General features: G+C 57.2%; 48 protein-coding genes and 7 pseudogenes (1 of these 55 only partly in view). 21 read left to right on the top strand and 34 right to left on the bottom strand.

Annotated elements, in window-relative coordinates; genetic code table 11:
- Positions 1–170: 170 nt before the first annotated feature.
- Positions 171–887, top strand: a complete 717-nt coding sequence (locus tag AB4O41_RS24145; RefSeq protein WP_460144958.1) for a TorF family putative porin — start codon at positions 171–173, stop codon at positions 885–887.
- Between the two features lie 77 nt (positions 888–964).
- Positions 965–1834: a DUF6279 family lipoprotein gene (locus tag AB4O41_RS24140; RefSeq protein WP_460144957.1), complete on the top strand. Its 870-nt coding sequence runs from the start codon at positions 965–967 to the stop codon at positions 1832–1834.
- A 125-nt stretch (positions 1835–1959) separates the two neighbouring features.
- Here the strand turns inward: AB4O41_RS24140 and AB4O41_RS24135 are convergent, their stop codons facing one another.
- Positions 1960–2349: a transcriptional regulator gene (locus AB4O41_RS24135; protein WP_460144956.1), complete on the bottom strand. Its 390-nt coding sequence runs from the start codon at positions 2347–2349 to the stop codon at positions 1960–1962.
- A gap of 201 nt (positions 2350–2550) precedes the next feature.
- Here AB4O41_RS24135 and AB4O41_RS24130 point away from each other — a divergent pair, with 201 nt between their 5' ends.
- The gene (locus tag AB4O41_RS24130; protein ID WP_460144955.1) at positions 2551–3285 is read left to right on the top strand and encodes a DUF899 domain-containing protein; all 735 of its coding nucleotides are present in this window, start codon (positions 2551–2553) and stop codon (positions 3283–3285) included.
- 499 nt (positions 3286–3784) lie between these two features.
- A complete protein-coding gene (locus AB4O41_RS24125; protein WP_129442062.1) occupies positions 3785–4057 on the top strand; it encodes a hypothetical protein in 273 nt (90 codons plus the stop codon).
- A gap of 805 nt (positions 4058–4862) precedes the next feature.
- Here the strand turns inward: AB4O41_RS24125 and AB4O41_RS24120 are convergent.
- From AB4O41_RS24120 to AB4O41_RS24080, 9 genes and pseudogenes are all read right to left on the bottom strand, one after another.
- A complete protein-coding gene (locus AB4O41_RS24120) occupies positions 4863–5138 on the bottom strand; it encodes a hypothetical protein (RefSeq protein ID WP_460144954.1) in 276 nt (91 codons plus the stop codon).
- Between the two features lie 380 nt (positions 5139–5518).
- On the bottom strand, positions 5519–5866 hold the full coding sequence (locus AB4O41_RS24115; protein ID WP_460144953.1) for a hypothetical protein: 348 nt from the start codon (positions 5864–5866) through the stop codon (positions 5519–5521).
- A gap of 10 nt (positions 5867–5876) precedes the next feature.
- Positions 5877–8324, bottom strand: a pseudogene (locus tag AB4O41_RS24110) (DUF637 domain-containing protein); the annotation flags it as partial.
- A pseudogene (locus AB4O41_RS24105) lies at positions 8257–8782 on the bottom strand (hypothetical protein). The pseudogenes AB4O41_RS24105 and AB4O41_RS24110, both read right to left, overlap by 68 nt.
- 561 nt (positions 8783–9343) lie before the next feature.
- The gene (locus tag AB4O41_RS24100; RefSeq protein WP_460144952.1) at positions 9344–9664 is read right to left on the bottom strand and encodes a hypothetical protein; all 321 of its coding nucleotides are present in this window, start codon (positions 9662–9664) and stop codon (positions 9344–9346) included.
- Positions 9665–9886: 222 nt separating this feature from the next.
- Positions 9887–11268 (bottom strand): annotated as a pseudogene (locus AB4O41_RS24095) (IS4 family transposase).
- A 269-nt stretch (positions 11269–11537) separates the two neighbouring features.
- Complete coding sequence (locus AB4O41_RS24090) at positions 11538–12020, bottom strand: pentapeptide repeat-containing protein (protein WP_460144951.1); 483 nt, start codon at positions 12018–12020, stop codon at positions 11538–11540.
- A gap of 824 nt (positions 12021–12844) precedes the next feature.
- Positions 12845–16862: pseudogene (locus tag AB4O41_RS24085) on the bottom strand (DUF637 domain-containing protein); the annotation flags it as partial.
- Between the two features lie 118 nt (positions 16863–16980).
- On the bottom strand, positions 16981–18156 hold the full coding sequence (locus AB4O41_RS24080) for a tetratricopeptide repeat protein (RefSeq protein WP_460144950.1): 1176 nt from the start codon (positions 18154–18156) through the stop codon (positions 16981–16983).
- Positions 18157–18815: 659 nt separating this feature from the next.
- Here AB4O41_RS24080 and AB4O41_RS24075 point away from each other — a divergent pair.
- Positions 18816–19091 (top strand): hypothetical protein, encoded by a 276-nt coding sequence (locus AB4O41_RS24075; RefSeq protein WP_367372621.1) that lies wholly within the window; start codon positions 18816–18818, stop codon positions 19089–19091.
- Positions 19092–19231: 140 nt separating this feature from the next.
- Here the strand turns inward: AB4O41_RS24075 and AB4O41_RS24070 are convergent, their stop codons facing one another.
- Complete coding sequence (locus tag AB4O41_RS24070; protein WP_090181378.1) at positions 19232–20578, bottom strand: DEAD/DEAH box helicase; 1347 nt, start codon at positions 20576–20578, stop codon at positions 19232–19234.
- Between the two features lie 193 nt (positions 20579–20771).
- Between AB4O41_RS24070 and AB4O41_RS24065 the strand changes: the two genes are divergently transcribed.
- The gene (locus tag AB4O41_RS24065; RefSeq protein WP_460144949.1) at positions 20772–22070 is read left to right on the top strand and encodes a mechanosensitive ion channel family protein; all 1299 of its coding nucleotides are present in this window, start codon (positions 20772–20774) and stop codon (positions 22068–22070) included.
- Positions 22071–22180: 110 nt separating this feature from the next.
- Here AB4O41_RS24065 and AB4O41_RS24060 read toward each other — a convergent pair whose 3' ends face one another.
- From AB4O41_RS24060 to AB4O41_RS24050, 3 genes are all read right to left on the bottom strand, one after another.
- Entirely contained in the window at positions 22181–23047 is an 867-nt protein-coding gene (locus AB4O41_RS24060) for a carboxylate/amino acid/amine transporter (protein ID WP_460144948.1), read from the bottom strand.
- Between the two features lie 343 nt (positions 23048–23390).
- Positions 23391–23990: an FMN-dependent NADH-azoreductase gene (locus AB4O41_RS24055; RefSeq protein ID WP_460144947.1), complete on the bottom strand. Its 600-nt coding sequence runs from the start codon at positions 23988–23990 to the stop codon at positions 23391–23393.
- Between the two features lie 151 nt (positions 23991–24141).
- Complete coding sequence (locus AB4O41_RS24050) at positions 24142–24471, bottom strand: 3-phosphoglycerate kinase (RefSeq protein WP_460144946.1); 330 nt, start codon at positions 24469–24471, stop codon at positions 24142–24144.
- A 49-nt stretch (positions 24472–24520) separates the two neighbouring features.
- On the opposite strand from AB4O41_RS24050, the gene AB4O41_RS24045 reads away from it, so the two are divergent.
- The 4 genes and pseudogenes from AB4O41_RS24045 to AB4O41_RS24030 all read left to right on the top strand — a co-directional run bounded on the left by AB4O41_RS24045 (position 24521) and on the right by AB4O41_RS24030 (position 28748).
- A complete protein-coding gene (locus AB4O41_RS24045) occupies positions 24521–25444 on the top strand; it encodes a LysR family transcriptional regulator (protein ID WP_008069097.1) in 924 nt (307 codons plus the stop codon).
- 14 nt (positions 25445–25458) lie between these two features.
- Positions 25459–26261 (top strand): annotated as a pseudogene (locus AB4O41_RS24040) (alpha/beta fold hydrolase).
- Positions 26262–26264: 3 nt separating this feature from the next.
- Positions 26265–26822, top strand: a complete 558-nt coding sequence (locus AB4O41_RS24035; RefSeq protein WP_460144945.1) for a peptidylprolyl isomerase — start codon at positions 26265–26267, stop codon at positions 26820–26822.
- Between the two features lie 93 nt (positions 26823–26915).
- Positions 26916–28748 (top strand): ABC transporter ATP-binding protein, encoded by a 1833-nt coding sequence (locus tag AB4O41_RS24030; RefSeq protein ID WP_460144944.1) that lies wholly within the window; start codon positions 26916–26918, stop codon positions 28746–28748.
- Positions 28749–28874: 126 nt separating this feature from the next.
- On the opposite strand, the gene AB4O41_RS24025 is transcribed toward AB4O41_RS24030, so the two are convergent.
- The 3 genes from AB4O41_RS24025 to AB4O41_RS24015 all read right to left on the bottom strand — a co-directional run bounded on the left by AB4O41_RS24025 (position 28875) and on the right by AB4O41_RS24015 (position 30676).
- Positions 28875–29363, bottom strand: coding sequence for a GNAT family N-acetyltransferase (locus AB4O41_RS24025; RefSeq protein ID WP_460144943.1), 489 nt, complete (start codon positions 29361–29363; stop codon positions 28875–28877).
- A 97-nt stretch (positions 29364–29460) separates the two neighbouring features.
- Positions 29461–29946: a GyrI-like domain-containing protein gene (locus AB4O41_RS24020; RefSeq protein WP_460144942.1), complete on the bottom strand. Its 486-nt coding sequence runs from the start codon at positions 29944–29946 to the stop codon at positions 29461–29463.
- 67 nt (positions 29947–30013) lie between these two features.
- On the bottom strand, positions 30014–30676 hold the full coding sequence (locus tag AB4O41_RS24015) for a LysE family translocator (RefSeq protein WP_460144941.1): 663 nt from the start codon (positions 30674–30676) through the stop codon (positions 30014–30016).
- A 138-nt stretch (positions 30677–30814) separates the two neighbouring features.
- Between AB4O41_RS24015 and alaC the strand changes: the two genes are divergently transcribed.
- Entirely contained in the window at positions 30815–32029 is a 1215-nt protein-coding gene (gene alaC / locus AB4O41_RS24010) for an alanine transaminase (protein WP_460144940.1), read from the top strand.
- A gap of 169 nt (positions 32030–32198) precedes the next feature.
- Here the strand turns inward: alaC and AB4O41_RS24005 are convergent, their stop codons facing one another.
- Together AB4O41_RS24005 and AB4O41_RS24000 are read right to left on the bottom strand one after the other, a co-directional pair.
- Positions 32199–33551, bottom strand: a complete 1353-nt coding sequence (locus tag AB4O41_RS24005) for a GntP family permease (RefSeq protein ID WP_460144939.1) — start codon at positions 33549–33551, stop codon at positions 32199–32201.
- A gap of 83 nt (positions 33552–33634) precedes the next feature.
- Positions 33635–34168 (bottom strand): gluconokinase, encoded by a 534-nt coding sequence (locus AB4O41_RS24000; protein ID WP_367372632.1) that lies wholly within the window; start codon positions 34166–34168, stop codon positions 33635–33637.
- A gap of 215 nt (positions 34169–34383) precedes the next feature.
- Between AB4O41_RS24000 and gntR the strand changes: the two genes are divergently transcribed.
- The 3 genes from gntR (at position 34384) to AB4O41_RS23985 (ending at position 36902) form a co-directional block, all read left to right on the top strand.
- On the top strand, positions 34384–35415 hold the full coding sequence (gene gntR / locus AB4O41_RS23995) for an HTH-type transcriptional regulator GntR (RefSeq protein ID WP_460144938.1): 1032 nt from the start codon (positions 34384–34386) through the stop codon (positions 35413–35415).
- Positions 35416–35482: 67 nt separating this feature from the next.
- Complete coding sequence (locus AB4O41_RS23990; RefSeq protein ID WP_460144937.1) at positions 35483–36115, top strand: glutathione S-transferase family protein; 633 nt, start codon at positions 35483–35485, stop codon at positions 36113–36115.
- Positions 36116–36158: 43 nt separating this feature from the next.
- Complete coding sequence (locus tag AB4O41_RS23985) at positions 36159–36902, top strand: NAD-dependent epimerase/dehydratase family protein (protein WP_460144936.1); 744 nt, start codon at positions 36159–36161, stop codon at positions 36900–36902.
- Between the two features lie 215 nt (positions 36903–37117).
- Here the strand turns inward: AB4O41_RS23985 and AB4O41_RS23980 are convergent, their stop codons facing one another.
- Complete coding sequence (locus AB4O41_RS23980) at positions 37118–38005, bottom strand: LysR family transcriptional regulator (protein ID WP_460144935.1); 888 nt, start codon at positions 38003–38005, stop codon at positions 37118–37120.
- 99 nt (positions 38006–38104) lie between these two features.
- On the opposite strand from AB4O41_RS23980, the gene gstA reads away from it, so the two are divergent.
- A complete protein-coding gene (gene gstA / locus AB4O41_RS23975; RefSeq protein WP_460144934.1) occupies positions 38105–38707 on the top strand; it encodes a glutathione transferase GstA in 603 nt (200 codons plus the stop codon).
- 143 nt (positions 38708–38850) lie between these two features.
- Here gstA and AB4O41_RS23970 read toward each other — a convergent pair whose 3' ends face one another.
- The 4 genes from AB4O41_RS23970 to AB4O41_RS23955 all read right to left on the bottom strand — a co-directional run bounded on the left by AB4O41_RS23970 (position 38851) and on the right by AB4O41_RS23955 (position 42533).
- Positions 38851–39864 (bottom strand): ABC transporter substrate-binding protein, encoded by a 1014-nt coding sequence (locus tag AB4O41_RS23970; RefSeq protein WP_460144933.1) that lies wholly within the window; start codon positions 39862–39864, stop codon positions 38851–38853.
- Positions 39861–40409, bottom strand: a complete 549-nt coding sequence (locus AB4O41_RS23965; protein ID WP_460144932.1) for a sigma-70 family RNA polymerase sigma factor — start codon at positions 40407–40409, stop codon at positions 39861–39863. Before AB4O41_RS23965 ends, AB4O41_RS23970 begins: the two co-directional genes overlap by 4 nt.
- Before the next feature lie 237 nt (positions 40410–40646).
- Positions 40647–41438, bottom strand: coding sequence for a phosphate/phosphite/phosphonate ABC transporter substrate-binding protein (locus AB4O41_RS23960; RefSeq protein WP_460144931.1), 792 nt, complete (start codon positions 41436–41438; stop codon positions 40647–40649).
- 153 nt (positions 41439–41591) lie between these two features.
- Positions 41592–42533, bottom strand: a complete 942-nt coding sequence (locus tag AB4O41_RS23955) for a fatty acid desaturase (RefSeq protein WP_460144930.1) — start codon at positions 42531–42533, stop codon at positions 41592–41594.
- A gap of 341 nt (positions 42534–42874) precedes the next feature.
- On the opposite strand from AB4O41_RS23955, the gene AB4O41_RS23950 reads away from it, so the two are divergent.
- Positions 42875–43291, top strand: a complete 417-nt coding sequence (locus AB4O41_RS23950; RefSeq protein WP_460144929.1) for a GNAT family N-acetyltransferase — start codon at positions 42875–42877, stop codon at positions 43289–43291.
- A 139-nt stretch (positions 43292–43430) separates the two neighbouring features.
- Here AB4O41_RS23950 and def read toward each other — a convergent pair whose 3' ends face one another.
- The 3 genes from def to AB4O41_RS23935 form a co-directional block, all read right to left on the bottom strand.
- Positions 43431–43970, bottom strand: a complete 540-nt coding sequence (def, locus tag AB4O41_RS23945) for a peptide deformylase (RefSeq protein ID WP_460144928.1) — start codon at positions 43968–43970, stop codon at positions 43431–43433.
- Positions 43967–44911, bottom strand: coding sequence for a YihY/virulence factor BrkB family protein (locus AB4O41_RS23940; RefSeq protein WP_460144927.1), 945 nt, complete (start codon positions 44909–44911; stop codon positions 43967–43969). Before AB4O41_RS23940 ends, def begins: the two co-directional genes overlap by 4 nt.
- A gap of 170 nt (positions 44912–45081) precedes the next feature.
- Entirely contained in the window at positions 45082–45273 is a 192-nt protein-coding gene (locus AB4O41_RS23935) for a CsbD family protein (RefSeq protein WP_460144926.1), read from the bottom strand.
- 191 nt (positions 45274–45464) lie between these two features.
- Here AB4O41_RS23935 and AB4O41_RS23930 point away from each other — a divergent pair, with 191 nt between their 5' ends.
- Entirely contained in the window at positions 45465–45842 is a 378-nt protein-coding gene (locus AB4O41_RS23930) for a hypothetical protein (protein WP_095054314.1), read from the top strand.
- Between the two features lie 173 nt (positions 45843–46015).
- On the opposite strand, the gene fadD1 is transcribed toward AB4O41_RS23930, so the two are convergent.
- Both fadD1 and fadD2 read right to left on the bottom strand, forming a co-directional pair.
- Positions 46016–47758: a long-chain-fatty-acid--CoA ligase FadD1 gene (gene fadD1 / locus AB4O41_RS23925; protein WP_460144925.1), complete on the bottom strand. Its 1743-nt coding sequence runs from the start codon at positions 47756–47758 to the stop codon at positions 46016–46018.
- Positions 47759–48141: 383 nt separating this feature from the next.
- Complete coding sequence (gene fadD2, locus AB4O41_RS23920) at positions 48142–49830, bottom strand: long-chain-fatty-acid--CoA ligase FadD2 (protein ID WP_460144924.1); 1689 nt, start codon at positions 49828–49830, stop codon at positions 48142–48144.
- A 256-nt stretch (positions 49831–50086) separates the two neighbouring features.
- Between fadD2 and AB4O41_RS23915 the strand changes: the two genes are divergently transcribed.
- Together AB4O41_RS23915 and AB4O41_RS23910 are read left to right on the top strand one after the other, a co-directional pair.
- Positions 50087–51031: an alpha/beta hydrolase gene (locus AB4O41_RS23915; protein WP_460144923.1), complete on the top strand. Its 945-nt coding sequence runs from the start codon at positions 50087–50089 to the stop codon at positions 51029–51031.
- Positions 51032–51073: 42 nt separating this feature from the next.
- A complete protein-coding gene (locus AB4O41_RS23910; protein WP_460144922.1) occupies positions 51074–51544 on the top strand; it encodes a MaoC family dehydratase in 471 nt (156 codons plus the stop codon).
- A gap of 263 nt (positions 51545–51807) precedes the next feature.
- Here AB4O41_RS23910 and AB4O41_RS23905 read toward each other — a convergent pair whose 3' ends face one another.
- Positions 51808–52275 carry a PA2169 family four-helix-bundle protein gene (locus AB4O41_RS23905; protein ID WP_367372647.1) on the bottom strand — a complete coding sequence of 156 codons (468 nt, stop codon included), beginning with the start codon at positions 52273–52275 and terminating at the stop codon, positions 51808–51810.
- A gap of 204 nt (positions 52276–52479) precedes the next feature.
- Here AB4O41_RS23905 and AB4O41_RS23900 point away from each other — a divergent pair, with 204 nt between their 5' ends.
- Entirely contained in the window at positions 52480–52716 is a 237-nt protein-coding gene (locus tag AB4O41_RS23900; protein WP_007949456.1) for a DUF3820 family protein, read from the top strand.
- Between the two features lie 24 nt (positions 52717–52740).
- Positions 52741–53922, top strand: a complete 1182-nt coding sequence (locus AB4O41_RS23895; RefSeq protein WP_460144921.1) for an aminotransferase class V-fold PLP-dependent enzyme — start codon at positions 52741–52743, stop codon at positions 53920–53922.
- Between the two features lie 2 nt (positions 53923–53924).
- Here AB4O41_RS23895 and AB4O41_RS23890 read toward each other — a convergent pair.
- The 4 genes and pseudogenes from AB4O41_RS23890 to zwf form a co-directional block, all read right to left on the bottom strand.
- Positions 53925–54649 (bottom strand): annotated as a pseudogene (locus AB4O41_RS23890) (intradiol ring-cleavage dioxygenase).
- Between the two features lie 205 nt (positions 54650–54854).
- Complete coding sequence (locus AB4O41_RS23885) at positions 54855–55520, bottom strand: bifunctional 4-hydroxy-2-oxoglutarate aldolase/2-dehydro-3-deoxy-phosphogluconate aldolase (RefSeq protein ID WP_460144920.1); 666 nt, start codon at positions 55518–55520, stop codon at positions 54855–54857.
- A gap of 17 nt (positions 55521–55537) precedes the next feature.
- A complete protein-coding gene (gene pgl, locus AB4O41_RS23880; RefSeq protein ID WP_460144919.1) occupies positions 55538–56251 on the bottom strand; it encodes a 6-phosphogluconolactonase in 714 nt (237 codons plus the stop codon).
- Positions 56238–57671 (bottom strand): annotated as a pseudogene (zwf, locus tag AB4O41_RS23875) (glucose-6-phosphate dehydrogenase) (it continues 37 nt past the right edge of the window). The gene pgl and the pseudogene zwf overlap by 14 nt, the downstream one beginning before the upstream one ends.

Raw genomic sequence — 57671 nt, 5'->3', positions numbered from 1 at the left:
GAAGCGCTTGGACTGGAACCCTCCCGCAATACCCCATCAAACAAATCAATATTTCAAAAATCGACGAACGGCCCTCGATGCCGAACATTCGCCGGTATGCTTGCACGTGTCTGGATCAAGCGTTTCAGCAGGTTTTCAGAACCTGTTCCTCGCTGTTCATGGAGTGACGCATGTTCAAGCCCTCTCTTTTCCTGCTCGGCAGCCTGCTGTGGTGTTCCGTCACCCATGCGCAAGTCTTTCAGCGCGAACTGGGCGACTTCGATCTCAAGCTCGCCACCACCCCGAGCCGCAGCATGGCCCAAGGACTGGTCAAACCGTCGACGAGCGGCTCGTTCCACGGTGGTCTCGACCTGAGCCACGACAGCGGCTTCTACGTGGGTCAATGGTCCCCCAGCATGGGACTGAGCCCGTCGAGCAACCTTGAAGTCGATTCCTACATGGGCTTTAAACAGCCTTTCGATCACTCCCTCGGCTATGAAGTGGGCATGATCCATTACAGCTACCCGAAAGCGGACACCCTCGACAGCCAGGAGCTATTCGGCGGCCTGACCCTGCTGGGCAGTCGCTTCGGCGCAGCCTTTAGCAACGATCCGGATAAACAGAACAGCACCCTTTTCGCCGACCTCAGTGGCAATCAACCGTTCGGTATCGGGATCAGCCTGAAATACACCACCCATCAACTCAACACACCGGTGTCCGTCGACGATGGGTATGTAGGCAGTTTCACCGACTGGTCAGTGAAATTATCCCGGCCGTTCATGGGCATCGACCTGGACTTGATCTACAGTGATTCAAGCCTGAGCGGCAGCGATTGCTCCGCCTATTCCGGCCACAATAGCGAGTGCGACGGCCTGGTGACGCTCAAGGCTGCGCACAGCTTCTATTAATCGGCTGAACTGCCGGGCTCATCCCGCGATCACACAAGAGAACCCCAAAAGAAACCAGGTCTTCGCAAGGACTCGCCATGTCGCACTGGTTGAAACAGATCGGCGTCATCATCACCCTCAGCCTCACCGTCGCCGCGTGCAGCCGCGTAGGCCTTGCTTATCGCAACCTCGACGTGATCATTCCCTGGACGCTCAGCGACTACCTGGAGATGAACCACGAGCAAAAAGACTGGTTCAACGAGCGCCTCAAGGAACACCTGAGCTGGCACTGCACCACGCAACTGCCCGGCTACCTCGACTGGCTGGATCGCTTACAGGCCATGGTCGAGGCCAACCAAATCACCGACGCCGCACTGCAAACCCGCACCCAGGAAGCCAAACAGGCCATCGCCGAAACCGCCCGGGAAATCACTCCGTCAGCCATCGAACTGTTGCAGGGTCTTGATGACAAGCAAGTCGCAGAAATGAACGAAGCCTTCGCCAAGGACCAGCGCAAACGCCAAGAGGCCTACCTCAAACCGTCTCTGGAGCAACAGATCAAAGAGCGGAGCAAGCGCATGGAGAAACGCTTGAATGACTGGCTCGGCCCGCTCAGCCCAACCCAACAGCAACGGGTCATGGCCTGGTCAAATGCCTTGGGTGATCAGAACAAGCAATGGATTGCCAACCGCGCCCATTGGCAACAGCAATTCAGCGCGGCAGTGGCGCATCGGCAAAGTCCAGAATTCCCACAGCAAATCGAGACACTTCTGGTGAATCGCGAGAGTTTGTGGACGCCGGCTTATCGCGAGGCCTACGCCAACACCGAAGCCCAGGCTCGGGCGTTGCTGGTGGACATAATGACCGAGAGCACACCGATTCAGCGTGAACGGTTGCTGAAGAAGATTGAAGGCGTGCGCAAGGATTTCACTGATTTGAAATGCCTGAAGGCGGCGCGGCAGGGTTAAGCGGAACACCACAATCCAATGTGGGAGCGGGCTTGCTCGCGAATGCGGTTTAACATTCAAAATCCATGTCGACTGTCACACCGCATTCGCGGGGAAGCCCGCTCCCACAGGGGGTAAACGCGGTATCAGGCAATCTGCGCCTTCGATGCCAGCTCATCAAACGTCAACTCTTCCAGCGCATCTTCCTGCTCATCCAGCACCTGCCGTGGATGCTCATTACCCGGAATGCTGCTGTCGATCAGGCTCAACAATCTCGAGCCCCGGGGCGTCAAAATGTAATTCTCGCCATTGCCACCCTGGTCCTCCGGCCGAGGCTCGATATAACCCCGCAGCAGCAGTAACTTTTCGTACTCACCAGCCACTGTTTTCAGGTGATCCAGGTTTTCGAACGGTTCGCCCGCGTTGGCTTTCGACGCCGCATACTGCTCGGCATAAGGCCGTGGGGTGAAACTGTGGCCAGCGCCGTTCTGCACTTCATGCAGCAAGCGTTCAATCAAATCCCAGTTATAAGTCATCCTGATCAACCTCCGGTGTCCCCGAGTGAGATGGCCTTCATAGGTTGTGACCGACAGGGACAGCGGCCGTTCAGCCGAGGTATTGCGCCCTACCGACCGGCGGTATGTCGAATAGGGCGCAGGCCAAACGACTAGGCTGTGTAAGACGGTTTACCCCTCTGCGCGGATCGACTTTCGCCAAAGCATGCAGGAGAAATCAGTATGAACATTCAGAATCATCCGATCGTTTCCCGAGAAGAATGGCTCGCCGCCCGCAAACAACACCTGGCCCACGAAAAAGCCTTCACCAGGGAACGAGACAAACTCAGTGCCGAACGTCGCGCCCTGCCTTGGGTGAAAATCGACAAACCCTACCGCTTCCAGGGCCCCAACGGCGAACTGAGCCTGGCCGACCTGTTCGGCGGCCGCAGCCAATTGATCGTCTATCACTTTATGTTCGCCGCTGGCTGGGATGAAGGCTGTCCCGGTTGCTCGTTCCTGTCCGACCACATCGACGGCGCCAATCAACACCTGGCCCACCATGACGTGGTCGTGGTCGCGGTTTCCCACGCACCGTTCGCCGAATTCCAGCCCTTCAAACAGCGCATGGGCTGGAAATTCGACTGGATCTCGTCGGAAGGCTGCGACTTCAACTACGACTTCGGCGTCAGCGCCCGAGCCGAAGACGTCGCCGCCGGAAAAGCCACCTACAACTATGAAAAAACTGACGGCGCCGAGGAAGAACTCCCAGGGCTCAGCGTGTTTTATCGCAATGAAGCGGGGGAGATTTTCCACACCTATTCGACTTATGCACGAGGCTTGGACCTGCTGGTCGGCGCGTACAACTATCTGGACCTTACGCCTAAGGGGCGTAATGAAAAGGAGATCATGGATTGGGTGAGGCATCACGACCGGTATGAGGACAAGGCATCGGGCAGTTGCTGTCATGGAGGGTAGACCGCAATCATCGCGGGCATTGGTTCGGGTTGAACACAACATCCGCCAACACCACAAATCCCCTGTGGGGGCGAGCCTGCTCGCGATGACTGACTGACATTCAACATTGATGTCGACTGATGCACCGCCATCGCGAGCAAGCTCGCTTACAAGGTTGCGTCGAGTTCTGTAGGGCGCGTCCCAGCTGCCGCTAGGAAAACGCCCTACAACAACCTCGGAATCAGGCGCCTTGCACCGCTGGAACGATGAAGCTTATAGTCCGCCCGTCGCCCAAATGGCGATTCAGGTTTGGCGACCTGATTATAGAGAATGCGAAGGCTATCAGCTTAATTGCAGGCGCCAACGCACCCGCAAAGCCGCTATTTATGGCGGCTGTGCGCGGGAGATCTTCGGATCTGCCGGTTTCTCTGTACCGGTTCGCCAACCTGCGTACAGCTGCCACCCTTTCGTTTGGCGACGACTGAGTGACGGCATTAGCCAATCAAACAGAGATCTTCAAATGAATCGATACATGCCCCTCACCGGAATCGACCTGATCCCGGCCTCCCTGCTCATCGACACCCAAGCTCCACTCGACGTCCTGCAAGCCATGGCCGACTACCGCATTCGCACCGTCACCCAAGTGCTGGAAAACATCGCCTTTCGCGCCGAGATCGGTTGCGACACGGTGGTTCTTTCCGACTTTTCCAAACTGCTGGCTATACCGTTGCGGGATGGTTGTGATTTGATGGATGTCATTGGCAGACGGCTGCGGGCGCAGGCTGCGGAGTAAAAAGAAAACGGGCGACCTGCAGGTCGCCCGCTTCATACAGTGCATACAAATAAATCTTTCCATTACCAACCAGTACAACTTACTTCCCGGATCAAACTTACTTCGTTCGACACATAAGGATCGATACCAGCCTGTATCAATTTTTTTGTAAAGCTAATAACATTTTCATAGCGGCTTCGATACTCAGCGAAGCTTTACGGGCTTCCTGCTCTGATATTTCATCCTCGCGCATAACAATCTGATGTGATCCGGCATCGTATCGTACGAAAAAACGAGCCCGCGACCCCATATTCCCATGTCACTGAGCTGAAACATTTTCTTGTCCATATCCAATCCAATAAATCGGAGAAAAATTTATTTTATGGTCCATGCACAATACCAAATAAATATATCCATCCCCTTCTAATTTTTTTTCGTCCGATATTCACTCAATCATTTTCTTATACACCAAAAACTCACGATCTCTCACTGCGCATATAGACTCATACTGAAAGGACAGCAGAACTCGAGTATCAACAGCATTTACTACAGCCTTCATAACATCATCCCGTTCTTCTGCACTTTCGGCTAGTGCACCAATCGCTATATCGCGACCGCCTGATCCATATGAGTGCCAGGCACGATTCGGTCGATTAGAAAACGGGCACGACGGGGTCAACCTGCCGGGTGGGAAAAGACGAAAACCCAGCACTTAAAAACTGCAGGGCGAGGTGGCTTTTAACCTTGACTTGAGACTGGCTAATGGGTGTCCCCTTTTCTACACCTGCGCACAAGGCCGGTGCTAGGTCCTTCTAGGCCACTACAACTAACAAGAGACGTTCAAACCGCAAGCAGAGATAAAATCACACATCGGTATATCAAGAGAGCTACTCCCTCCTGCGGAAAGAACATCTTGCAACATGACAATATCTTTTTCAAAATCCAGAGCAACGTCAAAGCAATTAAACTCGAACTCGCTCAGCAGAACGCTCTCTGAGCGCATCCGCTCATCAAAGGCATCTTTCAAAATAGAGCGAATGCTGTCGTCCAACTCTTGATCGATAAATCGCTCTATTAGTGTGCCGCTACCGCTCACAACCATTCCTAACTAGTACGGGAATTCGGTCTGAATTACACCATCCCGAATATTTATTTTGATTGTCGATGTTGGAGCGCCTGAGTCGTTTATTACAATCACCTTGCCTGCGTTGCACTCAATAACGTGGCCACTTGGACCATTGGGAGTTACCTTCCCATATCTCAATGCATTATCAACATAACTAGAGACGTCTTTAACAGATGTACCTTGCGAAAATTTACTAACATTCGCAAATCCTGAATCAGGTCCATGACGATAGACTACGTGTTCAATACCTGTCAACAGACCGCCCTTGTTGCTCGCGCTCCACGATGCATCTATTTGTCTTGGAACTGGTAATACATTAATCGCGTCATCTACAACAGCCCCAGTTTTGCACCAACTTACACGCTACGCAATGTCCACCACTGGCAACTTACCTCAGGTTCAAATGTAACTCTAGCTTCTGAAGTCGACTCACAAATATTAAATACGACCCGAACTCCCGCCCCAGAGCTATCCCGCACCAACTCAATAACCTTGACGTTTTCCGACGAAATAGTTGCCAGTTCTTGCATAGCAAGTCTCAACACAACCTGAAATGACTCCATCACAGCACTAAACGAGATATCAATCTCAATCTCGCTATTTTCTGATTTTTTTATGTAGCGACATAAAGCCAAGCTTGGATCTACCTCAACAGGCTCGATACCAAACGCCTCCAAAAAATCACTTTCGCTAGGAAATTTCATTACAGTGCCCTCAGTGAAGTGGTATGAGTGTGCTCAATTTACGAGTCCCGTCATCAAGAACCTGGAACGTACTCTGAAAATTAGCGGCCTTACCTGATGGTCCCATGAACAAGGATTCTCTGACCTCAAACTTTCCGTATTGGTTGGAGAAAGTATTTATGATATTTCCCTCAGTTTTGGCAGAAGCCGTCAAGTGTTCAGTCAGCATCTGACGACCAGCAGCATTGTCTGGTACACCAAGCCTCTTCATTTCGAGCGCAAGCTGGTTCGAACGGGCGGCATTATGAGAGTTGCTAGCGACGCGACCAAATAGATAATCAAACTTACCTGGTGCTACTTCGATTCCTTTTGCACCTGCGACTAGCGGTAAAAGCTCCGCTGCATAGCTCAGTGCCGTCGCAACAATGAGGTCGACCCAGTATTCTGGCTCACTAAGCATATAGCCATAATGATCCACGCCAGAAGCTATCTCGCCGCTCTGCGTACGTAGAATCGATGAGGCGAGATTCAGCTTCCAGGCCGGTACCGTAAGATACCCTTCCTGCCATGCCACAGGAAGCTGACGATAGAGCTCGTACTCCTTAGGCTCCATGATCAGTAGCGGTTTACCATTTTCTCCTAGAATCGTGTAACTGACAGCGTTACCAGATTCGTCAAGGTTCTGGACGAGACCGTTTTCAAGCGGCTGCGCCGTGACTCCCGCCATTCCCAAAATCGTAGAGCAACCTGTACTTGATGGATTCTTCCGGCAGCCATCAGTGCTCTTTTCAAAATCGCTCCAGTGAGCTTGGTAGTTGTACTGCGTTGCATTCGCCGCCACCGCAGCACCAACCTCGACATCTCCACCTGAAGCCGCCGCCCCTAGCACACCAACAATTTGCGAAAGCGCGAGAAGGTTGGCCTGGGCCTGGTTGTACTCCGCAGAGCCCGGAACAAGGTTCGAAGGCAAGAGTTTGTCGCCGAGCAATCCGACCAACACTTCGTTGGCGCCACCTGCCAGTGCTCCGGTGCGGAAATCACCGCCCATCGCTTCAGCCAGCAAGCCACCCAAACCCGCATGCAAGACAATTTTTGCTAAACCGCCCTCTGGCAGGGGCAGATCGCCAATTTTTCCAGCCCCGACAGCGCCACCAATACCTGCGGCTACGCTGACAGCCGAACTGGCCAGATTGTCCTTGAAGCTTCCTCCGTAAACTGCCGTCTTGATCACAGCGTCGGCAGTCACCTTGATCGCCACGGTATTCAAGCTCTTGACGTCCAACCCAATCTTTCCCGGGTTGTAATTGAGCCCGTCCGTGACGCCGGCCGTGGCAGCGGCCACGACATAACCTTTGATGCTGTCTTTCGAGGTAACGTCCTTGATGACCTTGCCCAGATTGCCGCGGTTGTCGATGGTGCTGACGGTGGCCTTGGTCGCCACACTCAAGGCGCCCGCCTGCACCATCGCGTTCATGCCGACCATCATCGGCCCCATGACGGCAGCCAACGCAATCGCAATGATCAACTGCGAAGCCGGCCCTAGCCCCGAGTTGCTGTACTTGAACGACTCATGAATCTCCTTGACCTGCCTCCAGTCCACATCACCGCGTGCTTCAGCCTGCTTCAACCAGGCCAATTGCGGATCGGCCTTTACCATCGCATCAATTGTCTGACTGACGGTTTGCTGATTCACCTGTTTGAGGTCGATTCGCAGACCTTCGACGGCTTTGATCGTGATGTTGCCTTTGGCAATCATCTGGGTCTGGCGCAGTGTCTCGTCGGTATTGCCCTTGCCTTTCGATGAGGTCCAGAAAGCATCGCCATCACTCTTGATATGGCTCTCGTCGTGAAGGTCTTTCACTCCTTCAAAAACAATCGCCCCACCGCTGTCGAGAATGATGTCCCGATCACTATTGAGCTTCGCCACCTGATACCGCTGATCCCCACCACTGAACAGCGTCAGGTCGCCACCGGATTTGATCTGCGTACCGATGTGGGTGATCTGTGTGACCTCATCGTGCTGGGTCTTTTTACTGCCCCAACTGCCGCTTTTTTTCATGTCATACAGCGTGTAATCCTTGTCCTGTGCGGCCAGCAGTTGCAGGTCGCCGTCGGCGTGCAGGTAGGCTTCTTTACCGGCGCTGATGTCGCTGGCGATCAGCGTCATGTCCTTGCCGGACTTCAGGGTCAGTTTGCCGCCGGCCTCCAGGGTGGTGCCGATCTGATTGACGTGGTCTTGCTGCCGGGTTTCCTTTTTGTCCTTGAAGTAGCTGTGCTGTTCGTCGGCGGCGGAGGCGAACAGCAGGTCGCCTTTGGCGTCCATCGTCACGTCGCCCTTGGCCTCGAGCTTGCTCGCCACCACGGTCACGTCGCCGCCAGAGTTGACTGTCAGGCCACCGCCCGCACTGACGCTAGAGCCGTGCTGGGTGAGGGTCGAGTCGAGGAAGTTGGTACGGCTGTCGGAGTGGCGTTCTTCTACCAACAAACTGGAACTCCACCAAATAGACCTTGCTTCTTTCTGGTGTGAAAGTGGTTTTGATCGGACCGCAGCTATAGGTATTCCCAACACCCACGCCATTCGAATAACCCGATACCTGGAACGGCTGATCGGAATCGGCCTGTACTTCCAACTTTGGGAAGCGTTTAAGCGTGGCGCTGTTGGCCGCTTCGTTGAATTTGGCGATCCAGCCGAACACCTTGCCCTGACCTGAATCCACCACCGTTCCAAGCACCTCCATACGCTGGTCGGGATCCGCTGCGCGAGGGATCGAGAACTCTACTGGGGAAGTGTTTCCTGATGCTTTCATGATGACCTTTGGCGTGTTGCGCATCGACGGCCACCTTGTTCTGGTGCAGCTGGACACCGTCTTTCAGCAGGCAGGGGGAAGAGTCACGGACGTTGGAATGGCAGCCTGGTAATGCCAGAATCAGGGTCAGTGTTAGTGTTAGTGTTAGTGTTAGTGTTAGTGTTAGTGTTAGTGTTAGTGTTAGTGTTAGTGTTAGTGTTAGTGTTAGTGTTAGTGTTAGTGTTAGTGTTAGTGTTAGTGTTAGTGTTAGTGTTAGTGTTAGTGTTAGTGTTAGTGTTAGTGTTAGTGTTAGTGTTAGTGTTAGTGTTAGTAGTGTGGTTCTTTTCACGTCTGAATGTTCTTGAAAGCGTATGTTTGGCTGATGAGAAAATATTTATCAAAGCGGCGCTTCATAAATACTGAGTTCGCTATAGGGGACTGTCAGACCCAAGCGCGTATAGCACAAAAACAGGGCTAATTTATTAGCCGAACTAATCTAGAAGTAGATCCACTTCTTTATTCCCTTCCTTCATCACTCACAAATTTTCGCCGCACAAAGTATTTTCGTAAAAGTTTTCCAACTTTGTATAACTGCCTTCCAAAAAACGGACAGATTTATTTTCTGGCCCACCGCATAAAACCAAACAAATAAATCCGCCCACCTTTCTCGCCCCCCTTCTGCCTATTCCGCAGCCCGTTTAAGCAAGTCGCTTCAACCCTCGTACGTCAACGGCAAGAATACGACATCCATATCGAAACCTAGAGATCCCTTTAATCTTTCAAAAAGTACCGTCCCACGCAAATTGTGCTGAATCACTTCTTGCTCGGTTTTAAACCCAGAGTTCGGTGGATACTCCTCCGAAAACGTTTTTTGATACTCAGAATCCCAGATACGTATATCCGAAATCAACTCATCCGGGATATTCATATCTTCAAAATCAATGCACCCCATCTTATCTATATCTCCACAAAAAAATGGAGGAGCACAGTATGACACCCCGAATCTAATTTTTTTCATTTTAGCGGCTTCCACTCAGACACCGGATTGGATCGAACAATATATCCATCGGAGCCCACTCCTACGGAAATATATTTTGGCTTAACACCGTAAAATATTTCTTAGACCGGTGCAGAGCCATTTGTGTCAACAATTCTACCTTTACTCACTGCTTGCATCACCACTGAGGGTATATCGGCAAGTGCAATTCCCTTGCCGACAAAATCAAGAAAAAAAGGGGACAGATATGAATGGCACTTACTTAACATGTTTAGCGTGCCCATTTTTCCTGACATCCGCCCTTGCTGACCGCCGTGATTTGGTCAGCAAGGGGTAGGCTAGAGGTCTTCGTTTTATGGCTCGCGGCTCGATACGACCAGGTCGGTTTCCAACGCGCCTTTGAGCGATCAGCGTCAATAAATTTGACAGGCCATCCTCTTCTTCAGGGCTGCCATATTGTCGCAGCGCCAGCCATAGCTGAAGGCTATGTTTGAAGCTCAGTTCGCGAGGCAAGCAGTCAGCCAATAGAGCCGATTGTGCCATGAGCATTCGGATCAGATTGTGTGCCAACAGGTAGACCCATAACTCCTTGACTGCCATGCCAGGGGTTTTGCAGCTTAACTTTCCAAGTCCCAGCGTGGCTTTGAGATTTCGCAAATCTAACTCGACATGCCATCGCCCTTTGTACAGCGATTTGAGGGCTGTTTTTGGTGTCTGCTTTGGGCAATGCAACGTGGTCACCAAAGTCTTTCCACCAGCCTTCAGCTCTCGCACTGTCAGCCTTTCAGGCGCCTGTTCGTAATGCGCCTGACTCATCCAGGGCGGCCTTCTTTCGGGCTTTTTCAACTCGATCAGATGATCTTCCGAACCGAGACTTTGCCCCAGGCGAAAGTCCGTGCTGCGCCGTCGTGCGCCATATTGTTCGAACACGCCATCGACACCTCTTCGTTGCAACTCGCACAGCAGGAAATAAGTTGCGTAGTGTCGCCCAACAAAATGTCGCCTGTTTTCAACGTGTCGAGCATTGATCTGAGCAGCGTCTGTTCATCGCCACCCTTGCCTCGGAAACGCCCAAGGGGGGCATCTAGAACGGCACCGCTGGAGAGGCAAACGATGCCAACCACTCGACACAGCGGAAAACCAAGACCGACTTTCTGACCGCGAGACTGCGGATAGGCACCCTGATTGGCCGCGGTGTCGGGCATGCTGACCGTCGTACCGTCCACAAGGCGAACAGGCCGTCCCATCCAGCGCCACGACGATGGTGCTTTATCACTTATCGAAGCACCGGTGTGCCTAACCAACGTGGAAACCATTTCCACAGGCAGGCGCTTTCTGGCTTTACAGTAGGCGCCCGTGCGAATGCTATTGGGCTTCATGCCGCCACAAGACCGTTTGATGGACAAGTCGTTGACGGCGTTCTGGCAGGAACGGTCGGCACTCATCGCTTGAGCCAGAAACATAGACAGCGTTTCAGTCGGCGGAAACAGTCGCTCCCGATATTCTGGCAATGCAGATTCGACGCGCTGTAACAGTTCGGGAGCAGTGAGAAGGTTGAAAAAAGCATAGGCATCACAGTTCGAAGCGTGTCGATGAAAACGTTGCTGTTGATGCTGGAGAATTTGACGTCTACGATTCATTGGGGTTGTGTCCTTGGTTCGTCGGTGTGTGTTCGCAACTATCACCGTAGACCAAGACCAGCCCCTTCTTCATTTTTTTGCTTTTAGCTCAAGTGGTTAGCTGCTAAGTAAGTGCCATTCAGATCTGTCCCTTTTTCGTTTCCCGTAATATTGCGAGACGAGGTACATCAACAAGCACGGGCGTCAGAATAGATTTGTGGGGATCCCTCAGAATCCGTCTCCTTTTCTCTGCCCCGGCAAGAAAGACATAGTGTGTACGCATCTGTCCCTCAAGCCACTCTAATTGCACCTACCCCTTTAGCATCGAATCCAGCAGGCCAATTTGTTAGACCATCAAACGTCGCACCTGAAAAAATCGCACTATCAAGTCGCTTAGCATTCAAATTGGCGCCACACAAATTGGCACCAGAAAAATCTACACCAGCTAGATCAGCAAACTGTAAATTAGCTTGAGATAGATCAGCCTTTGAAAAGTCAGCATAAACCGCCACAACCCAAGACAGATCAACTTCAACCATAGTAGCACTTCTCAAACTTGCATTCATAAGACCAGCTCGCTGCAAATTGGCCCCATCTAAAACTGCGAATTCAAAATTCGCATTTCGCAAGTCTGCACCAACAAATATAGCACCTCGCAACTCTAAACCATTAAATATTGCCCGATGCAATTTCGCTCCTGAGAAATCCGCACCATTCAGACTATCTAAATGCAACTGCAAACTCTCACCGCCTTCAAAATTCAAAATAATCATTTATTACCCCAATCAACCGGATCAATACTTATATCCGATATAGGTTTAATTCGGTCAGTTTTATTTGGAGGCAACGCACCAGGTACTACATCCGGATCCATACCTAGTATTTTTGCCGCAATATATCGATGATTCCCATCAACAATAACATTCCCATCCATCTTTATTGGGGGAGCAATATCACCAGCCAAAAGCCTATCCACATAACGCTGAATTGCGGGCAACGATACACCATTCTGAGCGCTGATCGCCGGATCACCTAACAGCGCTTTCTGAATGATTTCCGGAGTTACATCCCCTCCTTTGGATACCAATGGGACACTTTTCGTGCCTATACCACCTGGCCTTGTGATTCCGTTGACAGCCCCCAAAAATGTCGCACCCAAGGCATTCTTGAATCGAGAACTCTCGCCCTCAGAAAGAGCTGCCAGTTCAGTCGCGATGATACTGCCAGCAGCAACGTTGCTGTTGACAATCAACATTGCAACAACCGTTGCTTTTTCGTATTGACCGCTAGCTGACAGCTGCTTCGCTAAATCTCTTAATTTTGGGTCGTCCTCTAGTAAACGCGTAGCAAGACGATCACAAAAATCGGACGATCGCTTACAGAGCGCTGGCAACTCCTTGTTTCTACTTTCATCAAGATTAGCGTATCGCTCCCTTACCTCGGCCTTACCCTCCTCAGTCGTCTGCTCGTCGATTTCACGAAGCATTTGCTCTGTTTCGTGGTGTAGCAGCCAATTGTACTGCGTCGCGTTGTTGGCAACCCACGCCCCAGTTTGCAAAGTGTCCGCATCAACATCCCCTTGCGTTGACGCCGCTAACACCCCGACGATCTGCGACGCCATCGAGAGCAGGTCAGGGTTGCCACCGACCAGTTTGTTCAGGTCTACGATGAGCGCTTCATTTGCACCAGCCGCTAAGGCTCCCGTTGCAAAATCACCGTCTGTAACCTCTGAAAGAAGCCCGCCCACCATCGCGTGAATGACGACTTTAGTCGGGGAGCCGTCGGCTACTCCTTTGGTGAAGTCACCTACCGTATTGAAGCTGGCTGCCGCCAATGTGTTGAACAAGGCAGTTTTCAATACATCACTAACGCTGACGTCTTCCCCCAACGCCTTGCCCAGCAACGCGGACGTTCCACCTTGCAGCACCTGATTAACACCAAACCGTCCAATCCCATCCAGGCTGCTCAGGTCAACGGTAACTTTCCCTGTTGGGCTAGTCGTTATTTTAAGAATGTCTTTAAAGAAACTGGCTGTTAAACCAGCCGTCACACCCGAAATCACATATCCCTTGAGGGCATCAGAGGAAGTCACGTCCTGGAACACTGCTCCAAGATTCCCACCATTGTTGATAAAGCTGGTGGTCGCATTCGTTGCTGCACCAGAGGCCACTGCTGCAAGCCCCGCAGCCCAGGCGGTGCTCATACTGGCGCTTAAAGCGCTCAGGGCTGCGGGACCGACAATGGCGGCCATGACAATCGCAATGATTATCTGAGAAGCCGGACCAAGCCCCGAGGTTTCATATTTGAACGACTCATGAATCTCCTTGACCTGCCTCCAGTCCACATCACCGCGTGCTTCAGCCTGTTTCAACCAGGCCAATTGCGGATCGGCCTGGACCATCGCATCAATGGTCTGACTGACGGTTTGCTGGTTCACCTCTTTAAGGTCGATTCGCAGACCTTCGACGGCTTTGATCGTGATGTTGCCTTTGGCAATCATCTGGGTCTGGCGCAGTGTCTCGTCGGTATTGCCCTTGCCTTTCGATGAGGTCCAGAAAGCATCGCCATCACTCTTGGTGTGGCTCTCGTCGTGAAGGTCTTTCACTCCTTCAAAAACAATCGCCCCACCGCTGTCGAGAATGATGTCCTTACCACTCTCCAGCTTCGCCACCTGATACCGCTGATCCCCACCGCTGGACAACGTCAGGTCGCCACCGGATTTGATCTGCGTACCGATGTGGGTGATCTGTGTGACCTCATCGTGCTGGGTCTTTTTACTGCCCCAACTGCCGCTTTTTTTCATGTCATACAGCGTGTAATCCTTGTCCTGCGCGGCCAGCAGTTGCAGGTCGCCGTCGGCGTGCAGGTAGGCTTCTTTACCGGCGCTGATGTCGCTGGCGATCAGCGTCATGTCCTTGCCGGACTTCAGGGTCAGTTTGCCGCCGGCCTCCAGGGTGGTGCCGATCTGATTGACGTGGTCTTGCTGCCGGGTTTCTTTTTGTCCTTGAAGTAGCTGTGCTGTTCGTCGGCGGCGGAGGCGAACAGCAGGTCGCCTTTGGCGTCCATCGTCACGTCGCCCTTGGCCTCGAGCTTGCTCGCCACCACGGTCACGTCGCCGCCGGAGTTGACTGTCAGGCCACCGCCCGCACTGACGCTAGAGCCGTGCTGGGTGAGGGTCGAGTCGAGGAAGTTGGTACGGCTGTCGGAGTGGCGTTCTTCCACGGCGGTGATGCTGACGTCGCGCTTGGCATCGATGGCCATGTCGCCGCCGCTTTTCAGCACACCACCGGTGTTGATCACATCACGACCGGAGTTGATCACCAGTTTGTTGGCGGCTTCGATGCGGGCGGCGTTGTCCACGAAGTCGCGTGCGTGGCTGTAGTCGCCGACGCTGCTGTCGTGGGCCGTCACTGTGCGCTCGTTGACGACATCGCCGTTCGTGGTCGTGAGCGTCACGTCCCGCCCGGCGATGATGCCCCCGGCCTTGTTGGTCAGATTATTCGTCGCCAACAAATTCAATCGGGCGCCCGCCTCCACCAATCCGCTGCTGACCAGATCATTCTTGGCTGTCGCCTCCAGATTCTGGCTGGCGCGCAGGGTGCCGGCGTTGTTCAGGTCTTTGCCGGCGATCAGGGTCACGTCGTGGCCCTGGATCAGCGCGCCGTTGGCGGCGAGGCGATTGTTGGCGTTGGCCAGGTACAGCACCGGCACCAGCACTTTTTCGCCGTTCACTTCGTGCTCTTCGAGCCAGACGATGTCGTGGGTCAGGGCCGCGACTTGTTGTGCGGTGAGGGTTACGCCCAGGCTGAGGTTCAACGCGTTCTTGCTGGCGATGGCGTTGTTCATCAGGTATTTGAACAAGCCCTCGTCGCTGTTCTGGCCATCGATGAAGCGCTGACCGGTCCGAGCCACGACCGCTTGCTGGATCAGGCGTTGTTCATAAAGGCCATCGCCCAGGCGCTTGGCACTTTGGTCGGGGTTGTAACCCAGGTTCGACAACAAGTAATCCGAGCTCATGAACTGCTTGAGGTCGGTGAGTACCGGGTTGGTTTCGATCAGATATTTGTGCGGCTGGGATTTACCGGTGTTGCTTGGCAGACCTTGGACGCGGTTGAGGGTGACTGGCGTAGACGATGCACCGGCGGTGACTTTGCCGCCGGTAAGCGTCCAGCTTTGCGGACCGGTGCCGGTCGGGTTGGCGCTGCTTTCCTGGCTCAGACGGAACAGGCCGTTCTGGCTGGTGGGCAGGCTGAAGCCAGGCAGCGCCAGCGGGTTGACTTGTTGCTGGGCCAGATCGGGGGTGAGCTGCTGATTAATCTGGATCCGCGTCGAGTAACCACTGCCCGCGCCGGTATCGGGTTGGGTACGACCCGCTGCCACATAGGCATAGTACGGGCGGACCACGCTGTTGTTGATGTTCTGGGTGGCATTGAGCGTGACGTTTCCACCCGCCTGGATGATGGCATCCAGGGATTCGCCGCTGATGACGCGACTGCTGGTCGGCAGTGTTTCGCCCATCCAGGCCAGGAAGTTGCTCATATCCTGTTCGACGGTGGCCGAAGGTGTCGGATTGTTTCGTTGAGTGAAGAGGTCAGCCATTCGAATGGCCGAGGCGGTTTCATTGACCCAACTCACGAATCGTCGGGTGGTTTCGATGTCCTGCTCTTGCACACCCTTGTTGTTGATCGTCGACGCCGTGATCGTTAAATCCCCAGCGGCCGTAACGTTGCTGCTGATGTTGTTCACTTCGCCGGCGTTAATCGTCAGGTCCGCGCCGCTGTTGATCGAGGCTGCTTCAGAATGAAGCGTGACCTTCAAGCGATCGGTTTCTGCAATTTCCCAAAGACCGTTGATGCGGCCACCGCCACGGCTGTCACATCCATACGAGATCAGCGTGCACGACAACTGAGTGATGGTCGCGACACTTTTCTCATGCTCGGTGTACTGCAACACATCCATGACGTTGTTAACCGTCGTGGCTGCGATTGTCAGATCGCCGCGTGGTGGTGATCAGGCCGTTGGCGTTGTTCAGGTCGCCCATGGCGCCGCTGAAATCGATGGCGATGGCGCTGCCAAGCAACGAGCCGCCGTTCTGGTTGTTTAAACTCGCCGTGTTGATGTTCAAGTTTTGGGTGGCGTTGATCAGGCCTTGGCCCTGATTATCGAGCTGGCCGGTAACCCGAAGTTCGAGGCCGGTGCGACTGGTCAGGGTGCCGCCGTTGTTGTTCAGGCTACCGGCCTGTACATCGACGTTTGCCGCAGCGATCAGGCCTTTGACGTTGGTCAGCGCCTGCTGCACACGCAGGGTCACGGCTTGATTGCCGAGCAGTTTGCCGTTGCTGTTGTCGAGGCTGTCGGCCGCCAGCGTGAACGCCAGCGCGAGGCTCAGATGCCCGTTGGCATCGAGCTGGATATCCCCGCCACTGGCCTCCAGGTTGCCATCGAGTTTCACTCCGACCCCGGCTTCGGTGCCAATCAGTTTGATCGCCCCGGCCGCCGAGGGCCGAGGAGTCGATGGCCAATTGCGGTTTGGCGCTGCCGTCATCGGCACGGGCGGTGGCGTTGAGGCTGTCGGCGTTGACGTCGTTACGGCCGGCGACGATGGTCAGGTTTCGCCTTTTGATTGAAGGAGATGGTCACTTGCCTGGAGGGGTGTAGCCGGATTCACCTCCCCATAAATGCACAACGCGCCGGAGTGCGGCGCGTTGTGGGGGTCAGATCAGCACCAGGCGATCAACGGTTTTGTACGCGCTCGATGGCCGTGTCATACACCGGGTTGGCCTTCTGCGTCTTGGCTAACTGGTAATGACGCAGGGCGTCGGGGAACTGACCGGCCGCTTCATAGATACGGGCAATGTTGTAGTAGGAACCGGCACGCACGGTGGCGGCCGAATTGCCGCTGGCCAGGGCAATGGCCTTGCGGTTGGCCCAGATCGACTCGGCGGTGTTACCGGCCTTCTGATACGCCAGACCCAGGTTGCCGTACGCCTGACCGTAGCTGTTATTCAGATCGATCGCCTGACGGAAGAAGTCGATTGCCAGCGGCAGATTTCCGGTTTTGTAGGCCGCTTCGCCTTTGGTGTTCAGGCTTTTCGCATCGGCCTGTGCCGAAGCGCTGATAGCCACCGCCGTCACGGCGACGCTGTCATCCAGCAACGGCGACACTTCGTTCAACACGTTTGCCGCATCGACCCTGGCACCCGTAATGCTGTTGATGTCCTGGAAGTCGCCACCGCCGGTCATGCGGAACACGGTCCACAGGTTGCCGCTGCGGTTCTGCGGCACGTAATAGGTGCGCACCAGTGACTGGCCCATGTACACGAACACTTTGGCCTGGCTGTTGGAGAGATCGCGCGAACCCGGTTCGCCGCTATTGCTATAGTCATGCACGGCGTAGACGTAACTTTCGCCGTAGTGCTTCTTCTCCAGGGTGATGGTTTCCGGGCCATAGCTGGTGGTGTCGTCGACATCCAGATTGGCATCATCACCGTGCTGGTTTTCGAAATAGATGTTGTTGCCGGGGAAGATCATGTGGGAGTCGAGGTCCGACGGGGTCGCACCCCAAGTCAGCACCACGCGTAGACCGTCGAGGTTCTGCATCACCGGGCTGATGGCATAGGTCATGCCCTTGCACGGACACTTGACCACCAGATTGGAGTAGCCGGGCTTCTTGATGATCAGCAGGTTGCCGGCATCATCGGCAAACTCGGTGGTCAGGCTGACCTGGCCCTGAGCATTGGTGCGACCCACCACGTTTTGTGCGCCGTTGCGTTGCAACAGCAGCTCGGCGTCGGCGATCTTCTGGTCCTTGACCACCGCACTCAGCACTTCGATCGGCAGTTGCTCGGCCTGCACCAAAAACGCCGCCGCCCACAACGACAACACTGAAGCCACGCGAAAAAATCGCATACTTAATTCCTTTAAGTGAGAGTAACGGACATAGCGAAATGCCCTACAGATTTTGGCGCGAACCATACACAGTTTTTGCGTCCGGCGCCCGACAATCGCATAGGAAATTTGTTCACTAAGGGAATCGCTGAAAAAACCAGGGAAGTGCGTAGGAACAAGGCTTAACAACAAGTAAAAACCCTAGTAAAAATGGGGAAAACCACGTTTCCCGAACGGAAGCTTCCCTCGAATAAAGTCCCACTACGTCCGTATGTACGATTTATGTATTGCGCTGCTCATAAGCAAACTTGCACTGCCGTGTTCATGAGGGCTAATCAACAAAGGAACATGATTAGTCATCAGACACCAAGCGTGAATTTCACACGCCTATTTGTTGGCCTGCTCGGCAAGCAGCTCTAAATAAAAAAGGTAATCATCCTCTGATAAAAAGAAAAGGGGATACCTGCCATCAAGACACGTGCTCTACGTAGTTGAATGTCACTCAGTCATCGCGAGCAGGCTCGCTCCCACAGGGGATTTGTGGTGTTGACGGGTAGCGCAGGCTGCGGAGTGAATGAAATCCGGTGACCTGTGGGTCGCCCATTTCTGTCACTGAACTTTTTCCACCCTTCAGCCCTCAACCGGATAACCCGCCTTAATCGGAACCGAGGCCTGACTTTATGAAAACCCTGCTCAAACTCACCCTCGCCGCCACCCTCGCCTGCACCCTCCCCGTTTGGGCCTGCCCTCCCGATGAAGCCACCGCCAAGCGCGAACAGCTGGCCAAGGAAGTCGCCAAGATCACTGAGCAGAACCCGGCCAAGGCCAAGGAGATCAACGATGAGTTGCAGAAGATGGACCTGGAGACGGCCAGCAAGGATTTGCCGGATAAGTGCCAGTTGATTGATCAGCGTCTCAAGGAGCTGGAATCGGCGGAGAAGAAAGCCAAGGGTTAAAGGGCAAGATCAAAGGATCGCAGCCTTCGGAGCTCTTACAGGTGCACGCTTAAACCTGTGTAGGAGCTGGCGAAGCCTGCGATCTTTTGACGTAAAAAAACCGGACAATGTCCGGTTTTTTATTGGGTCATGAAGCAACCTTACTCAGCAGCCGGCGCTTCCGGCTTGCGGCGCTTGAGCGGGGCCATGCCGTCCTTGCTGACCAGCGACAGGGCGTCGGTCTTCGGGCGGTTGGCGATCTTGCGCTTGGTCGGGGCCTTCGCGCCGGTTTTCTTCTTGTCGCCCTTGGCGTCGACCTTTTTCTTCTTCACGCCAACGGCTTTGCCCGAGGCCTTGACCTTTTTCGGTCCGCCGTAGGTGCCTTTGACTTCCTTGATGGTGCGGCGCTCGAAGCTCTGCTTGAGGTAGCGCTCGACACTCGACATCAGGTTCCAGTCGCCATGGCAGATCAACGAGATGGCCAGGCCATCGTTGCCGGCGCGGCCGGTGCGACCGATGCGGTGAACGTATTCGTCGCCGCTGCGCGGCATGTCGAAGTTGATCACCAGGTCCAGGCCTTCCACGTCCAGGCCACGGGCCGCGACGTCGGTGGCCACGAGGATCTTCACGCCGCCCTGCTTCAGGCGGTCGATGGCCAGTTTGCGGTCTTTCTGGTCTTTGTCACCGTGTAGCACGAACGCTTTGTAGTCTTGCGCCACCAGACGGCCGTAAATACGGTCGGCCATGGCCCGGGTGTTGGTGAACACGATGGCCTTCTGATAGGTCTCGTTGGCCAGCAGCCAGTTGACGATCTGTTCTTTGTGCTGATTGTGGTCGGCGGTGATGATCTGCTGACGCGTGGTGGCGTTCAGATCGCTGACGTTGTTCAGCTGCAAGTGTTCAGGGTTGTTCAGGACCTTGGCGACCATCTCGCGCAGGCCCGAACCGCCGGTGGTGGCGGAGAACAGCATGGTCTGCTGACGGTTGGTGCACTCTTCCACCAGACGCTGCACGTCTTCGGCAAAGCCCATGTCGAGCATGCGGTCGGCTTCATCGAGCACCAGCACTTCGACTTCCTTGAGGTCGAGGTTGCCAGCGTTCAGTTGCTCGATCATCCGGCCCGGCGTACCGATCAGGATGTCCGGCACCTTGCGCAGCATGGCGGCCTGGACCTTGAAGTCTTCACCGCCGGTGATCAGGCCGGACTTGATGAAGGTGAACTGAGCGAAGCGCTCGACTTCCTTGATGGTCTGCTGGGCCAGCTCGCGGGTCGGCAGCAGGATCAGGGTCTTGATGCTGACGCGGACTTTGGCCGGGCCGATCAAGCGGTTGAGGATCGGCAAAACGAATGCAGCGGTTTTGCCGCTACCGGTTTGCGCTGTCACCCGCAGGTCACGCCCCTGGAGCGCCAGCGGGATAGCCGCTGCTTGCACAGGCGTTGGCTCGACAAATTTAAGCTCGGCCACGGCTTTGAGCAGGCGTTCGTGCAGGGCGAATTGGGAAAACACGGGTGCTACCTCGAAGAAATACAAAAAAACAGCTGCATAGGGTAACGGTTTCGAGCGCGAAGGCCGAGTTTCTTTATACAAACGGCTGCAAACAGTGGTTTTTTTGTTGCCTGATTTGTCTCAAAACGTCATCCGGAACGTCTTAAATGCTCTAATCACCCCGTCGCGTCCTACAGAAGAACCGTTTTTGCCCATGGATATCAAACAGCTCTGGCTCAATGCCCAAGACCTCTGGGGTGCTCTCGATCAGCATCCGCTCCTGCATTCCACGCTCGCGCTGATGTTGCTGCTGGTGGTGGCGCTGGTGCTCGGACGAGTGGCGCGGTTCCTCATTCTTCACGCGACCAAAATCCTCGGTCGCCAGCCGTCGCTGCACTGGATTACCGATTTTCGCCACAACAAAGTGTTTCATCGCCTGGCGCAGATGACGCCCTCGCTGCTGATCCAGTTCGGCCTGCACCTGGTGCCGGAGTTGGGCAAGACCAGCCTTAACTTCCTCGGCAACGTGGCGCTGGCGTTCACCATTCTGTTCCTGGTGCTGGCCGTCAGCGCATTGCTTAATGCCCTGCTGGACATCTATGCCCGTACCGAACATGCCCGTACCCGCTCGATCAAAGGCTATGTGCAGCTAGCGAAAATGGTGCTGTTCGTGTTCGGCGCGATCATCATCGTCGCCACGCTGATCGACCGTTCGCCGCTGTTGCTGCTGTCGGGTCTGGGCGCCATGTCGGCGGTGATTCTGTTGGTCTATAAAGACACCCTGTTGTCATTCGTCGCCAGCGTGCAACTGACCAGCAACGACATGCTGCGGGTCGGCGACTGGATCGAGATGCCGCAAGTCGGCGCCGACGGTGACGTGGTGGACATCACCTTGCACACGGTCAAGGTGCAGAATTTCGACAAGACCATTGTGTCGATTCCGACCTGGCGCCTGATGTCCGAGTCGTTCAAGAACTGGCGCGGCATGCAGCAGTCCGGTGGGCGACGGATCAAGCGCAGCCTGTTCATCGACGCCAGCGGCGTGCGGTTTATTCGCGATGACGAAGAACTGAAGCTGTCCCAGGTGCATCTGCTGACCGACTACATCAATCGCAAACAGGCCGAACTCAAGGCCTGGAACGAAGCTCAGGGCAACGTCGCGGCGATGTCGGCCAACCGCCGACGGATGACCAACATCGGCACCTTCCGCGCCTATGCGCTGGCATATCTGAAAAGCCACCCGGAGGTCCAACCGAACATGACCTGCATGGTTCGGCAAATGCAGACCACGGCCCAGGGCATTCCGCTGGAAATCTACTGCTTCACCCGCACCACCGTGTGGGCTGATTACGAGCGGATTCAGGGGGATATTTTCGATTACCTGCTGGCGGTATTGCCGGAGTTTGGCTTGAGCCTTTATCAGCAGCCGAGCGGTGGTGATTTGCGGTCGGGGTTGCTTCCGGCGGTGTTGGGCGCAAGCCACATTCCCGAACCCGAAAAACACATCATGTAGCACTACATATCCCTTTGTGGGAGCGGGCTTGCTCGCGAAGGCGGAGTGTCAGCAGACATCTATGTTGAATGTCATACCGCATTCGCGAGCAAGCCCGCTCCCACAAGGGATTAGTGTGCAACCGCCGGCTGGCGTACACCCAACCGACTAATCCACACCGCCATCAAAATCACCGACCCACCAAACAACAACCGCCCCAATTCTTCATGCTGATTCCAGATCAACAAGTTGATCAGCAACCCCACCGGCACATGCAGGTTGTTCATCACCGCCAGCGTCCCGCCGCTCACCAGGCACGCGCCCTTGTTCCACCAGTACAAACCCAGCGCGGTCGAGACCAGGCCAAGGAATAGCAGCACGCCCCATTGCAGTGGCGCTTCGGGCAGGAAGTTCTGTTTGCCGAACAGCAGAAACGCCGGCAATGCCACCGCTAACGCGCCCAGGTAGAAGTAACCGAAGCGTCGGTAATGCGGCAGATCGCTCGGATGGCGGGCCACCAGATGTTTGTAGAGCACCTGCCCGGCGGCGTAGGTGAAGTTGGCCAGTTGCAGCAATAGAAAGCCCATGAAGAAATCCGGGTTGATTCGGTCAAAGCGAATCACTGCCGCGCCCGCCACCGCCACCAGTGCCGCGATCAATGCCCAGGGATTGAAGCGCCGGTTCAGCGCGTCTTCGATCAGGGTTACGTGCAGCGGCGTGAGGATGGTGAACAGCAACACTTCCGGCACCGTCAGCACCCGGAAGCTCAAATACAAACAGACGTAAGTCACGCCGAACTGCAACGCGCCGATCAGCAACATACCGCGCATGAACGCCGGCTCGACCTGACGCCAGCGCGTCAGCGGGATGAACACCAGCCCCGCCAGCAACACCCGCACCAGCACCGCGAAGTAACTGTCGACATGACCGGCCAGGTATTCGCCGATCAAGCTGAAGGAAAATGCCTGGATCAGCGTGACAAAAAGTAGATAGCCCATGATCGCCTCATTTCGAATGGCGGCGACGATAGCGGGTTTTGCCCTTCATCGCGAACAGTCAGGCAACACAAAACCCTGTGGGAGCGGGCTTGCCCGCGAAAGCGGTGTGTCAGTCGAATTCAATGCTGCCTGACATACCGCCATCGCGGGCAAGCCCGCTCCCACAGGGTTGTGTGTCCGCTCACAAAATCGCAGGCAAAAAAAAGCCCGATCTCGCTAATGCGTTCAATCGGGCTAGAGCACTCAGGAGCAACAAGTGCAAAGGGAGGTTCGATGCGCGTACAGGCTTGAAGGGTTGCGCCAGGTCACTAGACCATCCAGCGATTATCTGGCGATTAACGGCTCAGGCGACCTGAGAAAGCTTGGCGTTGGCCTGGTTCAGGCCTTTCTCCTGGAAGCCGCCGCCCAGGTTCATGCCTTCGGCGTGAATGAACGTTACGTCGTGGATGCCGATGAAGGCCATGACCTGACGCAGGTACGGTTCCTGGTGATCCGAGGCGGCTCCGGCATGGATACCACCGCGAGCGGTCAGCACATAAGCACGCTTGCCGTTGAGCAAACCTTGCGGGCCGGTTTCGGTGTACTTGAAGGTCACGCCGGCACGCAGCACGTGGTCGAGCCAGGCTTTGAGGGTGCTCGGAATGGCGAAGTTGTACATCGGTGCAGCCATCACCAGCACGTCGGCGGCCAGCAGTTCATCGGTCAGCAGGTTGGAGCGTTCCAGCGAGGCCTGTTCGATGTCGTTGCGTTGTTCGGCAGGTTTCATCCAGCCGCCCAGCAAGTTGATGTCCAGGTGCGGCACCGGGTTGGCGGCTACGTCACGGACAGTGATCTGGTCGGCCGGGTGTGCGGCTTTCCATTGGCTGATGAAGGTCTGGGTCAGCTGGCGGGAAACCGAGTCTTGCTGACGGGCGCTGCTTTCGATGATCAGAACGCGGGACATGGGATGTAGCCTCCATCTGAGAATGCTGTAGGTCGATGGAGTGAAGGTTAAACAGAGTCATATCGATGAAAAAGCGCAAATAACTGCTATAAAGCATCGATAAATTCGTTTATAAGCGGAGCATGCCCCAGCCGGCTTGCTCCGCTCGATGTTATTTCGGGGTGCAGGTCAGGTTGATACGCATCTTGATGATGGTCCGGGTGAACTTGGCGGTGGCGTTTTTGTGTTTACCGGCGGGCACTTCGATTGTGCGGGTACGCGGCGCTTCCGGGCCATTGTTGAAAACCACTCTGCAGATCGCATCGGTGCTGCCGTAGTTGTTCACTTGAATGGAGGCGATGTCGTTATCCGTGTCGTACGAGTTGTAGTCGATGCTCAAGCCGTTCAATTGCTTTTGAACGTCGATCGGATAGGCAAACGCAGTCAGCGGCAGCATCGCCAACACAGCACAACCCGCCATCACACAACAAAGTTTTTTCATTCAGCAGCCTCCAATAAGGACTGCCAGCTTAGGACAAGAGGAGCTCAACATGAAAGCGCCCCGCGTGACCCTTGATCAATGGCGAACATTGCAGGCCGTGGTCGATCACGGCGGTTTCGCCCAAGCCGCCGAAGCGCTGCACCGCTCGCAATCGTCGGTCAGCTACACCGTAGCGCGCATGCAGGACCAACTCGGTGTGCCATTGCTGCGCATCGACGGCCGCAAAGCGGTGCTCACCGAGGCCGGCGGCGTACTGCTGCGCCGCTCCCGACAGCTGGTGAAACAGGCCAGCCAACTGGAAGACCTGGCCCATCACATGGAACAGGGCTGGGAAGCGGAAGTGCGGCTGGTGGTCGACGCCGCCTACCCCAGCGCCCGCCTCGTTCGCGCACTGACTGCGTTTATGCCGCAAAGCCGTGGCTGCCGGGTGCGTCTGCGCGAAGAAGTGTTGTCGGGGGTCGAGGAAGTGTTGCTTGAAGGCGTGGCCGATCTGGCCATCACCGGTTTCAGCATTCCCGGTTATCTGGGCGCGGAATTGAGCGACGTCGAATTCATCGCGGTGGCCCACCCCGAGCATTCCTTGCATCGCCTCAACCGTGAACTGAACTTCCAGGACCTGGAAAGCCAGATGCAAGTGGTGATTCGCGACTCCGGCCGTCAACAACCGCGAGACGTCGGCTGGCTCGGCGCCGAACAGCGCTGGACTGTCGGTAGCTTGGCCACCGCCGCGACCTTCGTCAGCAGCGGCCTGGGCTTCGCCTGGCTGCCTCGGCACATGATTGAGCGCGAACTCAAGGAAGGTACGCTCAAAGTGCTACCGTTGGATCAGGGCGGCAGCCGCAACCCGAGCTTCTATCTGTATTCGAACAAGGACAAACCCCTGGGCCCGGCCACGCAGATTCTCATCGAACTGCTGCGCACCTTCGATACCGCGCCGCTGGATGCGCCCTTCGCCGCCCCTGAGCAAGCCTGACACGGAGTGTACCCATGGCCTATTTCGAACATGAAGGTTGCAACCTGCACTATGAGGAATATGGCCAGGGCACGCCGTTGCTGCTGGTTCACGGGCTGGGTTCCAGCACCCTGGACTGGGAAATGCAGATCCCGGCGCTCTCGGCCCACCATCGGGTGATTGTCCCGGATGTGCGCGGCCACGGGCGCTCCGACAAACCCCGCGAGCGCTACAGCATCGCCGGGTTCAGCGCCGACCTGATTGCGTTGATGGAACACTTGAATCTTGGCCCTGCACATCTTGTCGGGCTTTCGATGGGCGGCATGATCGCTTTTCAACTGGCGGTGGACCAGCCGCAACTGCTCAAGAGCCTGTGCATCGTCAACAGCGCACCCGAAGTCAAACGGCGTAGCCGCAACGATTACTGGCAGTGGTTCAAGCGCTGGAGTCTGATGCGCGCGCTGAGCATGCGCACCATCGGCAAGGCCCTGGGTGCCAAGCTGTTTCCCAAGCCCGAACAAGCTTCGTTACGACAAAAAATAGCGGCGCGCTGGGCAAAAACGACAAACATGCTTATCTCGCCAGCTTCGATGCCATCGTTGGCTGGGGGGTTCAGGAACGACTTTCCAGAGTCTCCTGTCCAACCCTCATCGTCAGCGCCGACCGTGACTACACCCCGGTCGCGTTGAAAGAAACCTATGTAAAACTGCTGCCCGATGCGCGGCTGGTGGTGATCGCCGACTCGCGCCACGCCACCCCGCTGGATCAACCCGAACGCTTCAACCAAACGCTGCTCGAGTTTCTCACCGCAGTCGACACCACCACTCAGGATCACTGACCCATGCTGAAAAAAATCGCCCTCGTCGCCGGCTCCGTTCTGTTTGCCGCCAACCTGATGGCCGCTACGCCCGCCAAGGCGCCGCACGTGCTGCTGGAAACCACCAACGGCCAGATCGAAATCGAACTGGACCCGGTCAAGGCGCCGATCAGTACCAAGAACTTCCTTGAGTACGTCGACAGCGGCTTCTACAACAACACGATTTTTCACCGTGTGATTCCTGGATTTATGGTCCAGGGCGGCGGTTTCACTCAACAGATGCAGCAAAAAGAAACCAAGGCGCCGATCAAGAACGAATCCAAGAACGGCCTGCATAACGTGCGTGGCACGCTGTCCATGGCCCGTACGTCTGTCCCGGACTCGGCCACCAGCCAGTTCTTCATGAACGTCAAAGACAATGACTTCCTCGACCAGGGCGACGGCTACGCGGTGTTCGGTAAAGTCGTCAAAGGCATGGACGTGGTGGACATCATCGTCAACTCGCCAACCACTACCCGCGGTGGCATGAAAGACGTGCCAGCCGATCCGGTCTTCATCAAGTCGGCCAAGCGCATCGACTGAGCGTAAGCTGGACAGGGAGTTTTGAGCGGCCGCCGGTGCTTGCGGCGCCGCTCATATCGTTTAAAGGAGAGCCCGTGCGCGGGCGGAGAACTGATGCTTTATCGCCGTTTTGAAAAACTGATCGACATTTTCCGCGATGCACCGACGGCGGCTCCGCCGGATCGGGTTCTCCCCTTCTATACCTATTACCTGAAGCAAGTCTGGCCGAGTTTCGCCGTCCTGCTGATCGTCGGCCTGTTCGGCGCGTTGATCGAAGTGGCGCTGTTCAGCTACCTGAGCCGCATCATCGACCTCGCCCAGGGCACGCCCAACGTCAATTTTTTCAAGGAACACGGCATCGAACTGGCCTGGATGGCGGTGGTTGCGCTGGTCCTGCGCCCCATATTTGTTGGCCTGCATGACTTGCTGGTGCACCAGACCTTGAGCCCCAGCCTGACCAGCCTGATCCGCTGGCAAAACCACAGTTATGTGCTCAAACAGAGCCTCAATTTCTTCCAGAACGACTTCGCCGGGCGCATCGCCCAACGCATCATGCAGACCGGCAACTCGTTGCGCGATTCGGCTGTGCAAGCGGTGGACGCGCTATGGCACGTGCTGATCTACGCGATCAGTTCACTCGTGCTGTTCGCCGAAGCCGACTGGCGCCTGATGATCCCGCTGCTGACCTGGATCGCCGCCTTCATCGGCGCCCTCTACTACTTCGTGCCACGGGTCAAGGAACGCTCGGTGGTGTCGTCCGATGCGCGCTCCAAACTCATGGGGCGGATCGTCGATGGCTACACCAACATCACCACCCTGAAGCTGTTCGCTCACACCAACTTCGAGCAGCAATACGCCCGCGAAGCGATCAAGGAACAAACTGAAAAAGCCCAACTGGCCGGCCGTGTGGTCACCAGCATGGACGTGGCCATCACCAGCATGAACGGCCTTCTGATCGTCAGCACCACCGGTCTTGCGCTGTGGTTATGGACGCAGTCGCTGATCTCAGTGGGTGCAATTGCCTTGGCCACGGGCCTGGTGATCCGCATCGTCAACATGTCTGGCTGGATCATGTGGGTGGTCACCGGAATTTTCGAAAACATCGGCATGGTTCAGGACGGTTTGCAGACCATTTCTCAACCCGTCAGCATCACCGACCGCGAGCAGGCCAAGCCTTTGAATGTGGCGCGTGGCGAGGTGCGTTTCGAGCACGTCGACTTTCACTATGGCAAGAAGAGCGGGATCATCGGTGACCTCAACCTGACCATCAAACCCGGTGAGAAAATCGGCCTGATCGGCCCCTCCGGTGCGGGTAAATCGACGTTGGTCAATCTGCTGCTGCGCCTCTATGACGTGCAGGGCGGGCGGATTCTCATCGATGGCCAGAACATCGCCGAAGTCGGTCAGGAAAGCCTGCGCGAACGCATCGGCATGATCACCCAGGACACCTCGCTGCTGCACCGTTCGATCCGCGACAATTTGCTGTACGGCAAACCCGACGCCACCGATGCCGAACTCTGGGAGGCGGTGCACAAGGCCCGTGCCGACGAATTCATCCCGTTGCTGTCGGACTCTGAAGGCCGCACCGGTTTCGATGCTCACGTCGGCGAACGCGGAGTGAAGCTCTCCGGTGGTCAGCGTCAGCGGATTGCCATCGCCCGGGTGCTGCTCAAGGACGCGCCGATCCTGATCATGGACGAAGCCACCTCGGCACTGGACTCGGAAGTCGAAGCGGCGATTCAGGAAAGCCTCGAAACCCTGATGCAGGGCAAAACCGTGATCGCCATCGCCCACCGACTCTCGACCATCGCGCGGATGGATCGGTTGGTGGTGCTGGAAAACGGCAAGATCGCCGAAACCGGCAGCCACGCCGAACTGCTGGCCCATGGCGGTTTGTATGCGCGGTTGTGGCAGCACCAGACCGGGGGATTTGTCGGAATCGATTGAGACAACACCGCCCCTGTGGGAGCGGGCTTGCTCGCGAATGCGGTGTGTCAGGCAACATCGATGTTGACTGACACTCCCTCTTCGCGAGCAAGCCCGCTCCCACAATGGATCTCCACTATCCGCGGGTTACAGCGTCAACACCATCTCATGCCAAGCCATCCCGCCATGGTCGGACGCCGAAGGCTTGATGTAGGCAAAACCAAACCCGGCATAGAGCGCAATGTGCCGCTCTTTGCACATCAGGTGGATGCTGGCCTTGTTCAGTGCGCGCATGCGCTGGATGAACTCACTCATCAAGCGTTTCGCCAGGCCCTGCCCTTGGTAGTCCGGATGCACCACCACCGACATGATCACTACATGCGGGCCGGCCGGGTCGTGGCCGATCAGTTCCTTGAACGCCTCGTCCGACATCTCCACCTCAAACGCCGCACCGGAATTAATGAAACCGGCGGCAACGCCATCCACTTCAGCAACGATGAACCCCTCAGGCCAAGTGGCGATGCGGGTGGCGATTTTCTCGCGGGTGGCGGCTTCATCGCCTTCGTAGGCGACGGTTTCGATGGCATAGCAGCGGTCCAGGTCAGCGGGGCTGACGTGGCGAATGACGGTGTTCATGGCAGCTCGGAATCGGCGTGGGAAAGGTTGGGGATCATAAATCAGCATCAAGACGACATCGAGAGGCGAATCACCGATCCGCCTCTCGACCCGTTCTTTAGGCTTTGAGCGGCAACCAGATTTCCAGCACGCCAGTGTTGAGCTTCGGGTTGAAATCGTCGCTGTAGCGTTCGAACTCCGGAGCGTCCGCCGCTTCATGACCGGACTTCGGCAACCAGGTTTTCCAGATGTGTTGAAAGGTCTGGGGCAAGGTATCCAGAGAGCCCTTGTGTTCGAAGACTGCATACTTCTGAGGCTGAACTTCGATCCAGCGGTACTTCTCGGGCAGGTCGTCGAGCTTGCTGATTTCGACACCGGCGATGTATTCGAAACCACCCTTGTCATCCGGATTGCAGCAGATGCCGTAGGTTACTTCGCTTTTCTGGCCGGGAATTTTGCCAATCTCGGGAATGAATTTCTCCCACAGGTCGGGGATCGCTTTGGTCGTATCCGCAGTAAATCGTCCACCAAGCCCCGCTATGAGCATGAAGTGCCCGTTTTCGAAGCGTGGCTCGGCCGTTTCGACGCCTGTTTGCTCATCCATGACTCAACTCCTGGTACTGAAAGGTGGGTTCGGCTGGGAGTATAGAAGCCAAACCCGATTCGCCCAATTACAGTGCGTGCAACTGTTCGATGGCGCCTGGACCGATGAACTCGTTATAACCCGATAGGATCACGTAGACCGCGAAATAGCAGAAGATCGCTGCCGATGCCATGTATGAATAACGTAGCAGTTTGTCACCGAGCAATTTGCCGCCGTGGCTCGCAGCGAAGCACAGACCGACACACCAGAGCACGCCGGCGCCCAAGAAACCGCCGAGAAACAGCGCCGAACTGAGCGCGCCGCCGCCACCGGAACGGGCGATCAGCGTGCCGCCCACCGCCGCGAACCAGAGAATCGCGCTGGGCGATGACATGGCGAGGAAAATCCCGCGAAAAAACTCGCGACGGTGCGAGTTGTGCCCCACCTCAGGGGTTTGCGCCAACAGCGCTTCATGGTGAATCGCCGAATAAATCATCTTCGCCGCGAAGTACAGCAGCAATGCCGACCCGCCAATCCACAACACCCAGCGCACGGTCTCGTACTGCAGCAAAACGGTCATGCCAGCCAATGCCAGTACCGCGTAAATCAGGTCGCCGACACAGGTCCCCAACCCCAGCGCAAAACCTTGAAAGTAGCCGCGCTGCATCGCCAGCGTGATCATCGCGATATTGGCCACGCCGATGTCCAGGCACAGCGAAAGGCTCAACAAGAAGCCACTGGTAAATTCCATCGACCATATCCTTGGGGAAAATTTATTGATGCGCAGGCTAGACAGTTTGCCACGACTGCCCTTACATTCCGCCACAGGCCACCGCAGTGGCCAGCGTCGCTCGGACGGTTCCGGGCGCTTACGTTATCCGAGGCAACAATGGCCGAACAAGGTTCGCCGCGCCGCTTTGCGCGCATAGATCGACTCCCCCCTTACGTTTTCAACATCACTGCCGAGCTGAAGATGGCCGCCCGTCGTCGTGGCGAAGACATCATCGACTTGAGCATGGGCAACCCCGACGGCCCCACGCCGCCGCACATTGTCGAAAAACTCGTCACCGTTGCCCAGCGTGAAGACACCCACGGCTACTCCACGTCCAAAGGGATTCCGCGCCTGCGCCGGGCGATCTCCAACTGGTACAAGGATCGCTACGAAGTCGACATCGACCCGGAAACCGAAGCCATCGTCACCATCGGCTCCAAGGAAGGTCTGGCGCACTTGATGCTGGCCACCCTCGACCAGGGCGACACCGTGCTGGTGCCGAACCCGAGCTACCCGATTCACATCTACGGTGCCGTGATTGCCGGCGCCCAGGTACGGTCGGTGCCGCTGATCCCTGGCGTGGATTTCTTCGCCGAACTGGAACGGGCGATTCGCGGCTCGATCCCGAAACCGAAGATGATGATCCTCGGTTTCCCGTCCAACCCCACCGCCCAATGCGTGGAGCTGGACTTCTTTGAGCGGGTGATTGCCCTCGCCAAACAATACGACGTTTTGGTGGTGCACGACCTGGCCTATGCCGACATCGTCTACGACGGTTGGAAAGCGCCGTCGATCATGCAAGTGCCCGGTGCCAAGGACATCGCGGTGGAGTTTTTCACCTTGTCCAAGAGCTACAACATGGCCGGCTGGCGCATCGGTTTCATGGTCGGCAACCCGGAGCTGGTCAACGCCCTGGCGCGGATCAAGAGTTATCACGACTACGGCACGTTCACCCCTCTGCAAGTCGCGGCCATCGCGGCGCTGGAAGGCGATCAGCAATGCGTCAAAGACATTGCCGATCAGTATCGGCAGCGGCGCAACGTGCTGGTCAAAGGCCTGCATGAACTGGGCTGGATGGTCGAAAACCCGAAAGCCTCGATGTACGTCTGGGCCAAGATTCCCGAGGCTTACGCACACATGGGCTCGCTGGAATTCGCCAAGAAACTGCTGGCCGAGGCCAAGGTCTGTGTCTCGCCGGGTGTGGGATTTGGCGAGTATGGGGATGATCATGTGCGCTTCGCGCTGATCGAAAACCAGGACCGGATTCGTCAGGCCGTACGCGGGATTCGCGGGATGTTCCGGGCGGATGGGCTGGTTCAGAAAACCACCTGACACATTGATCGTTCCCACGCTCTGCGTGGGAACGCAGCCAGGACGCTCCGCGTCCCTTCCAGAGCCGAACGCGGAGCGTCCGTTGAGGCATTCCCACGCAGAGCGTGGGAACGATCGTCACCCACAAAAAAACCGCATCGCTGCGGTTTTTTTGTGTTTGCCGATCGTGTCAGACGAACAACGACAACAGCAAGATGAAGCCCAGGCCCACCACGGACAGGATGGTTTCCATCGCGGTCCAGGTCTTGAAGGTTTCCGCCACGGTCATGTTGAAGTACTGCTTCACCAGCCAGAAACCGGCGTCGTTGACGTGGGACAGGATCAACGAACCGGCACCGGTGGCCAGCACCAGCAGCTCACGGTTCACACCCGGAATCATCCCCACCACCGGCACCACGATGCCCGCGCCGGTAATGGTTGCCACGGTCGCCGAACCGGTCGCAATGCGAATCACCGCCGCCACCAGCCAGGCCAGCAGGATCGGCGAGATCTGTGCGTTCACCGCCATGTGGCCGATCACATCACCCACACCGCTGGTTACCAGCATCTGCTTGAAGCCGCCACCGGCACCGATGATCAGAATGATCGCGGCGGTCGGTGCAAGGCTCGCGTCCAGCCATTTGAGCATCTGTTGCGAACCGATGCCCTGCTTATAGCCGAAGGTGTACAGCGACAGCAGCAATGCCAGCAGCAGTGCCGAGATCGGGTGACCGATCAGATCCATGAAGGTGCGGAAGAAGTTGCCATCCGGCAGCACCACATCGGCAAAGGTCTTGAGCAGCATCAGGAACACGGGCGACAGCACGGTGATCAGGGTGATGCCGAAGCTAGGCAGATCCCCTGCATCCTCATCGCGCACCAGTTGATCCACCAGTTCCTGATTCGGATGACCAGGAATGTGCTTGGCAATGAACGTACCGAAGATCGGGCCGGCAATAATGGCCGTCGGCAGCGCAACGATCAGGCCATAAAGAATGGTTTTACCGATGTCGGCACCGAACACGCCGATGGCCAGCAACGGACCCGGGTGCGGCGGAACCAGACCGTGCACGGCGGACAGACCGGCCAGCAGCGGGATACCGATCTTGATGATCGACACGCCGGTACGACGGGCGACGATGAATACCAGCGGGATCAGCAACACGAAGCCGATTTCGAAGAACAGCGGGATGCCGACCAGGAAGGCCGCGAACATCATGGCCCACTGCACCTTGTCCTTGCCGAAGGCTCGAATCAGGGTTTGGGCGATCTGGTCCGCCCCACCCGACTCGGCCATCATTTTGCCAAGCATGGTGCCCAACGCCAGGATGATCCCGACAAAACCGAGCACCCCGCCGAAGCCGTCCTGGAACGCCTTGATGATGGTGCCTATCGGCATACCGGAGGTCAGCCCGAGAAAGGCTGCGGCGATGATCAGTGCGAGGAATGGGTGCAACTTGAACTTGGTGATCAGGACGATAAGCCCGATCACTGTAACCACTGCGTCTAGCAGCAGGAATGACTCGTGGGACATGCCAAACATGGGGGGTGTCTCCGTTGTTTGTTGTTGTTATGAAAGCAATTATTCAAATGCCGTCAGGACAGCGCTATCTCTTGGAGTAAAACTCAACTGGCGAGTTTCAGGCCATGATCGAGCCACCAACGGTGGGCCAGAGCGGCCAATTCATCGACACTGTGACTTGAAGCATCCAGAGCCAGGGTCAGGGGCTCACCAACGGGCGATTCAAGTGTGGCGAACTGGCTGTCGATCAAGGTCGACGGCATGAAGTGGCCCGGCCGATGAGACACACGATCGGCGGCGACTTCGGGGGTCAGCTCAAGGAAAACGAAGCCCAGGCCCGGCAAGGCACTGCGCAAGCGTTCGCGGTAACTGTGTTTGAGGGCCGAGCAAGTCAGCACCGGGCGCTCGCCCTTGGCATCGACGCGGCGCAGTTCATCGCACAGGCTATCGAGCCAGCCGGCACGGTCTTCATCATTCAAGGGGATACCCGCGCTCATCTTTTCGATATTGGCGGCAGGGTGGAAAGTGTCGCCTTCAATGGCGGTCGCGCCGCTAAGCTGGCACAGGGACTGGCTGACGCATGTCTTGCCGCAACCGGCAACGCCCATGATGACCAGGGCGGTGATGGGATGATTCATGTAACACCTCAGCGCGCAGACAGCGCTACCTTTGCTACGTAAGACTCTAGTGCAAAAGCAGAAGTTGCCGACGCCTTCTTGTCATTTTTGTGGGTTGCAGCATGTTCGTTCTCGATGCCAAAAAGCGAGGATCAGGCAAACCCCGCTCATGCATTTGCAGCCGCCTCGAGACAGCGCTACCTTAGTGCCTTGAATTTTGTTTGGCAAGCCGTCCGATGATTACCCCTAAAAACGATAAAAATACTCGTACCACTGGCCGCCCCACCCTCAATGAAGTCGCGCGCCTGGCCGGTGTCAGCCCGATTACCGCGTCCCGCGCCCTGCGCGGCGTCAGCACGGTGGCCACCGAACTGGTGGAAAAAGTCCAGAAAGCCGCCCTCGACCTGAACTACGTGGTCAACCCCGCCGCCCGCGCGTTAGCCTCGGCCCAGAGCCATTCCGTAGTGGTTTTGGTGCCGTCATTGTCCAACCTGCTGTTCATCGACACGCTGGAAGCCATTCATCAGGTTTTGCGACCAAAGGGCTTCGAAGTGCTGATCGGCAACTTCCATTACTCGCGTGATGAAGAAGAAAACCTGCTGCGCAATTACATGGCTTATCAGCCTCGCGGTTTGTTGCTGACCGGTTTCGACCGCACCGAAAGTTCGCGGCGGATGATCGAGGCCAGCAACATTCCCTGCGTCTACATGATGGAACTGGACAGCGCGGCCGGGCTCAATTGCGTCGGCTTTTCGCAAGTCGCTGCCGGCGAAACGGCGGCCGAGCATTTGCTGTCACGCGGTCGCAAGCGTCTGGCTTACATCGGTGCGCAACTGGACCAGCGCACGCTGCTGCGCGGCGAAGGTTTCCGCCGCGCGCTGCAAAAGGCCGGCTTGTATGATCCGGATCTGGAAGTGCTGACGCCGCGAGCCTCGTCGGTGGGTCTGGGCGGCGAGCTGTTCCTGCAGCTGCTCGCCAGCCATCCCGATGTCGATGCAATCTTCTTTGGCAACGACGACCTGGCCCAGGGTGCGTTGCTCGAAGCGCTGCGCAATGGCATCAAGATTCCCGAACGCGTGGCGATCCTCGGCTTCAACGACTTGCCGGCATCGGAGCACATGGTCCCGCGCCTGAGCAGCATCAGCACCCCACGAGAAGCCATCGGCCGTCGTTCCGCAGAGCTGATGCTGACCTTGCTGGCCGGCAATTCAGTGACCAAACCGGTGCAAGATATGGGGTTTGAATTGAAGGTGCGCGAGAGCACCTGACGCGCGACCATTCCCACGCTCCGCGTGCTAGATTCCGGATACCTGGAACAGCAAACGGAGAAGCTCAATGGGACATACGCTGAAGATTTTGGGTAGGGCCTCGTCAATCAACGTCAGAAAAGTCCTGTGGACCTGCGACGAACTGGGCGTTTCATACGAACGCGAAGACTGGGGCAGCGGTTTCGCATCGACCCAGAGCCCGGAATTTCTCCAGCTCAACCCCAATGCACAAGTGCCGGTCCTCATCGATGAAGCCGGCGTGCTGTGGGAATCCAACACCATTTGCCGGTACCTGGCCGGTAAACAGCAAAACACTGACCTGCTGCCCATCGAACCGGCGGCTCGTGCTCGCGTGGAGCAGTGGATGGACTGGCAAGCCACCGAACTCAATCCTTCCTGGGGCTACGCATTTTTTGCGCTGGTGCGGCAACTGCCGAACTTTCAGGACTCGCAGCGGATTGCTGATGGCGTTCGCGGCTGGAACGCGAAAATGGGCATCCTCGAACAGCAACTCGCGGCAACCGGTGCGTATGTTGCCGGACCACGCTTCACACTGGCCGATATTCTCATTGGATTATCGATCAACCGCTGGCGGATGACCCCGATGGAGCGCCCGGACTACCCCGCCGTCGACGCCTATTGCCAACGACTGGCGCTACGGCCGGGGTTCATGGAACACGCCTGTAACGGCGTGCCATGACGCCAAATCCGCCCCCTCTGCCCTTCCATAAAAAGAGAACCCCATGAACGGACTCAACGTGCTGCTGACCGGCGCCTGCGGCAGAATAGGCAAAACCTTTTTCGAAGCTTCGCAGGACCGCTACACCTTCGTGCTGACGGATCGCATTGAGCCCGACTTCAATGTCGATGCACCGCATCGCTTTGTACGCCTGGACTTGTCCGACCTCACCACCATAAGCGAAGTGCTGAAAGGCATCGATGTCATCGTGCATCTGGCCGGCATCCCTCACGCCACCGCCTCTTTCGATGAGTTACTGCCCAACAATATTCTGGCCACCACTTACCTGTTCGAAGCCGCCGTGGCGGCGGGTTGTAAGCGGTTGGTGTTCGCCAGCAGCGCGCAGACCATTGAGGGCTATCCGGTGGACCGGCAGATCACACCGGGCATGCAGGTGATGCCGGCCAATCTGTATGGCGTCAGCAAGTGTTATGGCGAAGCGTTGTGTGCGTTCTACGCTGCCAAACACAACCTCTCGACCATCGCCATACGCATCGGCGCTTTCGAGTTTGCGGACCGTCACGAATTGACCAACGCTCGCGACCTGAGCGCGTGGCTCAGCCCTCGTGATGCAGTGCAGTTGCTGCAACTCTCGGTAGAGGTCAAAGGTGTGCAACACCTGATCGCCCACGGTATTTCCAATAACCGTTTCAAACGCCTGGACCTCAGTGAAACTACCCGGGTGTTGGGTTATAGGCCGGAGGATGATGCGTTTCAGCAGTTCGACATTCCTATTGGGTTTCCTTGACGGTGCGTCTCCAGAATCCGGGCAACGTGATTCTTGCGCTGTAACCCGAGGGTGTGCGGTCGACCTCTGCCGCTCGGCGGCGTTCCGACGACAGAGGTGTATCAGACGACATTGATGTTGATTGTGTCGCCGTCTTCGCGAGCAAGCCCGCTCCCACATGGATTGCTCTGAACTGACTGGCATTACCCGTCAATGGGCCTCTTTCGGTTCCCTGGCTAACCAGCCGAAAACTGATGATCTGCGAGCATCCCCAACAACGCCCGCACCGCCGCCGAAGGTTCTTTATCGGGCGCGACTACCAACGCAAATTCGCGATCGATACGCGGCGTCACAGGCACTATGCGCAAACCTTGGCGATTGGCCGGCAGGGTCATTTCCGGCACCAGGGTCACGCCGATGTTTTCCCGCACCAGGGTGAACGCACTGCTCCATTCACGCACCTCGGCCCGCACATCCTGCAACTGCAACCCGGCATCGGCCGCCAGGCTGCGGGCATTGGTCGAACAGCCGCCGGTGGCCAGCACAAAGGGTTGCTCCGCCAGTTCCGCCAGTGAGACGCCCTCTTCATTCGAGCATCGCGCCAAGGGATGGCCACCAGGCAAAACCGCCACCCAGGCATCACACCCCAAACGACCGGCATTGCGCGCGGGCGCCGGGTTCAACACCACGCCGACATCCACCAGTCCGGCGCCGAGCAGCGTTTCCACTTCATCGTCGCTGACCTCCAGCGCCACCACTTGAATGCCGGGGTAAAGCCGATTGAACTGGCGCAGCAGCGGCGGCAGAAAGGTCGTCAGCACCAACGGAAAACTGGCCAGGCGGATTGTCCCGCGCTGGATATCTTTAGTAGCGTCGACGGTACTGCGAATGTTTTCGAGGGCACCCAGCATGGTTCGCGCGTGTTCGATCACAGGCAAGCCGATGGCGGTTGGCAGCGTCTGGCGGTTTTCCCGGCTGAACAGCTGAACACCCAGGGTTTCTTCGATCAGTGCCAGCGCCTGACTGGCACCGGACTGGGTCATTCCGACCCGCTCGGCGGCCCGGGTAATGTTGCCGGTATCGGCCACCGCCACCACCATTCGCCAGTGCATCAGGTTCATCATGGCAGTAGCTTTCCTAATGGCAATGTTCTGAAAGATTAATTTTACCAAGCGTGCCGCGCACTATGACACTGGCGCAAACCTGCAACCAGAGCCCTGCCCATGAAGTTGTATTACGCCCCGCAAGCCTGCTCATTGGCGCCGCACATTGTGCTGCGCGAACTGGATTTACCGTTCGAGTTGATCCGCGTCGACAACAGCACCAAGAAAACCATCACCGGCGAGGACTTCCTCGCCATTAATCCCAAAGGCTACGTCGCCGCATTGCAGCTGGAAAATGGTGATGTGCTGACCGAAGGCCCGGCGATTCTGCAGTACCTGGCGGATCTACGACCCGAGACGAACCTGGCACCGGCGAACGGGACGTTCCAGCGGGTGCGTTTACAGGAATGGCTGAACTTCGTTTCGACCGAGATTCATGGCGGGCTGGGTTGGCTGTTCAATTCGCAGTTTCCGGATGACGTGAAGGTGCTCATCAAAGAGAAGCTGTTCAAGCGTTTTGTCGTGCTGAGTCAGACGCTGGAGAGACAGGATTATTTGCTGGCTGGCGGATTCAGTATTGCTGATGCGTATCTGTTTACCGTGTTGCGTTGGACGCAGTTGTTTGGCATCGATTTGAATCGGTGGCCGGCGTTGGCGCAATTTCAGGCCAGGGTTGATTCGCGGCCAAGCGTGAAAGCGGCGTTGGCTGCGGAGTTGGTGTAAGGCTTGAGATCATTCGCGAGCAAGCCCGCTCCCACAGTGGATCCGCTGTGAACACGGTATTTGCCAACACCGACAATCAAAATGTGGGAGCGGGCTTGCTCGCGAAAGCGGTAGTTCAAGCACTAAAAAACATAAGACAGAAGCTACCAACTCCCACTCACCTTCGTGGCCACCTCCCCCGACACCCAGCCCTTCCACACCTGCGGATGATCACGCAAAAACGCTTCGGCGACTTGACGCGGTGGCTGGCGTTTTTCGCTCATTTGCCCGAGGGTCTGATTCAGCAGATTGATCGGCAAATCGACCTTTTCGAAGAACGCCACCAGGTCCGGGTACTGCGCCTTGAACGGCGCCGACACGCCGATGGCCAGACTGGCCGGCATCGAACGCGTGCCCTTGGGGTTCGGGTTGTTGGCATCGGCCAGGGTCTTCCAGGCTTGCGCGTCGAACGGCGGTTCTTCGAGTTTCACCAGTTTGAAGCGGCCCAACAGTGGCGTCGGCGACCAGTAGTAAAACAGCACCGGTTTGCCACGACGGATCGATGAAGCGACCTCGGCATCCAGCGCCGCGCCGGAACCGGTGCGGAAGTTGACGTAGCTGGCAGTCAGGTCATAAGCCTTGAGTTTCTGGCTGTTGACGATCTCCGACGTCCAACCGGTCGGGCTGTTGAGGAAACGTCCGCGGCTTGGGTCTTCCGGGTCGCGGAACACGTCCTTGTAGCGCGCCAGATCGGCGACGGATTTCAGCTCCGGCGCCAAAGGTTTAATGCCGCGTTCCGGGTCGCCCTTGATCACATATTCCGGCACCCACCAACCTTCGGTTGCGCCTTTGACCGTGTCACCCAAACCAAACACTTTGCCCTCCGAGGCCGCCTTCACCCAGGCCGGACTGCGCCCCGCCCACTCTTCGCCGATCACTTGAATATCGTTCTTCGCCAAGGCTGCTTCAAGGCTGACGGTACTGCCCGGCAAAGTATCGGTCGGGTAGCCGTAACCTTTCTCGACGATCAACCGCAGGATCTCGGTGATCAGGCTGCCGCTTTCCCAGGTGATGTCGCCGAAGTGGATGGGCGCGTTTTTTTCTGCGGCCGGAACGTGGCCAGCCACAAGGCTCAGGGTCAGCAGCGAACTGCCGAGCAGGGTTTTGATCGATCTCATGCGGACCTCTGGGTCAGGGGTAATCGGCTCAAGGGTTCGTTGGCGCTGTGCTCGGCGCACAGTGCTCGGGAGCGGGTCATGTAGACGCTGACCGAGCGCTGGGAAATGCCCAGTTCGGTGGCGATTTGTGGGTAGGTCAGGCCGTCGATTCGGGACAGCAGGAAGGTTGCCCTGACCTTGCCCGGAAGGCGGTCGAGGGTTTGATCAAGGCGTGTCAGGGCCTGGGAAAACTGCGCCAGGTCTTCAGGCGATGGTCCGCCGAGCGGGTCAATCGTCGGTAACTGGCCGAAGTGCTGGCGTTCCAGATCGCGACGGCGCCACAGCTGATAAATCAACCGATGGGCAATGGTGGTGAGCAAGGCGCGAGGTTCGCGAATTGGCGTCAGGCCTGGCAATTCGAGCAACTGCACGAAGGTCTCGGCAGCGATGTCTTCGACGCTGGGATTGGCTCCCAGGAATCGGCGCAGCCGTGCGCACAGCCAGGCGTAGTGGGCGCGGAACAATCCGCCCACGTCGTTGCGATGGGAAAAGTCGGCGCCGGACATAGAGGCTCCATGGGTTAGGGGTCGCTGAATGTCCGGTGATCCGGTGACGCGATCCTAGCAAAGAGCCTTATTCATTAATAATACTTAAAACGAATTTTTATATTCCATTAATGAATTTAAATAAGCGGCGCCTGACACATCGCTATCGCGTGCGCCACGCTCCCACAAGTCCACCGAAATCCTGCAGGAGCGTGGCTTGCCCGCGATTGACGGGATTGTCGGCACTGGCCTCAAGCCTCATCGCAACCGCCCGTACCCCAGCGCTTCGGCCTCCTGCTGATAATCGAGAATGACTTGATAGTCGCTCTCGCTGGCGGGCAGCACTTCTTGCAGGCCCAAAGTCTCGGCGACGTCGGGCAGCTCCTTCAACGTCTGATTCATCACCTGCCGAAGCTGTTCAGCCTGCTCATCAGTGGTGCCAGCGGCTGCGATGTAAGGCAGGGTCGGACTGAACGCCGTGCGCGCCAACACGCGCAGGCCTTCGACCTCGGCCTGGGAATACTGCGCGAGATAGGCGAAGGTCACACTGTCGATGGCGGCCAGGTCCGCCAGGTCATCACGCAGCCAACGCAGGCTTTCGCGGTGGCTGCCGCTGATGGCGACAGTGGCAAAAAATTCGCCGTCGCGCTGCAACGGTGCCAATCGGTGGCGTAACAGGTTCATGCCACTGTTGGAGTCTTCACCGTTGATCACACAGCGACTACCCCGAAAGGCCGACAAGGTCCATCGAGGATCATCGGCGCGAGTTAATAACAGGCTGCAATGGTTACCGCCGTTGCTGTCCGGAAGTTCGTAACGAGGCCGACCGATAACCCGAACTTTACCGCGCAGTTGCGTCATCAGCGGATAGCCGCAGGTCTGGGTCAGCAACAGGTGCGGGGACAGCCAAAGGTCCATCAGCGACAGCCCTTCGGCACTCAAACGAGCATGGCCCAAGTGTTCGAGGATGCGCGAGAGCCAGCGCTCGCTCGCCGCGCGGATGGGTTTGGGGGCGGTGTACATCAGGAGTTCGGCGATGTGTTGAGTCATCAAAATCTTCCAGGCAACAAGTAACCCTGTGGGAACGGGCTTGCCCGCGATAGCGTTGGCCCAGTCAACAGGTGTGTTGGATGTGACATAGCAATCGCGGGCAAGTCGGATCGCCGCACCGCCGCTCCTACAGGGTTCAATGGTGACCATGCATCAACTAAACGGATGCCGCGGACTGTCGATGGCCTTCACCCCGTTCTGACGCACCAACTGAGCATAACCCTGCACCAGAAACCCGCCACTGCGCGCCAGCCATTGCTCGCGACGAGCGTGATAGACCCGTGGCAAGTCGTACCAGGACAGGCCCGGCAAGTCGTGATGCACCAAGTGCAGGTTGAGGTTCAAGAACAGCCAGCGCCACGGCCATGCCGCTTCGTTGATGACGGTGCGTTGCTCGGGTTGCACGTGGGGACGGTGTTCATAGAAGGAGCGGATCATCGCAATCGACAGCGCCGGCACGCTGATCAGCAACAGGTAATGCCAGACTGGCAACGCGCTGTAGCGCGCGATGACCGTCAGCATCAACAGCGTCAGCGCGCCGTGGGTCAGCCACATCAACCAGGCTTGGCGCTCACCCGTTTTTAGCCGTTGCAGCTCTTCCCAGGCCAGCGCCAGCAAGGCCAGTGGCGCACCGAGGACACAGCGCCCGAACACGGTTTTGTTCAGCCTGTGCAGGCCCTGTTCGAACAACGAACTGCGTTGCCACTGTTCAGCGCTCAGGTAACGGCTTTCCGGATCGCGACCGGGGAGGGTCAGGTCTTCGTCGCGGTGATGCCGCAAATGACTGTCGCGGTACAGGGTGTAGGGATACCAGACCGCGAATGGCGCATACCCGAGGACTTTGTTCAGCGTTTGCCAACGGGTGGGATGGCCGTGCAGCAATTCGTGCTGCACCGACAACCACAACACCAACAGTGAAATCAGCAACAACGTGCTCCACCACAAACCCAATCGGTCACTGCCCAGGACAAGGCTGAACCAGCCGACGTACACGCCGATCAACAGCAGCCAGGTCGGCCACTCGGTGCGAGCGGTCAGGCGTTGGCGCAGGGTTTCGATTTCTTCACGGTGGACAGCGTCAAAGTAATGGGGCATGGCTTTGCTCAGAATGGGAACCTATCCCTCTCTGTGCAACGGCGCAGGGGTTTCTTGCAGATTGTCTGGTTATTTCGATAGACGTAAAAAGCAGGAGCCCGAGGACTCGGGCTCCGTTGACGCGGGATCAGTGGCCGAACACACCCACCTTCTTGGCCTTCTTGTCCGAACGTTTTTCATCGGCGGTTTTCGCCGGCTTCTTCTTTGCCGCTTTCTTTGAATCCATACCTTTGGACATGATACGTACTCCACTCATAGGGGATGTGAGATCAGGTATACACCTATCCCTGAGCCGGCGTTCTTTTATAATCATCCGCTTTGCGCACTGACAGTCCAGGCCCATGCCCAACACCCAGTACACCTTGCTCGACGAGCCGTTGTGGCCGTTGATGAACAAGTTTTACCGCGCCCACCAATCGTCGATGAAAGCAGTCCGCGACGCTCGGCTGTGGGTGGCAAAACGCGATGAGATCATTGCGGCGTTATGTTTGCGGCCAGTGGCCGGCGGGCATTGGCTGACCGGGCTGTTCGTCGACCCGCGCTGTCGCGAGCAAGGGATCGCCGCGGCGTTGATCGACCACGCCGTCAAGCATCTCGATGAGCCGGTCTGGTTGTTCTGTCATCCGGATTTACGTGGCTTTTATGAGCGTCGCGGCTTTACATTCGACCCGCCCCTGCCCTACGCGATGGCTGAACGGTTGAGCCGTTATGCGCGCAGCAAACCGATGATTGCGATGGGGCTGGAACCGAAGCACTAGAGACCAGTGAAGAATAAATGTGGGGAGCGAGCCTGCTCGCGATAGCGGTGTAACAGTCACCATAAATAGTGACTGTCAGGGCCTCATCGCGAGCAGGCTCGCTCCCACATTGGTTTTGTGCTGGATTCGAAGGGCAGTGTCACTCGTCCGTCGCTGGGTCCAGGTCCGGGAACATCACCTCGGTAAACCCGAACTTGCTGAAATCACTGATGCGCGAAGGGTATAAACGGCCGATCAGGTGATCGCATTCATGCTGCACCACCCGCGCGTGAAATCCCGAGGCGATGCGCACGATCGACTCGCCCTTGGGATCGAAACCTTCATAGCGAATCTGCTGATAACGATCCACCGCTCCGCGCAGGCCCGGCACCGACAGGCAGCCTTCGAAACCCTCTTCGAGGGTCGGGCTCAATGGCGTGATCAGCGGATTGATCAGAATCGTCTGCGGCACCGCTTCGGCGTCCGGATAGCGTTCGCTGTGTTCGAAACCAAAGATCACCAGTTGCAGGTCGACACCGATCTGCGGCGCGGCCAGGCCAACTCCGCCGACGCTTTCCATGGTCTGGAACATGTCGTCGATCAGCTGCCACAACTCTGGGCTGTCGAACATTTCTGCCGGTACCGGTGGGGCAATACGCAGCAGGCGTTCATCGCCCATTTTCAGAATTTCACGGATCATTTTATGGCTTCGTCAGTGGTCGGCTTGATTGAGTGGTCCCGTCCCAGTCCCGAAACGTGGTGTTTGGGTTCTTCGGGCACGTTTTCGCCGTGTTTCTTGTTTTCGGATGACATGTGCTCGATCACCGCGTTCATTTCCGCGCCGAGCAACAACACTGCGGCGGAAATATAGAAGTACAGCAGCAACACGATGATCGCGCCGATACTGCCATACATGGCGTTGTAGTTGGCGAAGGTTTTGACGTAGAGACCGAAGCCCAGCGAAGCGATGATCCAGACCACCACAGACAACACCGCACCCGGGGTGATAAAGCGAAACTCTTGTTTGACGTCGGGCATGACGTAGTAAATCAGCGCCACCGCCATCATCAGCAGAATCACCACCACCGGCCAGCGAACGATGGTCCAGACAGTCACGATGAAATCTTCAAGGCCGACTTGCGCGGCGATCCAGCCCATCACCTGTGGCCCGAGTACCATCAGCGCGGCGGCCATCAGCAACATGCCGGCGATGCCGATGGTGTAGAAAATCGACAGCGGAAAGCGTTTCCAGACCGGACGGCCTTCGACCACGTCATACGCGGCGTTCATCGCGCTCATCATCAGCCGCACACCAGCGGATGCGGTCCACAGGGCGATCACGATACCTACCGACAATAACCCCCCCTTGGATTGCTGGAGCTGGTCAATCACCGGGTTCACCTGCTCCAGCGCCTGGGGCGGCAAAACCAGTTCTGATTGCAGGCGCAGCCAGGAGAAGAAGTCCGGCAAATGCAGGAAACCGATCAGGGCGATCAGGAACAGGATGAAAGGGAATAGCGAGAATAGCATCTGATAGGCCAGTGCCGAGGCATAGGTCGACATCTCGTCGTCGACGAACTCGGTGACCGTGCGCATCATCACCCGATGCAGGGGCAAACCTTTCATGGTCGGAAAAAACATTAGCGTCTCCTTTCGCCGCAAAAAGGTTGAAGTCATGGCGACTCAGGGGCCGTTTTCTACAACAAAGTAGCCTACTTGGCGACTTTGAAACAATTTCCTTGCTCAAGTTCAAGCTGACACAGAAACGGCCATCCGCGGATGGCCGTTTCTATTACTCGTCAAAGTCCGGATTACGCCTTGTCGATGCCTTTTTTAAGAGCATCCTTGGCTTTGCCGATCGCCTGCTGGTTTTCGCCTTTCCTCTCCTGCGCCACGCCTTCGGAGCGCAGCCTCTCGTTGCCAGTGGCCTTGCCGACGCCTTGCTTGACGTTGCCGGCCGCTTCGTTTGCCATACCTTTTACTTTATCGCCGGTGCTGCTCATGGCATTTCTCCTGTGAACATTTCAACGGGGAAAATGGTTACACAAGGGTTGACCGGGGGCCTTTACACGGAGTTTCATTTATTTATTAACCGGACATTTCGCAGATCAGGCTTTATGTTTACAGGCTTTGCCCCGAGAATGCGCAACGTATTCAGGCCATGGCGCTGAAGATCCAATCCCGTAGGAACGTTATGAAACTCGATAAAAAACTGGCCATTGCCCGCAGAAACCAGGAACTCGGCGGTGCAGTGCTTGGCGTCAACAACTGCCATTTCACCGAATTGAACCGCAACCGCAATATCTTCTGGTTCGATATTCCGGTCGCGCGCCTGGCCGTTGGTCAGTACGAATGGATTCACTTGCTGATGCACACCCCGGATACCGACGAACTGCTGCACCTGAAAGTGCCGACGGTGTTCCTGCGCGAGAAACTCGAAGGCCTGGTGGTGCGCAACCAGGGCAAGCGTAAAGCTGCCTTGAGCCTGGAACTGAGCGCCGACAAGGACTCCTACCTGCAGGACATGCGCCCGGCCGGTACCAACGTTGATTTCGCGCAGTTCCGTCAGTAACCACCCGTCTGTACTGAGGACTACTGTGGCGAGGGGAGCTTGCTCCCGCTGGGGTGCGCAGCGCCCCCAAATCAGTCACCTTGATTCATCTGATCAGGCCGGTGGCAGCTTTTACGACTGCTGCGCAGCCGAGCGGGAGCAAGCTCCCTCGCCACAAAAGCGTTCTCGATCAGTCAGGCAACAAAAAGCCCCGCACTGCGGGGCTTTTGTTTGGCTAGAGCGCCTACTTTCTTCACGCCCAGTTTCTTCAGCTCTTCGTCGCGCAGTTCGCGGCGCAGGATCTTGCCGACGTTGGTGGTCGGCAGTGCGTCGCGGAACTCCACGGCTTTCGGTACTTTGTAGCCGGTGACGTTGGCGCGCATGTGCTCCATCACCTGTTCCTTGGTCAGGGTCACGCCCGGTTTGGCGACGATGAAAATCTTGATCGCCTCGCCCGATTTCTCGTCCGGCACACCGATGGCCGCACATTGCAGCACGCCCGGCAGAGTCGCCAGCACGTCTTCAAGCTCATTGGGGTACACGTTGAAACCGGAGACCAGGATCATGTCTTTCTTGCGATCGACAATGCGCATGTAGCCGTCTGGCTGGATCAGCGCGATGTCACCGGTCTTCAACCAGCCTTCGCTGTCGAGTATTTCATCGGTGGCGTCCTGACGCTGCCAGTAGCCCTTCATCACTTGCGGACCTTTCACACACAGCTCACCGATGGCGCCCAACGGCTGTTCAACGCCGGCATCGTCGATGACTTTGCACAGAGTCGATGGCACCGGAATACCGATGGTGCCGATCTGGATGTTCTGGCTAGGGTTCACCGTGGCCACCGGACTGGTTTCGGTCATGCCGTAACCTTCGCAGATCGGGCAACCGGTGACCGCTTTCCAGCGCTCGGCCGCGGCCAGTTGCAAGGCCATGCCGCCGGACAGGGTGATTTTCAGACTGGAGAAATCCAGCTTGCGGAACGCTTCGTTGTTGCACAGCGCAACGAACAGCGTGTTAAGGCCGACGAAACCGCTGAACTTCCACTTCGACAGTTCCTTGACCATCGCCGTCAGGTCGCGCGGGTTGCTGATCAGGATGTTGTGGTTGCCGATCAGCATCATCGCCATGCAATGAAAGGTGAAGGCATAGATGTGGTACAGCGGCAGCGGGGTGATCAGGATTTCGCAACCTTCGTTGAGGTTGGAGCCCATCAGCGCCTTGCACTGCAGCATGTTCGCCACCAGGTTGCGGTGGGTCAGCATCGCGCCCTTGGCCACGCCGGTGGTGCCGCCGGTGTATTGCAGCACGGCAACATCGCTGCTGGCCGGGTTGGCTTCAGCCACTGGCTGGCCATGGCCCTTGCTCAGCACGTGATTGAATTTGATGGCCTTGGGCAAGTGATACGCCGGAACCATCTTCTTCACGTATTTGATGACGCTGTTGACCAGAAGACGCTTGAGCGGCGGCAGCAGGTCGGCCACTTCAGTGACGATCACGTGCTTGACGCCGGTTTTCGGCACGACGGTCTCGGCCAGATGCGCCATATTGGCCAGGCAGACCAGGGCTTTGGCACCGGAGTCGTTGAATTGGTGTTCCATTTCCCGCGCGGTGTACAACGGGTTGGTGTTGACCACGATCAGCCCGGCGCGGATCGCACCGAAAACGGCGACCGGGTATTGCAACACGTTGGGCAGTTGCACGGCGATTCGATCGCCTGGCTGCAAATCGGTATGCTGTTGCAGGTAAGCAGCAAAGGCACCGGACAATTCGTACAGCTCACCGTAGGTGATTGTCTTGCCCAGGTTGCTGAATGCCGGTTTGTCAGCGAAGCGTTGGCAGGATTGCTTCAACACTGCCTGAATATTCGGATACTCGTCTGGATTGATCTCGGCAGCAATTCCAGCTGGGTACTTATCCTTCCAAAAGTCTTCGATCATGGAAGCCCACTCCTCAGCAACGCGAATTCTTCACCGCATTTGATGCGATTATTATTGGTGTGTGTTTTATTGGTGAATCTGGCTTTTACAAGGCCGAGAAGTCACAAAGCGCGCCGAGAGTAGCAGCTTTGCCAAGGGCCGACTAGAGCCTAAAACGGCCTCTACGGTCACATTTATGACTCTTGAATATTCAATAGTCACTTTTAGAGCAAAAATTCTATAGCACCTTGAAAGCCTTTGAAACCGGGGTTTCAGCCGCTTAAAAACTTCGCGGGCAAGCCTCGCTCCTACAGGGTTCGCGTCGTTCACCGCTTTGTGAACAACGCTGGACTTGTAGGAACGAGGCTTGCCTGCGATCCGCGCGAAGCGCGGCCATTCAACGATCAGGCGATCTCACGCAACTCCCGCCGCAGAATCTTGCCCACCGGCGTCATCGGCAACGACTCACGCAATACGATGTGTTTGGGCACTTTGTACGCCGTGAAGTTTTCTTTGCAGTACGCCTTCAGTTCTTCAAGGCTGACTCCGGATTCACGGGCCACCACGAACAACTTCACCGCCTCCCCCGAACGCTCGTCCGGCACGCCGATCACCGCGCAGCTGGCGACTTTCGGGTGGGCCATCACCACGTCTTCGATCTCGTTGGGGTACACGTTGAAGCCCGAGACGATGATCATGTCTTTCTTGCGATCGACGATGCGCACGAAACCGTCCGGGTCGATCACCGCAATGTCGCCCGACTTGAACCAGCCGTCGGCGTCCAGCACTTCGTCGGTGGCTTCGGGCTTCTGCCAGTAGCCCTTCATGATCTGCGGGCCCTTGATGCACAGTTCGCCACGCTCGCCCAGCGGCTGCTCGACGCCTTCATCGTTGATCACTTTAAGGGTGGTGCCCGGCACTGGCAGGCCGACCGTGCCGATGCGCGACTTGTCGCCGTAAGGGTTGGTGCAGGCCACCGGCGAGGTTTCGGTCAGGCCGTAGCCCTCGGTGACGCGGCAACCGGTGAGCTGTTCCCAGCGCTCGGCCGTGGCCTTGACCAGCGCGGTACCGCCGGAGTTGGTGAGTTTGAGGCTGGAGAAATCCAGGGTCTTGAAATCGGGATGGTCCATCAGTGCAACGAACAGTGTGTTGAGCCCCAGAAGTGCCGAAAACCGCCAGTTCTTCAGTTCCTTGATGAAGCTACCAATGTCCCGTGGATTGGTGATCAACACGTTGTGGTTGCCGGTCACCATCATGCACATGCAGTTCGCCGTGAACGCATAGATATGGTAAAGCGGCAGCGGCGCGATCATTACTTCCTGGCCTTCGCGCAGCAGCGGCTGGCCGTCTGCACCGAATTGCCCCAGACACGCCCGCGCCTGCTGCATGTTCGCCACCAGGTTGCCGTGGGTCAGCATGGCACCCTTGGCCAGCCCGGTGGTGCCGCCGGTGTATTGCAGCACGGCGATGTCGTCGAGGCCGACGCTCAACGGTTTGATGCCCAGGCCCCGGCCCAGACGCAGCGCGCTCTTGAAGGAAATCGCCTGCGGCAAGGAATAGTCCGGGACCATCTTCTTGACTTTGCTCACCAGGGTATTGGCCAGCCAGCCCTTGGCGGTGGGCATCAGGTCGCCCATCTTCGCTTCGATCAGGTACTGAATGTCGGTGTCGGGCAGCACTTCCTGGACCTTCTGTCCGAACACGTTCAGGTACACCAGCGCCCGGGCACCGGAGTCCTTGAACTGATGACGCATCTCCCGCGCGGTGTACAACGGGTTGGTATTGACCACGATCAGCCCGGCGCGCAAGGCACCGAACACGGCAATCGGGTAATGCAGGATGTTGGGCATCTGCACCGCGATGCGATCCCCCGGCACCAGGTCGGTGTGGGCTTGCAGGTAACCGGCGAACGCAGCGCTGTAGCGTTCCAGTTCGGCGTAGGTCAGGGTCACGCCCATGTTGCTGAACGCCGGGCGGTCAGCAAATTTCTTGCAGGAACGCTCGAACACCTCGATCACCGACTTATAGGCCCCAAGGTCAATATCCAGGGGCACGCCGGCCGGGCGTTTGTCATTCCAGAAATCAGGTTGCATTATTTTTGTCCTCTTTACCTGAGCTATCCGGGGGCCGCTTTCTGTCCTTCTCTATAACAAGAAACGAAAAACGGTGCTTCCCGGACACTAGCAGCTATGGTGAATCAGGCAAATATGCGCATGGGCGTCATAGATCGCGTGAATCTTGCTGCCCCGCCGTGGCCTGATCAGACGGTCGGCGATGGATGCGCTATACAATGCATCGAGGCTGTTTTCCACCCAGCAGTCTCATGCAGTCCAACGCAAAGGAATCGCCATGATCCACGACACTTTCTGGCTGACCGCGAGTGACCGCAGCCGCCTCTTCGTCAACCAGTGGCTGCCGTCCGCGCCGCTCAAGGCGGTGATCCTGCTGGCCCACGGCATGGCAGAACACAGCGGTCGCTACGCTCGTCTGGCGCAAGCATGCTGTGATCAGGATTATGGTGTGTACGCTCCGGACCTGCGTGGACATGGCAAATCCGCCGAAAACGGTACGCTGGGCCATTTCGCCGACAATGATGGCTGGTGCAAAGTGGTCGGCGACCTGGCCAGCCTTAACCAACATATCGGCCAACAGCATCCCGGCGTTCCGATCGTGTTGCTGGGCCACAGCATGGGCAGCTACATCGCCCAGGCTTATTTGCTGCACCACAGCGCCAGCCTGCACGGGGCGATTCTCAGCGGCTCGAACTTCCAGCCCGTGGCACTCTATCGCGCAGCGCGACAGATTGCTCGCCTCGAACGCCTGCGCCAAGGGCCCAAGGGGCGTAGCGCGCTGATCGAGTGGCTGTCGTTTGGCTCATTCAACAAGAAATTCAAACCGGCACGCACGCCGTTCGACTGGCTGAGCCGCGACCCGGCCGAAGTCGACAAATACGCCAGTGACCCGCTCTGCGGCTTTCGCTGCACCAATCAACTGTGGATCGATTTGCTCGGTGGCTTGCAGCAAATCAGCAAAGCGTCCAATCTCGCCCAGATCGATCCGGGCCTGCCGCTGCTGATAATTGGCGGTGAATGTGATCCGGTGAGCGAAGGCAAACGTCTGAAAGATCTGGCCCACGCCCTGCGCGACGCTGGCTGCCAGAGCCTGCAGCTGACTGTTTACCCGCAGGCCCGGCATGAACTGTTTAACGAGAGCAACCGCGACGAAGTGACTGCCGATGTGCTGAACTGGATCGCCCAGGCCTTGAGCAACCGTCGGCCACCCAGGGCCGAATAGTTTTTTGTGGATTTATTTAATTCGTCACAGGAATCGAGACAGATGACCCAGGTTACCAACACCCCTTACGAAGCCCTCGAAATCGGCCAGACCGCCAGCTACAGCAAGACCGTCGAAGAGCGCGACATTCAGTTGTTCGCCGCGATGTCCGGCGACCACAACCCGGTGCACCTGGACGCCGAATTCGCCGCTGCCAGCATGTTCAAGGAGCGTATCGCCCACGGCATGTTCAGCGGCGCATTGATCAGCGCGGCGGTGGCTTGCGAGTTGCCTGGGCCGGGAACTATCTATATCGGTCAGACGATGAGCTTTCAGAAGCCAGTGAAAATTGGCGACACGCTGACTGTGCGCCTGGAAATTCTTGAGAAACTGCCGAAGTTTCGTGTGCGCATCGCCACTCAGGTGTTCAACCAGCGCGATGAGTTGGTGGTGGATGGCGAGGCGGAGATTCTGGCGCCGCGCAAGCAACAGACCGTGACGTTGCCTATCCTGCCGGCGATCAGCATCGGCTGATTCACTGCCCAACTGTGGCTGGGCTTTCCGTGGCGAGGGGCTTGCTCTCGCTGGGGTGCGCAGCGCCCCCCCAATCGAGCACCTCGATTCACCTGATCAGGCGCGGTGGCAGATTTTACGACTGCTCCGCAGCCGAACGGGAGCAAGCTCCCTCGCCACAGACAAGCCCCCTCGCCACAGTGAATGCAGCGTTATCGTTCTCCCACAATCCCGAACACAAAAAAACGCCAGACTGGCTGGCGTTTTTGACAGATAACGAACGCTTACGAGCGTGCGCGAGCCTGGTTACGCAGGGCTTTCACCTGATCGTGGTTGCGTTGTACGCCGTGATACTGGCGTTCAACGATGTCACGAATGCTCACCAGGTTGTCCTTGTTGATTTTTTCCAGTGCGTCCTTGTAAGCCTTCAGCGCATGGTCTTCACCGCGTTCGGCTTCGTTCAGCACTGCCTCTTCATCCTTGCCGGTGAACATCGCCTTCACGTCGACCCAGCGACGGTGCAGATCGCCGCTGACGCTGGTGGAGGTTTCCGGATCACCGCCCAGGGAACGCACAGTGGCCTGCAGTTCGGCAGCGGCAGCAGCGCAGTCGGCGGAGCGCTGAATGAACAGGTTTTTGAGTTCTGGATGTTTGATGTCTTCAGCGCAAGTCTTGAACCCTTCCTGACCGTCTTTACTGGTTTCAATCAGGTCGTTGAGTACAGAGATCGCGTCTTTATTAATGTCAGTCATTTTTCAATTCCTTGCGGTTGATGAAAGATGCAATTAGTAGTTGCACCCTGCATGCCAGCTTTGAATTGACGTCTTTTTACTTATATTTCAATCGGTTGGCTTACAAGTCGAAATCTGTATCCGCTTTTTTTGCATGATCTGTCATTTGGCCTGCATGCAGAATGCCTGTATTTTCCAGACTGTTTTGAATCAAGACGACTGATGATGAATCCCGAAAAGCTCGAACTGCTGATTACCCGCGAAATGCCCTTCGGCAAATACAAGGGCCGCATCATCGCCGACCTGCCCGGCCAGTACCTGAACTGGTTCGCTCGCGAAGGTTTCCCCCACGGTGAACTGGGCGGCTTGCTGGCCTTGATGCAGGAAATCGACCACAACGGCTTGTCGGAGCTGCTTGAACCGCTGCGCGCCAAACATGGCAAACCAGCCCCTCGCCACTGACCCGCCGATCTCACCGAGTAGCTCATGCCCGATAACACCCGCCGTTCCCGCGATGAAGCCTTTTGGCAGACCTTTGCCGACCGCTATGCTGTCGAACCGGGTCCCCTGAACCTGGAGAACGGCTACTTCGGGCGCATGTCGCGCACCGTGGTCGAGGAGTATCAGCGCAACATCGAACTTATCAACCGTGGCAACTCGGTGCATGTGCGCCAGCGCTTCGAACAAGGCGAAAGCGTCAAGATTCGTGCGCAATTGGCCGAGCTGATCGGTGCCCCCGCCGAAGCCGTCGCCCTCACCCGCAATGCCTCGGATGGCCTGCAATCGCTGATCCGCAACTACAACCGCCTGGAGCCGGGCGATCAGGTGCTGATATGCGATCTGGAGTACGACACGGTCAAGGGCGCGATGCGTTGGCTGGCGCGCTATCGAGGCGTGGAAGTGATCGAGATCGAACACCGCCACCCCGCCAGTTTCGACAGTTTACTCACCTCTTACCGCGAAGCTTTCGTGCGCTATCCGCGCTTGAAGCTGATGGCCCTGACTCACGTCACCCATCGCACCGGGTTGGTAATGCCGGTACAGGCAATTGCCGCTGCCGCCAAGGAACACGGCATCGACGTAATTCTCGACGGCGCCCATGCCCTCGGTCAGATCGAGTTCAATCTCGATGAACTGGGCATCGCCTTTGCCGGCTACAACCTGCACAAATGGATCGGTGCGCCGCTGACCCTGGGCTTTATTTACATCGCCCCTCAGCGACTGGCTGATATCGACCCGGACATGGGCGAAATGCATTTCCCGGTCACCGACATTCGCGCCCGCACGCCGTACAGCACTCCGAACATCCCGGCCCTGCTGACCCTGCCGCTAGTGTTCGAAGAACATCACGCCATGGGCGGTTCCGTCGCCAAGGGCATGCGGCTCAATTACCTGCGCAACCGATGGGTCAATGCCGTTCGGGGGTTACCGGGAATCGAAGTCATGACCCCGGATGATCCAGGCCTGTATTGCGGCATCACCTCGATGCGCTTTACCCTGCATGCCGATCAGCAGGTGATGGTCGAGCGACTGCTCAACGACTACAACCTGTTTACCGTGGCGCGCAGCGGTGCGGCGTGTGGCCCGTGCATCCGCATTACGCCGGGGCTCACCACCACCGCAGCCGACATGGATCTGCTGGCCCGGGCCCTGACTGAATTGCGCTGAGATCACACGGTGTATTTGTCGAAGTCTTCGGGCTTGATTTGCGATGACAGCGCAAACGTGTCGACACCGATGGTCATGTGGCCGAAAAAGCCGTCTTCGTTCGAGTCTCGGCCGAGGGTATGCACATTTAGGGTCGAAGCTTCGCCGCCCATGGTTTCATAGAAAAAATCTTGATTGTTGGTCAGTGGCGAGACGGCTCGACCACTGTACTCACGGGCGTTAAGCACCGATCTAGAGGCGATCTCGGGAAAATAAAGCTGCCCAACCCAGGCGACATGTCGCTCTTCCAGATAGTTGTTGCCGGCCGTGATGCGAACAGCGACGTGGATGTGCAGGGCGCGCCCGGCGTAATACCCCGGATAAATGGTGGTAAACCGCACGATGCCTTTTTTGTCGGTGAACTGCCCGCCGCGCAGGTAAGTACCGTCATCGGTACGCGGGATCGAGCCGATATCACCGACGTCGACCTCCTTGTCCGGGTCGACCTTGCTCCAGCCCGAATACGCCCCGCGCGCATTGCAATGCCAGATATCGACCAACGCCCCCTAACCGGTTGACCGGTCATGGCATCGACGATCGTCAGTCGCAGCACAAGGGGAACGCCATCCATGCCTTCGCTGATGTTTCGTCTGATCAGTTTCGGGTTTCGAAAATACGGGCCGGCGATCTGTTCGGGTGACAGTTGGCAAGCCGGAGGTGGGGATGTAATTGCAGTGTTGTCTTCCATGACGTTCTCTCTTCCTAAGATGAACGCAGGTTAACGCTGGACGAGCGGCGAGATGCGGTAACTATGTATCGCATGATGTCCTGTGGGATCGCCGCACCGCCGCTCCCACAGAGGTTTTGTTTCAGGCAAAAAAAACGGCGCACCGACCAAGTGCACCGTAAAGCCGTAGAACACACAACGAAGTGTTTGGTAAAAATCCGGTGAATCAGTCCAGCAGGGCCAACGCCTCGGCGGTGCACTCCTGGATGCGGGCCCAGTCGCCGTTCTTGATCCACTCAGGGTCAAGCATCCAGCTACCGCCCACGCACATCACGTTTTTCAACGCCATGTAGCTCTTGATGTTGGCCGGGCTGACGCCGCCAGTCGGGCAGAATTTTACTTCGCCGAACGGGCCGCCCAGGGCCTTGATGGCCGCGACGCCGCCGCTGACTTCCGCCGGGAATAGCTTGAAACGGCGATAACCCAGGCCATAGCCTTCCATGATGCCGGAGGCGTTGCTGATGCCCGGCAGCAGCGGGATCGGGCTACCGACACTGGCTTCGAGCAGATCACGGGTGATGCCCGGCGTAACGATGAATTGCGAACCAGCCGCTTCAGCGGCGGCCAGCATGCTGCGATCAAGCACGGTGCCGGCACCGGTGACCAATTCCGGACGCTTCTCGCGCAGGATCTGGATCGCCTTGAGGCCGAACTGCGAACGCAGGGTCACTTCCAATGCCGTCAGGCCACCGGCCGCCAGGGCGTCGGCCAACGGCAGTATGTCCTGTTCACGAGCGATGGTGATCACTGGCAGGATCCGCGCCTTGGCGCAGAGGCTGTCGATCAGGGCAACTTTGTCCGCCATGGAAACGGTCGGGGATGTGTTTGTCATAGCGGCTGATCCTTGGTTCATGGGCACCAGTAAATCTCTAACGTAGGTTGCAGAAACGCCCGAATCGGCATGGCGGCGACATCGTCACCGGCCAGTGCGGCATTCAGGGTGGTCAGCTTGGACTGACCGGAAATCGATAGAACGGTGTGCTTCGCCGAGGCCAGCAGCGCGCGACTCATGGTCAGGCGTTGATGGGGCACGGTCGGCGCCAGCATCGGCCAGCAACGACGGGTGCCGTCGACTTTCAAGGCGTCGGCCAGGTTCGGGCTGTTGGGGAACAGCGACGCGGTATGACCGTCGTCACCCATGCCCAGCACCAGCACGTCGATCGACGGCAATTCGGCGAGCAAGCGATCCGCCTGCTCGGCGGCCTGTTCCAGGTTGGCGGTGGCACTGTAGAGGCTCAGAAACTGAGCCTTGGCCGCCAGGCCTTGCAACAGGTAACGCTTGAGCAGACCGGCATTGCTGTCGGCATGTTCCACCGGCACCCAGCGCTCGTCAGCCAGGCTGACAACCACTTTCGACCAGTCCAGCGCCTGCTTGGCCAGGTGCTGGAAAAACGCCACCGGGCTGCGCCCGCCAGACACCACCAGCGTCGCGGCGCCTTGTGCGGCAATCGCGTCGCTCAGTTGCTTGGCCACCGTCAATGCCAGGCCTTCGGCCAGCAACACCGGGCTTTTGAACTCATGGGCGCTGACGCCCTGAGGCAGCTTCAATTCAGATATCGCCATACCACGACCTCCCGTCCCGCGTAATCAGTGCAATGGAGCTCATCGGCCCCCACGACCCGGCCGCGTACGGCTTGGGCGCATCACCGGATTTTTTCCACCCGGCGATCAACTGGTCACACCACTTCCACGCGGCTTCGATTTCATCTTTACGGACAAACAGGTTCTGATTGCCGCGCATCACTTCCAGCAACAACCGCTCGTAGGCGTCGGGAATCCGCGCGCTGCGATAAGTGTCGGAAAAATTCAGCTGCAACGGACCGCTGCGCAGCTGCATGCCCTTGTCCAGGCCTTGTTCTTTAGTCATCACGCGCAAGGAAATGCCTTCGTCCGGTTGCAGGCGGATGATCAGTTTGTTGCTGATCTGCAAGCGCTGCTCAGGGGCGAATATGTAGTGCGACGGTTCCTTGAAGTGGATGACGATCTGCGACAGCTTTTGCGGCATGCGCTTGCCTGTGCGCAGGTAAAACGGCACGCCGGCCCAGCGCCAGTTGCGAATGTCGGCACGCAGGGCGACGAAGGTTTCGGTGTCGCTCTGGGTGTTGGAGTTCGGTTCCTCCAGATACCCGGGTACCGATTTGCCTTCGCTGTGGCCGGCAATGTACTGGCCGCGCACCACTTGAGTGGTCAGGCCTTCCGGACTGATCGGCGCCAGTGCCTTGAGGACTTTGACTTTCTCGTCACGGATGCTGTCGGCGAGACAGGTCGGCCGGCGGGTCCATCGCGATCAGGCAGAGCAATTGCAGCAGGTGATTCTGGATCATGTCCCGCAGCTGCCCGGCCTTGTCGAAATAGCCCCAACGGCCTTCGATCCCGACCTGCTCGGCCACGGTGATTTCCACGTGGGAGATGTAATTCTGGTTCCACTGGGTTTCGAACAGGCTGTTGGCGAAACGCAGGGCGATCAGGTTTTGTACGGTCTCTTTGCCCAAGTAGTGGTCGATGCGGTAAGTGCGATTCTCCGGGAAGAACTGCGCTACGGCGTCATTGACCTTGCGCGAGGATTCCAGATCCGAACCGATAGGCTTTTCCAGCACCACGCGGGTGTTTTCGGTCAGGCCGACCTTCGACAGGTTCTCGCAAATAGCGCCATAAACCGCTGCCGGGGTGGCGAAGTAGGCAATCACCCGTTGGGCGCTGCCGGCCTGCTCGGCCAGGGCGACGTAGTCGTCCGCCTTGAGGAAGTCGACGTGCAGGTAGCTCAAGCGGGCCAGGAAGCGCTCGACCACTGCTTCATCCAGCTCTTTGGCGCCCACGTAGCGGCGCAACTCGGCGGTGATGAATGCCAGATGTTGCTGCTCGCTGCCGGGTTCACGGGCCAGCGCGATAATGCGCGTATCCTCATGAAGCAGGCCGGCACCATCGAGTTGATAGAGGGCAGGAAACAGCTTGCGCAAGGCTAGATCGCCGAGAGCGCCGAACA

The sequence above is a fragment of the Pseudomonas sp. S2_A02 genome (genome assembly GCF_054668495.1).
This window is presented reverse-complemented; position numbering and strand designations above follow the sequence as displayed.

Coding starts and splice junctions, on each gene's coding strand:
- AB4O41_RS24145 (WP_460144958.1), top strand. CDS start 171: ATGTTCAAGCCCTCTCTTTTCCTGCTCGGCAGCCTGCTGTGGTGTTCC.
- AB4O41_RS24140 (WP_460144957.1), top strand. CDS start 965: ATGTCGCACTGGTTGAAACAGATCGGCGTCATCATCACCCTCAGCCTC.
- AB4O41_RS24135 (WP_460144956.1), bottom strand. CDS start 2,349: ATGACTTATAACTGGGATTTGATTGAACGCTTGCTGCATGAAGTGCAG.
- AB4O41_RS24130 (WP_460144955.1), top strand. CDS start 2,551: ATGAACATTCAGAATCATCCGATCGTTTCCCGAGAAGAATGGCTCGCC.
- AB4O41_RS24125 (WP_129442062.1), top strand. CDS start 3,785: ATGAATCGATACATGCCCCTCACCGGAATCGACCTGATCCCGGCCTCC.
- AB4O41_RS24120 (WP_460144954.1), bottom strand. CDS start 5,138: ATGGTTGTGAGCGGTAGCGGCACACTAATAGAGCGATTTATCGATCAA.
- AB4O41_RS24115 (WP_460144953.1), bottom strand. CDS start 5,866: ATGAAATTTCCTAGCGAAAGTGATTTTTTGGAGGCGTTTGGTATCGAG.
- AB4O41_RS24090 (WP_460144951.1), bottom strand. CDS start 12,020: ATGATTATTTTGAATTTTGAAGGCGGTGAGAGTTTGCAGTTGCATTTA.
- AB4O41_RS24080 (WP_460144950.1), bottom strand. CDS start 18,156: ATGCGATTTTTTCGCGTGGCTTCAGTGTTGTCGTTGTGGGCGGCGGCG.
- AB4O41_RS24075 (WP_367372621.1), top strand. CDS start 18,816: ATGAAAACCCTGCTCAAACTCACCCTCGCCGCCACCCTCGCCTGCACC.
- AB4O41_RS24065 (WP_460144949.1), top strand. CDS start 20,772: ATGGATATCAAACAGCTCTGGCTCAATGCCCAAGACCTCTGGGGTGCT.
- AB4O41_RS24060 (WP_460144948.1), bottom strand. CDS start 23,047: ATGGGCTATCTACTTTTTGTCACGCTGATCCAGGCATTTTCCTTCAGC.
- AB4O41_RS24055 (WP_460144947.1), bottom strand. CDS start 23,990: ATGTCCCGCGTTCTGATCATCGAAAGCAGCGCCCGTCAGCAAGACTCG.
- AB4O41_RS24050 (WP_460144946.1), bottom strand. CDS start 24,471: ATGAAAAAACTTTGTTGTGTGATGGCGGGTTGTGCTGTGTTGGCGATG.
- AB4O41_RS24045 (WP_008069097.1), top strand. CDS start 24,521: ATGAAAGCGCCCCGCGTGACCCTTGATCAATGGCGAACATTGCAGGCC.
- AB4O41_RS24035 (WP_460144945.1), top strand. CDS start 26,265: ATGCTGAAAAAAATCGCCCTCGTCGCCGGCTCCGTTCTGTTTGCCGCC.
- AB4O41_RS24030 (WP_460144944.1), top strand. CDS start 26,916: ATGCTTTATCGCCGTTTTGAAAAACTGATCGACATTTTCCGCGATGCA.
- AB4O41_RS24025 (WP_460144943.1), bottom strand. CDS start 29,363: ATGAACACCGTCATTCGCCACGTCAGCCCCGCTGACCTGGACCGCTGC.
- AB4O41_RS24020 (WP_460144942.1), bottom strand. CDS start 29,946: ATGGATGAGCAAACAGGCGTCGAAACGGCCGAGCCACGCTTCGAAAAC.
- AB4O41_RS24015 (WP_460144941.1), bottom strand. CDS start 30,676: ATGGAATTTACCAGTGGCTTCTTGTTGAGCCTTTCGCTGTGCCTGGAC.
- alaC (WP_460144940.1), top strand. CDS start 30,815: ATGGCCGAACAAGGTTCGCCGCGCCGCTTTGCGCGCATAGATCGACTC.
- AB4O41_RS24005 (WP_460144939.1), bottom strand. CDS start 33,551: ATGTTTGGCATGTCCCACGAGTCATTCCTGCTGCTAGACGCAGTGGTT.
- AB4O41_RS24000 (WP_367372632.1), bottom strand. CDS start 34,168: ATGAATCATCCCATCACCGCCCTGGTCATCATGGGCGTTGCCGGTTGC.
- gntR (WP_460144938.1), top strand. CDS start 34,384: ATGATTACCCCTAAAAACGATAAAAATACTCGTACCACTGGCCGCCCC.
- AB4O41_RS23990 (WP_460144937.1), top strand. CDS start 35,483: ATGGGACATACGCTGAAGATTTTGGGTAGGGCCTCGTCAATCAACGTC.
- AB4O41_RS23985 (WP_460144936.1), top strand. CDS start 36,159: ATGAACGGACTCAACGTGCTGCTGACCGGCGCCTGCGGCAGAATAGGC.
- AB4O41_RS23980 (WP_460144935.1), bottom strand. CDS start 38,005: ATGATGAACCTGATGCACTGGCGAATGGTGGTGGCGGTGGCCGATACC.
- gstA (WP_460144934.1), top strand. CDS start 38,105: ATGAAGTTGTATTACGCCCCGCAAGCCTGCTCATTGGCGCCGCACATT.
- AB4O41_RS23970 (WP_460144933.1), bottom strand. CDS start 39,864: ATGAGATCGATCAAAACCCTGCTCGGCAGTTCGCTGCTGACCCTGAGC.
- AB4O41_RS23965 (WP_460144932.1), bottom strand. CDS start 40,409: ATGTCCGGCGCCGACTTTTCCCATCGCAACGACGTGGGCGGATTGTTC.
- AB4O41_RS23960 (WP_460144931.1), bottom strand. CDS start 41,438: ATGACTCAACACATCGCCGAACTCCTGATGTACACCGCCCCCAAACCC.
- AB4O41_RS23955 (WP_460144930.1), bottom strand. CDS start 42,533: ATGCCCCATTACTTTGACGCTGTCCACCGTGAAGAAATCGAAACCCTG.
- AB4O41_RS23950 (WP_460144929.1), top strand. CDS start 42,875: ATGCCCAACACCCAGTACACCTTGCTCGACGAGCCGTTGTGGCCGTTG.
- def (WP_460144928.1), bottom strand. CDS start 43,970: ATGATCCGTGAAATTCTGAAAATGGGCGATGAACGCCTGCTGCGTATT.
- AB4O41_RS23940 (WP_460144927.1), bottom strand. CDS start 44,911: ATGTTTTTTCCGACCATGAAAGGTTTGCCCCTGCATCGGGTGATGATG.
- AB4O41_RS23935 (WP_460144926.1), bottom strand. CDS start 45,273: ATGAGCAGCACCGGCGATAAAGTAAAAGGTATGGCAAACGAAGCGGCC.
- AB4O41_RS23930 (WP_095054314.1), top strand. CDS start 45,465: ATGAAACTCGATAAAAAACTGGCCATTGCCCGCAGAAACCAGGAACTC.
- fadD1 (WP_460144925.1), bottom strand. CDS start 47,758: ATGATCGAAGACTTTTGGAAGGATAAGTACCCAGCTGGAATTGCTGCC.
- fadD2 (WP_460144924.1), bottom strand. CDS start 49,830: ATGCAACCTGATTTCTGGAATGACAAACGCCCGGCCGGCGTGCCCCTG.
- AB4O41_RS23915 (WP_460144923.1), top strand. CDS start 50,087: ATGATCCACGACACTTTCTGGCTGACCGCGAGTGACCGCAGCCGCCTC.
- AB4O41_RS23910 (WP_460144922.1), top strand. CDS start 51,074: ATGACCCAGGTTACCAACACCCCTTACGAAGCCCTCGAAATCGGCCAG.
- AB4O41_RS23905 (WP_367372647.1), bottom strand. CDS start 52,275: ATGACTGACATTAATAAAGACGCGATCTCTGTACTCAACGACCTGATT.
- AB4O41_RS23900 (WP_007949456.1), top strand. CDS start 52,480: ATGAATCCCGAAAAGCTCGAACTGCTGATTACCCGCGAAATGCCCTTC.
- AB4O41_RS23895 (WP_460144921.1), top strand. CDS start 52,741: ATGCCCGATAACACCCGCCGTTCCCGCGATGAAGCCTTTTGGCAGACC.
- AB4O41_RS23885 (WP_460144920.1), bottom strand. CDS start 55,520: ATGACAAACACATCCCCGACCGTTTCCATGGCGGACAAAGTTGCCCTG.
- pgl (WP_460144919.1), bottom strand. CDS start 56,251: ATGGCGATATCTGAATTGAAGCTGCCTCAGGGCGTCAGCGCCCATGAG.